This window comes from Calidifontibacillus erzurumensis (assembly GCF_013303125.1).
Lineage (GTDB): Bacteria > Bacillota > Bacilli > Bacillales > Bacillaceae_J > Calidifontibacillus > Calidifontibacillus erzurumensis.
This window is the reverse complement of the sequence record NZ_JABTTE010000017.1, coordinates 1-57671: the sequence shown is the minus strand read 5'-3', so window position 1 is coordinate 57671 and position 57671 is coordinate 1. Positions and strand designations below refer to the sequence as shown.

48 protein-coding genes, 1 tRNA gene and 1 other annotated feature (1 of these 50 running past the window's edge) are annotated in these 57671 nt (G+C 36.8%); of the genes, 17 read left to right on the top strand and 32 right to left on the bottom strand.

What is annotated here, in order from left to right; translation table 11 throughout:
- From ftsH to HR057_RS12230, 3 genes are all read right to left on the bottom strand, one after another.
- Nucleotides 1-1673: the 5' portion of an ATP-dependent zinc metalloprotease FtsH gene (gene ftsH / locus HR057_RS12240; protein WP_173731729.1), read on the bottom strand. 151 nt of this gene lie to the left of the window's left edge; 1673 of the gene's 1824 nt are visible here — the first part of the coding sequence; its start codon is at nucleotides 1671-1673; its stop codon lies off the left edge, out of view.
- A 241-nt stretch (nucleotides 1674-1914) separates the two neighbouring features.
- A complete protein-coding gene (locus tag HR057_RS12235; RefSeq protein ID WP_173731728.1) occupies nucleotides 1915-2889 on the bottom strand; it encodes a proline dehydrogenase family protein in 975 nt (324 codons plus the stop codon).
- Between the two features lie 205 nt (nucleotides 2890-3094).
- Nucleotides 3095-4423: a hemolysin family protein gene (locus tag HR057_RS12230; RefSeq protein ID WP_173731727.1), complete on the bottom strand. Its 1329-nt coding sequence runs from the start codon at nucleotides 4421-4423 to the stop codon at nucleotides 3095-3097.
- Nucleotides 4424-4773: 350 nt separating this feature from the next.
- On the opposite strand from HR057_RS12230, the gene HR057_RS12225 reads away from it, so the two are divergent.
- Nucleotides 4774-5844: a YeeE/YedE family protein gene (locus tag HR057_RS12225; protein WP_173731726.1), complete on the top strand. Its 1071-nt coding sequence runs from the start codon at nucleotides 4774-4776 to the stop codon at nucleotides 5842-5844.
- A gap of 12 nt (nucleotides 5845-5856) precedes the next feature.
- Nucleotides 5857-6081, top strand: a complete 225-nt coding sequence (locus HR057_RS12220; RefSeq protein WP_173731725.1) for a sulfurtransferase TusA family protein — start codon at nucleotides 5857-5859, stop codon at nucleotides 6079-6081.
- An 82-nt stretch (nucleotides 6082-6163) separates the two neighbouring features.
- Here HR057_RS12220 and HR057_RS12215 read toward each other — a convergent pair whose 3' ends face one another.
- Entirely contained in the window at nucleotides 6164-7081 is a 918-nt protein-coding gene (locus HR057_RS12215) for a ketopantoate reductase family protein (RefSeq protein ID WP_173731724.1), read from the bottom strand.
- A gap of 145 nt (nucleotides 7082-7226) precedes the next feature.
- Here HR057_RS12215 and HR057_RS12210 point away from each other — a divergent pair, with 145 nt between their 5' ends.
- The gene (locus HR057_RS12210) at nucleotides 7227-8240 is read left to right on the top strand and encodes a WG repeat-containing protein (RefSeq protein WP_173731723.1); all 1014 of its coding nucleotides are present in this window, start codon (nucleotides 7227-7229) and stop codon (nucleotides 8238-8240) included.
- A 119-nt stretch (nucleotides 8241-8359) separates the two neighbouring features.
- Nucleotides 8360-8686 (top strand): FmdB family zinc ribbon protein, encoded by a 327-nt coding sequence (locus HR057_RS17390; RefSeq protein ID WP_173731722.1) that lies wholly within the window; start codon nucleotides 8360-8362, stop codon nucleotides 8684-8686.
- 86 nt (nucleotides 8687-8772) lie between these two features.
- Here HR057_RS17390 and HR057_RS12200 read toward each other — a convergent pair whose 3' ends face one another.
- The 3 genes from HR057_RS12200 to HR057_RS12190 form a co-directional block, all read right to left on the bottom strand.
- Nucleotides 8773-9312, bottom strand: a complete 540-nt coding sequence (locus HR057_RS12200) for a hypothetical protein (RefSeq protein ID WP_173731721.1) — start codon at nucleotides 9310-9312, stop codon at nucleotides 8773-8775.
- A gap of 154 nt (nucleotides 9313-9466) precedes the next feature.
- Nucleotides 9467-10213: an amino acid ABC transporter ATP-binding protein gene (locus HR057_RS12195; RefSeq protein ID WP_196237937.1), complete on the bottom strand. Its 747-nt coding sequence runs from the start codon at nucleotides 10211-10213 to the stop codon at nucleotides 9467-9469.
- Between the two features lie 15 nt (nucleotides 10214-10228).
- Nucleotides 10229-10888 carry an amino acid ABC transporter permease gene (locus HR057_RS12190; RefSeq protein WP_173731720.1) on the bottom strand — a complete coding sequence of 220 codons (660 nt, stop codon included), beginning with the start codon at nucleotides 10886-10888 and terminating at the stop codon, nucleotides 10229-10231.
- A 32-nt stretch (nucleotides 10889-10920) separates the two neighbouring features.
- Here HR057_RS12190 and HR057_RS12185 point away from each other — a divergent pair, with 32 nt between their 5' ends.
- Entirely contained in the window at nucleotides 10921-11151 is a 231-nt protein-coding gene (locus HR057_RS12185; RefSeq protein ID WP_173731719.1) for a hypothetical protein, read from the top strand.
- A gap of 61 nt (nucleotides 11152-11212) precedes the next feature.
- On the opposite strand, the gene HR057_RS12180 is transcribed toward HR057_RS12185, so the two are convergent.
- Nucleotides 11213-12028 (bottom strand): amino acid ABC transporter substrate-binding protein, encoded by an 816-nt coding sequence (locus HR057_RS12180; RefSeq protein WP_173731718.1) that lies wholly within the window; start codon nucleotides 12026-12028, stop codon nucleotides 11213-11215.
- 265 nt (nucleotides 12029-12293) lie between these two features.
- Here HR057_RS12180 and HR057_RS12175 point away from each other — a divergent pair, with 265 nt between their 5' ends.
- The gene (locus HR057_RS12175; RefSeq protein WP_173731717.1) at nucleotides 12294-13190 is read left to right on the top strand and encodes a sulfite exporter TauE/SafE family protein; all 897 of its coding nucleotides are present in this window, start codon (nucleotides 12294-12296) and stop codon (nucleotides 13188-13190) included.
- Between the two features lie 3 nt (nucleotides 13191-13193).
- On the opposite strand, the gene HR057_RS12170 is transcribed toward HR057_RS12175, so the two are convergent.
- On the bottom strand, nucleotides 13194-14453 hold the full coding sequence (locus HR057_RS12170) for an MFS transporter (protein ID WP_173731716.1): 1260 nt from the start codon (nucleotides 14451-14453) through the stop codon (nucleotides 13194-13196).
- A 182-nt stretch (nucleotides 14454-14635) separates the two neighbouring features.
- Between HR057_RS12170 and yedE the strand changes: the two genes are divergently transcribed.
- Nucleotides 14636-15883 (top strand): selenium metabolism membrane protein YedE/FdhT, encoded by a 1248-nt coding sequence (gene yedE, locus HR057_RS12165; protein WP_173731715.1) that lies wholly within the window; start codon nucleotides 14636-14638, stop codon nucleotides 15881-15883.
- Nucleotides 15884-15975: 92 nt separating this feature from the next.
- Nucleotides 15976-16152 carry a sulfurtransferase TusA family protein gene (locus HR057_RS12160; RefSeq protein WP_173731714.1) on the top strand — a complete coding sequence of 59 codons (177 nt, stop codon included), beginning with the start codon at nucleotides 15976-15978 and terminating at the stop codon, nucleotides 16150-16152.
- A gap of 388 nt (nucleotides 16153-16540) precedes the next feature.
- On the opposite strand, the gene HR057_RS12155 is transcribed toward HR057_RS12160, so the two are convergent.
- Nucleotides 16541-18988, bottom strand: a complete 2448-nt coding sequence (locus tag HR057_RS12155) for a Lon protease family protein (protein ID WP_173731713.1) — start codon at nucleotides 18986-18988, stop codon at nucleotides 16541-16543.
- Between the two features lie 537 nt (nucleotides 18989-19525).
- Between HR057_RS12155 and HR057_RS12150 the strand changes: the two genes are divergently transcribed.
- The 7 genes from HR057_RS12150 (at nucleotide 19526) to pabB (ending at nucleotide 28279) form a co-directional block, all read left to right on the top strand.
- Entirely contained in the window at nucleotides 19526-20929 is a 1404-nt protein-coding gene (locus HR057_RS12150; protein WP_173731712.1) for a right-handed parallel beta-helix repeat-containing protein, read from the top strand.
- A complete protein-coding gene (locus tag HR057_RS12145; RefSeq protein ID WP_173731711.1) occupies nucleotides 20916-21428 on the top strand; it encodes a nitrous oxide reductase accessory protein NosL in 513 nt (170 codons plus the stop codon). Before HR057_RS12150 ends, HR057_RS12145 begins: the two co-directional genes overlap by 14 nt.
- A 255-nt stretch (nucleotides 21429-21683) precedes the next feature.
- Complete coding sequence (locus HR057_RS12140) at nucleotides 21684-22643, top strand: ABC transporter permease (protein WP_173731710.1); 960 nt, start codon at nucleotides 21684-21686, stop codon at nucleotides 22641-22643.
- The gene (locus HR057_RS12135) at nucleotides 22636-23349 is read left to right on the top strand and encodes an ABC transporter ATP-binding protein (RefSeq protein ID WP_173731709.1); all 714 of its coding nucleotides are present in this window, start codon (nucleotides 22636-22638) and stop codon (nucleotides 23347-23349) included. Before HR057_RS12140 ends, HR057_RS12135 begins: the two co-directional genes overlap by 8 nt.
- A gap of 232 nt (nucleotides 23350-23581) precedes the next feature.
- Nucleotides 23582-25147, top strand: coding sequence for a sensor domain-containing diguanylate cyclase (locus HR057_RS12130; protein WP_173731708.1), 1566 nt, complete (start codon nucleotides 23582-23584; stop codon nucleotides 25145-25147).
- A 318-nt stretch (nucleotides 25148-25465) separates the two neighbouring features.
- Complete coding sequence (locus HR057_RS12125) at nucleotides 25466-25744, top strand: amphi-Trp domain-containing protein (RefSeq protein ID WP_173731707.1); 279 nt, start codon at nucleotides 25466-25468, stop codon at nucleotides 25742-25744.
- 774 nt (nucleotides 25745-26518) lie between these two features.
- Entirely contained in the window at nucleotides 26519-28279 is a 1761-nt protein-coding gene (gene pabB, locus HR057_RS12120; RefSeq protein ID WP_173731706.1) for an aminodeoxychorismate synthase component I, read from the top strand.
- 49 nt (nucleotides 28280-28328) lie between these two features.
- On the opposite strand, the gene HR057_RS12115 is transcribed toward pabB, so the two are convergent.
- The 12 genes from HR057_RS12115 to HR057_RS12060 all read right to left on the bottom strand — a co-directional run bounded on the left by HR057_RS12115 (nucleotide 28329) and on the right by HR057_RS12060 (nucleotide 42972).
- Nucleotides 28329-29252 (bottom strand): AEC family transporter, encoded by a 924-nt coding sequence (locus tag HR057_RS12115; protein ID WP_173731705.1) that lies wholly within the window; start codon nucleotides 29250-29252, stop codon nucleotides 28329-28331.
- Nucleotides 29253-29325: 73 nt separating this feature from the next.
- Entirely contained in the window at nucleotides 29326-30852 is a 1527-nt protein-coding gene (locus HR057_RS12110; RefSeq protein ID WP_173731704.1) for a tripartite tricarboxylate transporter permease, read from the bottom strand.
- Between the two features lie 12 nt (nucleotides 30853-30864).
- Nucleotides 30865-31320 carry a tripartite tricarboxylate transporter TctB family protein gene (locus HR057_RS12105; protein WP_173731703.1) on the bottom strand — a complete coding sequence of 152 codons (456 nt, stop codon included), beginning with the start codon at nucleotides 31318-31320 and terminating at the stop codon, nucleotides 30865-30867.
- A gap of 64 nt (nucleotides 31321-31384) precedes the next feature.
- Complete coding sequence (locus tag HR057_RS12100) at nucleotides 31385-32416, bottom strand: Bug family tripartite tricarboxylate transporter substrate binding protein (RefSeq protein ID WP_407926125.1); 1032 nt, start codon at nucleotides 32414-32416, stop codon at nucleotides 31385-31387.
- A 160-nt stretch (nucleotides 32417-32576) separates the two neighbouring features.
- On the bottom strand, nucleotides 32577-33269 hold the full coding sequence (locus tag HR057_RS12095) for a response regulator (RefSeq protein ID WP_173731702.1): 693 nt from the start codon (nucleotides 33267-33269) through the stop codon (nucleotides 32577-32579).
- Nucleotides 33253-34875: an ATP-binding protein gene (locus HR057_RS12090; RefSeq protein WP_173731701.1), complete on the bottom strand. Its 1623-nt coding sequence runs from the start codon at nucleotides 34873-34875 to the stop codon at nucleotides 33253-33255. Before HR057_RS12090 ends, HR057_RS12095 begins: the two co-directional genes overlap by 17 nt.
- A 188-nt stretch (nucleotides 34876-35063) precedes the next feature.
- The gene (locus HR057_RS12085; protein ID WP_173731700.1) at nucleotides 35064-36176 is read right to left on the bottom strand and encodes a GerAB/ArcD/ProY family transporter; all 1113 of its coding nucleotides are present in this window, start codon (nucleotides 36174-36176) and stop codon (nucleotides 35064-35066) included.
- 107 nt (nucleotides 36177-36283) lie between these two features.
- Complete coding sequence (locus HR057_RS12080) at nucleotides 36284-36511, bottom strand: hypothetical protein (protein WP_173731699.1); 228 nt, start codon at nucleotides 36509-36511, stop codon at nucleotides 36284-36286.
- On the bottom strand, nucleotides 36511-37692 hold the full coding sequence (locus HR057_RS12075) for a Ger(x)C family spore germination protein (RefSeq protein WP_173731698.1): 1182 nt from the start codon (nucleotides 37690-37692) through the stop codon (nucleotides 36511-36513). The genes HR057_RS12080 and HR057_RS12075 overlap by 1 nt, the downstream gene beginning before the upstream one ends.
- Entirely contained in the window at nucleotides 37685-38848 is a 1164-nt protein-coding gene (locus HR057_RS12070; protein WP_173731697.1) for a GerAB/ArcD/ProY family transporter, read from the bottom strand. The genes HR057_RS12075 and HR057_RS12070 overlap by 8 nt, the downstream gene beginning before the upstream one ends.
- Before the next feature lie 36 nt (nucleotides 38849-38884).
- A complete protein-coding gene (locus HR057_RS12065; protein WP_173731745.1) occupies nucleotides 38885-40507 on the bottom strand; it encodes a spore germination protein in 1623 nt (540 codons plus the stop codon).
- 1043 nt (nucleotides 40508-41550) lie between these two features.
- A complete protein-coding gene (locus HR057_RS12060; protein ID WP_173731696.1) occupies nucleotides 41551-42972 on the bottom strand; it encodes an amino acid permease in 1422 nt (473 codons plus the stop codon).
- A gap of 176 nt (nucleotides 42973-43148) precedes the next feature.
- Nucleotides 43149-43395: a binding site (T-box leader), on the top strand.
- Between the two features lie 49 nt (nucleotides 43396-43444).
- On the opposite strand from HR057_RS12060, the gene brnQ reads away from it, so the two are divergent.
- Nucleotides 43445-44782: a branched-chain amino acid transport system II carrier protein gene (brnQ, locus tag HR057_RS12055; RefSeq protein ID WP_173731695.1), complete on the top strand. Its 1338-nt coding sequence runs from the start codon at nucleotides 43445-43447 to the stop codon at nucleotides 44780-44782.
- A 410-nt stretch (nucleotides 44783-45192) separates the two neighbouring features.
- Here the strand turns inward: brnQ and HR057_RS12050 are convergent, their stop codons facing one another.
- The 6 genes from HR057_RS12050 to HR057_RS12030 all read right to left on the bottom strand — a co-directional run bounded on the left by HR057_RS12050 (nucleotide 45193) and on the right by HR057_RS12030 (nucleotide 52231).
- Nucleotides 45193-47034 carry an SLC13 family permease gene (locus tag HR057_RS12050; RefSeq protein WP_173731694.1) on the bottom strand — a complete coding sequence of 614 codons (1842 nt, stop codon included), beginning with the start codon at nucleotides 47032-47034 and terminating at the stop codon, nucleotides 45193-45195.
- A 323-nt stretch (nucleotides 47035-47357) separates the two neighbouring features.
- Nucleotides 47358-47486 (bottom strand): hypothetical protein, encoded by a 129-nt coding sequence (locus HR057_RS17240; RefSeq protein WP_268990207.1) that lies wholly within the window; start codon nucleotides 47484-47486, stop codon nucleotides 47358-47360.
- Between the two features lie 869 nt (nucleotides 47487-48355).
- Nucleotides 48356-49096, bottom strand: coding sequence for an amino acid ABC transporter ATP-binding protein (locus HR057_RS12045; protein WP_329955880.1), 741 nt, complete (start codon nucleotides 49094-49096; stop codon nucleotides 48356-48358).
- A gap of 18 nt (nucleotides 49097-49114) precedes the next feature.
- Nucleotides 49115-49897 carry an amino acid ABC transporter permease gene (locus tag HR057_RS12040; protein WP_173731693.1) on the bottom strand — a complete coding sequence of 261 codons (783 nt, stop codon included), beginning with the start codon at nucleotides 49895-49897 and terminating at the stop codon, nucleotides 49115-49117.
- Nucleotides 49898-50470: 573 nt separating this feature from the next.
- Nucleotides 50471-51334, bottom strand: coding sequence for a transporter substrate-binding domain-containing protein (locus tag HR057_RS12035; RefSeq protein WP_173731692.1), 864 nt, complete (start codon nucleotides 51332-51334; stop codon nucleotides 50471-50473).
- A gap of 573 nt (nucleotides 51335-51907) precedes the next feature.
- Entirely contained in the window at nucleotides 51908-52231 is a 324-nt protein-coding gene (locus HR057_RS12030; protein ID WP_173731691.1) for a BC1872 family protein, read from the bottom strand.
- Nucleotides 52232-52798: 567 nt separating this feature from the next.
- Here HR057_RS12030 and sstT point away from each other — a divergent pair.
- Nucleotides 52799-54031 carry a serine/threonine transporter SstT gene (gene sstT, locus HR057_RS12025; RefSeq protein ID WP_173731690.1) on the top strand — a complete coding sequence of 411 codons (1233 nt, stop codon included), beginning with the start codon at nucleotides 52799-52801 and terminating at the stop codon, nucleotides 54029-54031.
- A gap of 110 nt (nucleotides 54032-54141) precedes the next feature.
- Here sstT and HR057_RS12020 read toward each other — a convergent pair.
- From HR057_RS12020 to HR057_RS12005, 4 genes are all read right to left on the bottom strand, one after another.
- Nucleotides 54142-54215, bottom strand: a tRNA-Pro gene (locus HR057_RS12020).
- A 566-nt stretch (nucleotides 54216-54781) separates the two neighbouring features.
- Nucleotides 54782-55177: a nuclear transport factor 2 family protein gene (locus HR057_RS12015; protein WP_173731689.1), complete on the bottom strand. Its 396-nt coding sequence runs from the start codon at nucleotides 55175-55177 to the stop codon at nucleotides 54782-54784.
- A 399-nt stretch (nucleotides 55178-55576) separates the two neighbouring features.
- Complete coding sequence (locus HR057_RS12010) at nucleotides 55577-56497, bottom strand: alpha/beta fold hydrolase (protein WP_173731688.1); 921 nt, start codon at nucleotides 56495-56497, stop codon at nucleotides 55577-55579.
- A gap of 304 nt (nucleotides 56498-56801) precedes the next feature.
- The gene (locus HR057_RS12005) at nucleotides 56802-57251 is read right to left on the bottom strand and encodes a hypothetical protein (RefSeq protein ID WP_173731687.1); all 450 of its coding nucleotides are present in this window, start codon (nucleotides 57249-57251) and stop codon (nucleotides 56802-56804) included.
- Nucleotides 57252-57671: the final 420 nt, after the last annotated feature.

Here is a 57671-nt window from a genome sequence, read left to right as displayed (position 1 = left end):
GCATCAGCTTTTGCCGCTGTTTCAGACGATACTAATAGCCTTGTATCACTTCCTAGGTATGGATTTACCATTGTTTCAAGGGCCATCATATCAAATTCTTCACTCATTCCAAATCTTGTCACCATATCTCTTGCAATTCTTGTTGCTTGTTGAATATCATTGGCTGCACCTGAAGTGACTGTATGAAAGATCAATTCTTCAGCAGCCCTTCCTCCCATTAATGTCGTTATTTTATCCAACGCTTGCTCTTTTGTTAGCAGCACTTTTTCATCTTCTTCAATTTGCATCGTATATCCTAATGAACCTGAGGTTCGTGGAATAATTGTTATTTTATGAACAGGTGCAGAATGGCTTAATTTTGATGCCACTAAAGCATGTCCAATTTCATGATAGGCAATTTTTAACTTGTCTTTTTTTGGAATAACCGCATTTTTTCTTTGGTAACCGGCAATAACGACTTCTACGGATTCTTCTAAATCCCTTTGGGTTACACAATTTCTGCCCTCTTTAACTGCCCGTAAAGCGGCTTCATTGACAATATTGGCCAAATCTGCTCCTGAAGCACCCGGAGTGGCCCTTGCAATGGCGTTTAAATCGATATCATCTCCCAGCTTTACTTTACTCGCATGAACTTTTAATATAGCTTCACGTCCTGCCAAATCCGGCAGCTCCACCGGAATTCTACGGTCAAAACGCCCAGGTCTAAGCAATGCTTTATCAAGTGTTTCCGGACGGTTCGTTGCTGCTAAAATAATGACACCTTTATCAGCATCAAAACCATCCATTTCCGCGAGTAACTGGTTTAATGTCTGTTCCCTTTCGTCATTGCTTGTAATTGTGATGGAATTGCGGCTTTTTCCAATCGCATCGATTTCATCAATAAAAACGATGCAAGGAGCTTTTTCCTGTGCTTGTTTAAATAAATCTCTAACTCTGGCAGCACCCATTCCAACGAACATTTCAACAAATTCTGAACCGGAAATTGAAAAGAATGGAACTTTGGCCTCGCCAGCCAACGCTTTGGCTAACAACGTTTTCCCCGTTCCAGGAGGACCAACTAAAAGCACCCCTTTTGGAATTTTGGCACCAATTTCTTTATATTTTCTCGGATTATGAAGATAATCTACAATTTCTTGCAGCACTTCTTTCGCTTCATCTTGACCGGCAACATCGGCAAACGTCTTACCTGTTTCTGCATTGGCATAAAAGCGGGCATTACTTTTGCCAAAGTTTAGCATCTGCCGAGGATTTCCTCCATTCCCTAATATATTTTTTAAAAACAACTGACCGAGCCAAATAAAAATAAGGATTGGGATCATCCAAGACAAGATAGTCATAAAGAAGGAAGAATCGTCACTTTGAATGTTAGCCGAAAAAGGAACTTGAGCATGATGTAGCCGGTTTACCAGTTCCGGATCATCCATTCGACCGGTTATAAAAGCAGCTTCTTCACCGTTCTCATTGATGGCAGTAAATGTAATTTTCGTATTGAGGATTTCAACTTTTTTAACGTTTCCTTTCTCAATTTGCGTCAAAAAAGTTCCATAATCTACTTTTGTTACTTTTTGATTGAAAATTTCGGGATATACAAAAACATTTAAAAGAATAATGACAGCTATAGCTATGAGAAAATAATTGATCAAAGGCTTTTGAGGATTTTTTTGAACATTCATTGCCATTACTTCCTTTCATAGCAAGCCTTTCTTAACCATATTTTAACACTCAAAAAGGATAGAATCGCACGACAATGTTGACCTTTATGTGAATTTGTAATTTTTCAACGGTGGAAATCTAGAATGTGTTTTGAGGATGCTGTGGATGATCCACGATGCCAAATGGGGTAATTTGCATAAAAAAAGGATTTCCAAAAAAGCGGAAATCCTTTGCGTAATGACTTTTAATTCTCATCAAAGCTTATTTCTTTCTTTTTGACATTCTTCCTAAAATAAATGCTCCAGCTGTTAAACCGATGATTGTGTTTGTCTTTTTATTAAAGACTTGTTTCACAACAAGATTTAAGTTTTGCGGTCTTTCCGCTAAGCGGCGCATAAAGTACCCATACCAGTCTTGACCGAATGGAACATAAGTACAGAAGTTGTACCCTTCTTTAGCAAGTTGGAGCTGCATATCTTTTCGGAAGCCATAAAGCATTTGGAATTCATATTTTTCTTTCGGAATGTTGTGCTTTTCCACAAATCTTTTCAAATGATTAATAATATGATGGTCATGTGTTGCAATGGACGTAAATTTCCCATTTAATAAATGCCATTCTGCAATTTTTAGGTAATTAGCATCAATATCTTTTTTATCTTGGTAAGCAATTTCTGCTGGCTCTTTATAAGCACCTTTTACAATGCGGATTCGCAAATCTTTATATTTTTGAATATATTCCTCAGCGCGATGGAAATAAGCTTGAACAACCGTACCGACATTATCAAACCCTTCACGCAATAAATCATCAAGGATATCATATGCAGGCTGGACATGGGCGGAGTCCTCAATGTCGAAGTTTACAAAAATATTGTAACCGCTTGCTTTTTGAAGAATTTCTCTTAAATTTTCCAATGCAAATTGATAATCAATATCCAAGCCTAATTGAGTTGGTTTTAATGAAATATGAGCATCGACTTTATTTTCATGAATCGCTTCAATAACAGCAAGAATATTTTCTTTCGCTTCAGTAGCTTCTTCTTTTTTACTTACAAATTCCCCTAAAAGATCCACCGTACAAGATATTCCATGAGCATTCAGTTCTTTAATGCTTTTCATAACTTCAGGTATATTTGTCCCCGCAACAACACTTTGAGCACCAAGTTTTAATCCGTATTTTCTTGCAGCTTGATTCAAAAATTGGTTTTGTGAAAGCGCAATAAAAAAATCTCTTAACATATGAATTCACCTCAAAAAATAAATTTTTAAACAAAAGCCTCATCACGCAGGGCGAAAAAATCTGTCTTGTTACCTTTATTATATAAAACTTACATAAGATTATCTTTGTCATCATCCACCCAAAAAATTTGTCGTTCATTGTGGAAAGAACACAATTGTTTTAAAAAAATAAAAAGATTGCCCGACTTATCGGACAATCTTCATGTTATTCATATGCGACACTTTCAGGTTTTTTTATGCTTACCTTTACTTTCGCAATGCGGCGATCATTCATTTCTTCTACAGCAAAAATTACATTTTGATATTCAATGGCTGGCCGTTCTTCCACACTTGGAATATAACCTAGCTGCCCAATAATAAAACCACTCAATGTATCATATTCGTGAGTGGGCAGGTCAACTTTTAAAATATTTTCAACTTCGTGAAGATTTGTTGTCCCGGCCATAATATAATGAAATTCATCAATTTCTTCAATTTCACGCAAAGCTAATTCAGGTTCATCGTATTCATCAAATATATTGCCTACAATTTCTTCAATTAAATCTTCAATCGTTACAATTCCATCTGTACCGCCATATTCATCAATGACAATTGCCATATGAACATTATTTTTTTGCATATCTCTAAACAGCTGGTCAATTTTTATTGATTCTAAAACATAATATGGTTCACGAACTAAATCACGTAAATTAAAATTGGCATCGTCCCCATTTTCAATAATTTGAAACAAATCTTTGACATGAAGGATTCCAACGATGTTATCAATATTCTCTTCATAAACAGGAATTCTTGTATACTTTTCAACATTGGCAACATGTAAAGTTTCTTTCAAATTCATATCAACAGGGATGGCAACAATATTCGTTCGATGAGTCATAATATCGGAAACCGTTTTTGTATCGAACTCGAAGATATTGTTGATCATTACTTTTTCTGCTTCTTGAATGGTTCCTTTTTCCTGACCGACATCAACCATCATTCGGATCTCTTCTTCGGTCACTTCTTCCGGATCTGCATTCGGATCCACTCCAAATAACCGCACAATCATGTTCGTAGAAAACGTTAAAAATTTAACAAATGGATACGTCAATTTTGATAATAAAATAAGCGGTGCAACGGCAAAAAATGAAATTTTTTCAGCATGCTGCAAAGCAATTCTTTTCGGAACGAGCTCCCCTAATACTAATGTAAAATAGGACAAAATTAATGTAATGACAATCGTTGCAATTGTCTGAAGTGTATTCTGATCTAACGGAATGCCGGCATTTATAAGATATACTGCCAGCCTGCCTGCGAAGCTTCCGGCAGCAAATGCACTTGCTAAAAATCCGGCTAATGTGATACCAATTTGAATCGTTGCTAAAAAGCGGCTCGGTTCTTTTAATAGCGATTGCACCAATCTTGCTTTTTTATGGCCGTCTTCAGCCATAATCCTTATCTTATTATCATTTAATGATACAAGTGCCATTTCCGAAGCTGCAAAAAAAGCATTCAATAAGATCAGTACGATGAGTACCAATATTTCGGTCCCCAATAAATCAACCTCCAAATAATCATTGTATATTTATTTTTTAATTATTACTTTATCAAAATTTGAATGATTTGCCTATTTAAATCTTTCCATTTAATGAAACATTTGTTATAAGGAAATTCAACCCCTAACATACAGTCCACTGACTTTTATTCAATATTGTTTCACTTATGAAACATTATCATTCTTTAGTATCTATTTCATGATTGATGTGTGAATGTCATTACCCCTTCAAAGATTGCATGATGGTTTATTTGGAAAATTTTTAAAACAAAAATATTGACGAAATGGCAGACTCATTTTAATATATTCCTATCAACTTACTTGGGAATTAATTGAGGAGGATGAAAATAATGGTACAGATGATAGTAACCGGCTTATTGTGCGGCGCCCTTCTCGGCTTTGTTATGCAACGTGGCCGCTTCTGCCTCACTGGTGGATTTCGCGATATGTATATTGCAAAGGATAATCGAATGTTTTACGCATTATTAATTGCCATTGCTGTTCAAAGTATTGGCGTATATGCACTTATTCAGTACGGTGCTTTCGAATACACGGCTGGGACTTTTCCTTGGCTTGCTGTCATTATTGGTTCCTATATCTTCGGGATTGGAATTGTTTTTGCCGGCGGTTGCGCAACTGGTACGTGGTATCGTGCAGGGGAAGGGCTCATTGGTAGTTGGATCGCTTTAGCAGGATATATGGTCATGAGTGCAGTCATGAAATCTGGACCTTTGGCGCCAATTAATGGAGCATTTAAAACGACCCAACTACCATCAAACTCAATTGCTGACAGCTTCGGTATCTCCAATTGGATTGTGATCGGTATATTCATAGCAATCATTTTAATCATTGTCGTTAGAGAACTTAAAAAGCCAAAAGTAATCATTCCGACAATGAAACCGAAACGTACAGGCCTAGCTCATTTATTATTTGAAAAAAGATGGCATCCGTTTTTTACTGCAGTTCTCGTAGGTGTAATCGCAACGATCGCTTGGCCGCTTAGCGCCGCAACAGGTCGGGTATTTGGACTCGGGATTACGACACCGACAGCGAATATTCTTCAATATTTAGTCAGCGGTGATATCTCTATTTTAAACTGGGGTGTTTTTCTAGTTCTTGGAATTTTCTTAGGCTCTTTCTTTGCTGCAAAAATGAGCCGAGAATTCCGATTCAGAATGCCAGATACAAAAACGGGAATTAGAAGTTTCATCGGAGGCCTTTTCATGGGTTTTGGTGCAAGTATAGCAGGCGGCTGCTCGATCGGAAACGGTTTAGTTATGACAGCAATGATGACTTGGCAAGGTTGGATCGGATTATTATTTATGATTTTAGGAACTTGGACTGCATCATATTTTATATTTATCCGTGTAAATCAAAGATCAGCAAAACAAGTTGCATCAAAAACAACAGTTACAGCTTAGGAGGTCTTAATCATGCAAAAAGTTTTAGAAGTAATGGGTCAAGTTTGCCCATTTCCTCTAGTTGAAGCAAAAAAAGCAATACAGGAGTTAAATTCCGGTGACGAATTAGTTATTCAATTTGATTGCACCCAAGCAACAGAAAGCATTCCTCGCTGGGCTGCTGAGGAAGGTCATAAAGTAACCAATTTCGAACAAATTGGCGATGCCGCTTGGACAATTACTGTTCAAAAGAAATAAACAGAACTAATGAAAGTTTCTAAAATGTTTGGATGTTGAAAAAGGGCGTTCAGAAGTCGAACTGCCCTTTTCTTTCATTCATTTAGTATTGACTTTCAATTTCTTTAATCCGTTCATACAATTCTTTATTTACAGGTGTAGGAATGCCGTGTTTTTTCCCTAATTCCAACACTGTTCCTGCAAAAAGATCAACTTCACTTAAACGCTTGGCTTCCACATCTTGAGCCATCGAAGGTTTCCCTTCCGGACTTAATTTGCTTAGAACATGAAGCCAATATGTAATATCGTCTTCCGTTAACATAATCCCTTCTTTTTCAGCAAGTGTTATCACTTCCCGCATCGCTGCAATCATCATCTCTCTTGCCGGACCTTCCCGTTGAATATCACCATAGTTGCTTCCATAAACAGCAACGGTTTGATTTACACCGACATTTAGCATAAATTTACTCCACAATTTTTTATACATGTCCTTTTCAATTTCATACGGAACGTTCTGTTTTTCAAAAAACGCAGCAACCCTTTTCACTTTTTCAGAAATAATGCCAGGCTTTTGATCACCAATGCATAACATTCCCATATTTTCGTATGTAAGTTTATTTCCTACCTTAACAGCATCCATTCCTTGGGCAACACAATATAACAGTTTATCCATGCCATATGTTTCGCCAATGATGGCTTCACTCGAAATCCCATTCAAAGCAGAAATGATAATTGTATTTTCACCAACATGATTTTTTACAGCTTTTATCGCATCCTTTAAACCGCTGTTTTTTACTGTAAATATTAACAAATCGGCGGGCTCACAATTCTCTTCTGGAGCGACGTAATTAAAATTGCACCGCTCATCATTACAATAAACTCCTTCAGTCTCATATTTCTCAATCCGCTTTCTATCAGCAACGATTCTTAAATCTTCTTTTGGCATGCGCTTGGACAAATGATGACCAAATAAAATGCCTAGAGCCCCCAATCCAATCATTGACACTTTTTTTATTTCCATTCTATTTCAAGCCCTTTCTTAATACGAATGTCTAAAAATAATATTACCATAATATGACCGGTCACCTTATTTTTATTACTTTTTCCATTATACTTCACATACCCAATAAGGTATGTAGTATAATGGAAATTAAGAGGTGATATAAATGGGAAAAAAATCTCTATCTGCGCTCTTAATGTTTTTTATTTTCATTGTTATCAGCAGCTGTTCATCTGAACAACAGCTAGTAGCAGTCAATGATGTTCCGTTTAAACATCTATATGTAATGAATGTTAATGGCAAATATGGATTTATTAATGAACAAGGGAAAATAGTGATTGAACCTCAATTTGATTATGCTGAAAATTTTTCTGAAGGATTAGCTGTCGTACAAACAGGAGACAAGTATGGTTATATTAATGAAAAAGGAATATATGAAATTACTCCGCAATTTGCACTAGCAAATTCTTTTCATGAAGGACTCGCTTCTGTCATTCCATCTTTTGAAAAAGGAAAAAAGTATGGGGTAATTGATAAATCAGGAAAATTACTATTTGAAGCATCTTATGATTGTATTAATGCCTATTCAGAAGGTCTTGCTGCCTTTCGCTTAAATGAGAAATATGGCTATTTAGATCAACATGGAAAGATGGTCATACCACCGAAATTTGATACTGCCACTGCCTTTCACGAAGGTTTTGCAGTTGTATCTATCAATGATAAATATGGTTTGATAGATCAAACAGGAAATTTTGTCATTGAACCTATTTATAAAAATATGAGCGGCTATGCAGATGGGCTTGTTGCTGTTTCCAAGGACCACCTTTTCGGCTATATCGACCTTAATGAAAGTATTGTTATTGATTTTCAGTTTGACATGGCCAGCAGATTTTTTCATGGTCTTGCGATCGTAAAAATAAACGATAAGTTTGGAGTTATTAATAAACAAGGAAAATTTGTTTTAGCACCTCAGTTTGAAAATATCGAACCTCAGACTGAAGGAATATTTTTAGTGAAACAAGACGGAAAATACGGATATATTTCCATGAATGGCGACATTATTATTCCACCAACGTTTCAAAAAGCAAGGCCATTCCAAAATGGATTGGCAGCCATTTATAACGACGATACCTCTGGCTATATAAATAAAGAAGGAAACATCATATGGACTAGTGATTAATATGGGATGGGCATTGGCAAGTTTACAGCAGTATTTATAGGAGGAATAGCTGCTTATTAATACTACCTCCACCAAAAATATAAAAAAACAGATGTAATGAAAGTTTGGAATTTTAAAAAATGAGATCGAAGTACATTCAATTGCCATCTTTAACTAAATTCAAAAATAACTTGAATATGCAGGCGATTTATTATATACCTATATATGTATATGTATTTATACAAAAAAAGGAGCTGTTAACGATGCCCCTTTACGATTTGCGCTGCCAAAATTGCCAAAAAGAATACCAAGTCATGATTTCATTTTCAAAGTTGGCTGATGTCAAATGCCCATCCTGTGGCAGTGAAAAGAATGAAAGAATCTATAAAGTGAATGTGAAAGACACTATCGTTTCAGGCGCCTCCCAAAGTAGAAGCCATACCTCTCCATTAAGAGGGTTCACATGAGCAGGTGGCTGTTAATCCGCGAGTTTCGCGGATATTTTTATGCCTTCTATTATTTGTTTAATTTCGCCCCCCACTCGCTCCCGATACTACTCATTCACATAATCTCCCATCGTTACATCTTCGATTAGCCACTTTCCATCATATTGCTTTACTAAAAGTGTAATTGGCCTTTTTGCAGTAATTCCATCATCAGTTAAATTCTCACTAGTAATTTCAATAATAGTACCTTCTACTTGATACTCATCTTCAGAAAGTTTTTCAACTGTTGTGATTTCAATACGGTCAGGCCAAGGACTTGATGTCAATCTTCCAGGTGCATTGAGCGGATCACTAAGCCATTTTTCGATCAATTGCTCGCTGACATAATTTCCGTAGTTTTCTTTCATACTCTCACTTAATACATCTTCAGGTGCCATGAGAGAAACATTTTGCAGCTTGCTGCCAAAATCTTTAACAACTTGTTCTACTTCCTTAGCTATATCTTGATCCCCTGTTTCTGATACTACCTCAGAGTTACTTACTTCCTCGTTCGGCTGCTCCCCTTCTGGCACTTGAGATGCAGTTCCACAACCAGCTGATAAAATACCTATTAACAAAAACAATGCTACCATCCCTATTTTCTTCAAAAAAATCCCCTCCAACTAAATGACTTTTACTATTTAGTCGAAGGGATTCATTTTTTGTTACACTATTTTTTAATTTTTGCATCTTAAAAAATTATAGTTAAATGGCAGCCATTCCTTTTTAACTCAAAACATTCATAAATGAAGGCAAAAACATCTACTTCAAACTGCGGTTCAAAAATGCTTTCGTCCGTTCACACTGCGGATTTTCAAACAACTCTGTTGGATGTCCGGATTCAACGATTTCTCCGTTATCCATGAAAATGACGCGGTTGGCAACTTCTTTTGCAAACCCCATTTCGTGGGTTACAACAATCATTGTCATATGTTCTTGAGCTAAGTCTTTCATTACTTGCAGCACTTCACCAGTTAATTCCGGATCCAATGCTGAAGTTGGCTCGTCAAATAACAAAATATCAGGATTCATCATAAGAGCGCGGGCAATGGCCACCCTTTGTTTTTGACCACCTGAAAGCCTGGACGGGTAAGCATCGGCCCATTTTGTAAGACCAATTTTTTCAAGCAGTTCGGCTCTTCTCTGCTCAATAACTTGAACGTCCTCTCGCTTTAATAACCGAGGAGCCATTTCCAAATTATCCTTCACCGTTAAATGAGGAAAAAGATTAAAATGCTGGAATACCATTCCCATTTTAGCGGTAATCCGTTTAATTTCATGGGGACTTGCATAAACCCCATCTTTCACTAAATAATCGCCATCAACCTTGATGCTCCCACCATCTATTTCCTCAAGATGGATGAGACTGCGGAGCATTGTACTTTTACCCGAACCAGATGGACCAATAACCGCAACAACATCATTTTTATTTACATCAAACGTAATTTGTTTCAGAACTTCTAACTTGCCATAAGATTTCTTAAGGTTTGAAACTTCAATGATAGCCATTTCCTTGCACCTCCTCTATTCAAACTTAAGCCTTTGTTCCAGCCATTTAAAGAAAACTGTTAATACCATTGTCATGAGTAAATAAATGACTCCTGCAAGGAAAAATGGAACAATTGTAAAATCACGGTTGACAGCTGTTTGGGCAAAATGCAGCAATTCTGGTACCGCAACAGCATATAAAAGTGCCGTATCTTTCACTAAAGTTACCGATTCATTTGCAACTGCTGGAAGAGCAATGCGAAACATTTGCGGCAAGATGATCCTCGTTGTTGTCTGCCATTTATTTAACCCCAACACTTGAGCAGCTTCATATTGTCCTTTATCAATAGCAAGAAGACCGCCACGGAAAATTTCTGCAAAATAAGCTGCATAGTTTAAAATAAACCCTAGACATGCTGCAACAAATCGATCAAGAACTAAATACTCACCGACAACTGGAAGCATCGGCAGACCAAAAGCAATTAACAATAATTGCAGCAAAAGCGGCGTACCGCGCATGACATATATGTAACCTTGAGTTAGCCGCGCGATTAACTTAAATCTGCTTTTTGCTAGAAGCGTTAACAAAAACCCTAATGGTATGGAAGCGATAATGGCAATGAAAAACAGAAGAATTGTCATCTTCGCTCCTTCGAGCATCGGCATTGTAATCGAAATCATGTAATCTAAAGACATAAATGAAAACCTCCAACTTAAGGAAACGTTCAATGGATCAAATCGGGGCAATTGATGTTCTTCTTAATATAGAGAAAATCACTGGCTTCGATTATTTTACAAAAATCACAAAAATAGGGCTGTCTCAAATTTGTCAGGCACTACATACGATTATGCAGATGCGTTGGCTTCCTGCATATGGATGCCAGACACTTTCGAGACTGCCCATTTTTGATTCATATTGTGAAAATAAGAGGAAAAAATATATAATTATTAGTCGTTAACAAAAGAACCTAAATATAGTTCTATGATAAAAGTTCTTTTCGCGACGCCTTCACCAATGTATTATTTTAAAATTTTATCTTCACCAAACCATTTTTTAGAAATTTCAGCGGCTGTGCCGTCTGCATTTAACTCATCAAGTGCTTTTTGCAATTTCTCTAATAATTCCTCATTGCCTTTCTTCACACCTACGCCATATTCTTCAGGTGCAAGTGATTCTTCAAGCACTTTAAAAGTTTCTTGCTCTTTTGTCATATAGTAGTTGATCACAATCTCATCGATAACTACCGCATCAATACGGCCATTTTTCAAATCGTTGAGAGCCGTTACATTATCGGCAAATTCTGTAACTGTCTTAATTTTATCTTTAATTGGGTTTGCATTTAAAGCATCTGCTGCAGAAGAAAGAGCTTGAAGACCAACAACTTTTCCTTCCAAGTCAGCAAGTTTTTCAATAGGTGAATCAGCTAGTGTAACAACTACTTGAGCGTTTGCTAAGTATGGTTTCGTAAATAATACTTTTTCTTTACGTTCATCTGTAATAGTATAACCATTCCAAATCAAGTCGATTCTGCCACTGTTAAGCTCTGCTTCTTTCGTTTTCCAATCAATTGGTTGGAACTGCACTTCTACACCCATTTTTTCAGCTGCTGCTCTTGCATAATCAATGTCAAAGCCAACAATTTCATTATTTTCATCACGAAAACCCATTGGTGCAAATTTATCATCAATACCAATCACCAATGTCTCTTTTTCAGATGAAGTGGTTGAAGAATCCGAAGATTGTTCTTGATTTTTAGATTGAGAATTTGAAGAACAACCTGCAACAAGTGCGAGTACAAGCCCGATTGCTAGAATCATAGTCCAAAGCCGTTTCATATTTAATAGACCACCTTTTAAATTTTAATTTTACTTTAGTACGCTAATACATTATAACACTATAACATTAGTGAAACAACAATATATAAAATTTTTACACAATTTTACGTCAAAATTCGACTATAAACAATCGTGATAAACGCCCTTTTTTTATATAGACAAAGAACCCGTTTTGGAAATCAAACATATTTTACGTTAGACTTGTGAACTTTCAGACGAAAAAACATCCATAGTTAATCACAATAAATATAAAGGAGAGGTACCTTTGAGAAGGTTGGTTATTTTTGCTTTGATCGGATTTGCAGCACAATTAGTTGATGGAACATTAGGGATGTCATACGGAGTTACTTCCACTTCTTTATTGCTCATGTTCGGCATTGCTCCTGCAGTTGCATCTGCTTCCGTTCATATGGCTGAAGTTGTAACAACAGCAGCATCAGGCATTTCCCACATCCGCTTCGGGAATGTCGACAAACAAGTTGTTCGTAAATTAATTTTACCTGGTTCTATCGGTGCTTTTCTTGGAGCCTGTTTTTTAGGGAGCATTCCCGGCGAGATCATCAAACCATTTGTATCCACATTTTTATTGCTTCTAGGCATATTTGTAATGTACAGATTTTTATTTCACCGTAACCAGCCTTCGAAAATTGCCAATACAAAAAGGAATCACAAACATTTAATCTCACTTGGTTTTATCGCTGGTTTTTTCGATGCAACAGGCGGCGGGGGATGGGGTCCAATTGCAACACCTGTTTTAATGACAAAAAATGATATGGAACCGAGAAAAGTCATCGGATCCGTTGATACTAGTGAATTTGCAATCGCTCTCTCATCTACAATCGGCTTTCTACTGACAATAGGATGGTCACAAATAAACATTCAATGGGTTATTGCATTTATGATCGGTGGTCTTATTGCGGCACCCATTGCTGCTTGGCTCGTAAAAATAATCCCAACGAATTTGTTAGGGGCCCTTGTTGGCGGCATGATAATCATAACTAATATAAGAACGCTTTTAGGAGCGCTCAATGCCTCTTACATTACGAGCCTCTATACGTACGTTGTTCTTTCCATCCTATGGATCTTTGCTTTAGGAAATGTCATTTGGAAATTAAAGAAAGAAAGCTGTCAAAACGAATCAAGGCGCCTAAATTCATATTGATATTTAGGCGCCTTTTTCTATTTCCTGTTCTTTTTCCTTTATTAGAAACACACCGATTAATCCGGCTAGAGAAAATGCCACCGGTATCCAAAAGCCGTATTGATAACCAACAGCGGTATCCATCGATTGGAAATGATCCAAAACTTTTCCGAAAATAGCCGGCAATAAAACAGCACTTAAAAAGCCTCCTGTATTGGCAAAACCAGAAACAACACCTACTTCTTTCATTGCAAAAGACCCCCGGACGATCGCAAATGTTAAGGCGCTGGCTCCAATACCACAACCGATGAAAAAGTATAAAAGAATGAGCATAAAAAAAGGCGGCTTCCCACTAAAAAATAAAAATGCAAGCCAACAACAAAATACGATCAAATGAACAATTGCATATGGACGTTTAATGGAATGCACCCGGCTGGCCAGCCAGCTTGTAATCGGAGCACCAATAATCGCCCCAATAATACCTATTAAAATAAGTTGGCTCGCTTCCGATCGCGTCAAACTATACACATGCATTCCATATGGAACCGCCCATGATCCTATAAAACCAACATACGTTCCGACAATCCCGAAGTGACAAAAGAAAGTTGCCCATGCTTGGCGATTTGAAAAAACCCTTAATAGAATATTCAACGTTTTTTCCCGATTTTCTATTCTCATCGATGTTTGCCGGACCACATCTTTCATCGTTTTCTTCGGAATTTTTACTAAAACAATATAAAGCAATATACCAATTAGAAAAAGAATAATTCCTGTCGTTAAAAACGGCATCCTCCACCCCATTAAAGCAATCCACGCAGAAAAAGGAACTGTTGCCAGCAAAAAACCGAGGTTCCCGCTCATTCCCGCAAATCCAAGCAATCTAACAAATTCATTCGGCTTAAACCATTGGCTTAAAATAAGAACGACATTAATCCAAATGGTGGCATCGCCAACGCCAACCATCGTTCTTGCCAATAGAAGAATATATTCATTTGGTGCAATACTATATAAAATTGTACCGATTCCGCTCAAGATCGTACCTGTTATTAAAAATATATTTGGTCCAAAACGGTCTGAAAGAATCCCAATTGGAATTTGCAATCCTGCATAAGCAAAAAACTGAGCACTCGTAAGGATTCCTATCAAACTAGCAGATATTTGAAACTCATTCATTAACTGAACAGAAATTAAGCCAGGAGCTGTTCGTTGGCTTACGATTAAAAAATATGCCATCAATACAGTTGAAAATACAACCCATCTATATTTGCTATTTTCTTTAACCAAGTCTCTCTACCCCTAGATTCAACTATTTATCTATTATAATACTTCAGTCTTCTATGAACAAAAAAACAGTACGTTTTTTCTCGACAAATAAAAAATAATTATTATCATTATAAGAATTCTTTATAATAAAATAGATATCATTACATAATTGAAAATACGAATGAAGAAAGGGGCGAATTGGGATGTTCAAAGCATTTTACAACAAACTTTTAGGCGAATATTGGAACCCATATATTGCCGTAGGCCTCGCTGGTATATTGAGTGCTTTTTATTTTGCTGTAACAGGAACAGTTTGGGCAGTTACCGGTGAGTTCACCCGTTTCGGCGGCCATATTTTGCAATTTTTTGGCGTCGACATTTCAAACTGGGCTTATTTTAATCTAGTAAAAATGGACGGAACAACATTTACCCGTACAGATGGATGGATCATTATCGGTATGTTTGCCGGTGCCCTGATTACCGTTTTGCTAGGGAAAAACTTCAAAATCCGCATTCCTCAACAAAAGCGGCGACTCGTTCAAGGGTTTATCGGTGGTATCATTGCCGGATTTGGAGCAAGAATGGCATTAGGCTGCAACTTAGCTGCATTTTTTACCGGAATCCCGCAATTTTCATTTCACTCTTGGATTTTCATGGTTACGACCGGCATTGGAACTTATATCGGCGTTAAAATTATTAACACATCATGGTGGCGCGGAAAACCAAATTTCCAAAAGAAAATGGCAATTGCATCAAATAAAACTGTAGTGCAAAAAGTTAATAAAACAAGCAATCTGCAAGTTTATTTAGGAATAATAGTAGCAGTTCTTTTTGCTGTTATTCTGGCAGTTTATATCGTAAATGGAAAAGCTTTATTGGCAGCTGCCGCTTTATTTGGTCTTGGGTTTGGAATTTTAATTGAAAGAGGACAAATATGTTTTACTTCCGCTTTCCGTGATTTATGGGTGAGCGGCCGTGCGGTCATGACAAAAGCTTTAGCAGTCGGTGTTGCCATTAGTGTCATTCTCACTTTCTATTTCATTCAATCTGGTATGCAAGCGCTCATTAAAGTATCCGCACCAAGTACAGCCATTGGCGGACTGCTTTTTGGTCTTGGCATTGTCCTTGCAGGTGGGTGCGAAACAGGTTGGATGTACCGGGCGATGGAAGGACAAGTGCACTTTTGGATTGTAGGGGTAGGAAATATCCTTGGAGCAACGATACTTGCCTATGCATGGGATCATCTCGGTTTATACAACGCTTTAACAGAAGGCTGGCCTGCCATTAATTTAATCGAAGCGTGGGGGCCGTACCAAGCACTATTTGGCACACTCCTTTTATTAGCGATTTGGTTTTTATTTTCATACTGGTGGGAAAATCATTACCGTTATGGCAAAGGATTAAAAGTGGAAGCAAAGAAATCACTAGCAACAAAACAACAAACAGTTTAACATTAAAACTTTAGTAGGTGAAAGAAATGAAGGAAGAAGAACGTATTGATTATATTCTAGATATTCGCGGCGAACCATGACCATATCCAGTCATGTATGCGCTGGATGCGCTAGAAACGATGAAATCAGGCGAGACACTGCAAGTCATTGCCGACTGTCCGCAATCTTTCAGAAGTGTCCCAGAAGAAGTTGTCAAACATGGATATGAATTAGTCAAAGAACCAGAAAAAGTGGGACCGGATTTATACTTTCTAATCCGGGTAAAATAGCTCTCAAAAAATAGATCGGCAAAACTTTTCGTAAAACCTTAAACAAAACAAGGGAGCAAAATTATAGGTCTCCCTTGTTTTTTATTTCAGCAACCTTCCCAATGTGTCAAGTTGAAAAAGTTCTTCAAGCTTATATAAGAAACTTTAGGAAGCATCCCCATGAATAACCTGTTATCTCAAAAATAAAAACTTGCATTTCGCAAGTTAAATTTTTTCTGTATTTTCTTTATATAAGTTAATAACAATAAATCATTGAAAATCGGGCAATCGAGATGGAAAAAAGTTATCTCTTGTCCAAAGGCGACCATCTCCCACCTTCTCGCAAGATTCACCTTCAAAACATTTAAGGTAGGAGATTGATCACAAACTATGAAAATACCTTTTAGCTTTAATTGGATTCAGTATTTTTTACATTTTCGGATGGTTTATTGAACATTTCATACATTTTCACAAACCGTTCTTCAACTTTAGCAAAAATTGTGCCTGGCGGATATTGGCCTTTTTCATCTCGGATATTCCCTGCTCTAACCCCTGTTAAAATTTCAATACCTTCTGCAATATGGCTGACTGCCCAAATATGAAAGAGACCTTCGGAACAAGCTTGAACTACTTCATCTGCCAACATTAAGTTTTTGACATTTTGTTTCGGTATAATGACACCTTGCTTGCCGGTGAATCCTCTTTCTTTACAAATATGGAAAAATCCTTCGATTTTCTCATTAACCCCGCCAATCGGCTGGATTTCTCCCCATTGATTTACTGAACCTGTAACCGCAATGCCTTGATAAATCGGCACTTCAGCTAACGACGATAATAATACATATAGCTCTGTGCTTGAAGCGCTGTCGCCATCAACCAGCGAATACGTTTGTTCAAACGTTATACTAGCTGATAAAGGAATCGGGCGATTTTTCGCAAATTCACCAGATAAGAAACCTGTTAAAATCATCATTCCTTTATTATGAATTTGTCCGCTTAGCGCTGTTTCCCTTTCAATATTTATAATCCCGCTCTTACCCACATACGTTTGTGCAGTAATTTTTGTTGGAATGCCAAAAACGGAATCCCTCGTTCCGAGTACTGCTAATCCATTGATCTGACCAATCCGGTATCCATCCGTTTCTACCATTATTGTTCCGTTTTGAATCATTTCCCGATATTGCTCAGATACATGATTGGAACGAAGAGCTTTTTCCACGAGCGCTTTTTCAACATGATTATCATCAACGATTGATTCTCCATCTTTTTGCGCCCAATAGCTTGCTTCAACGAGCACTTTCGTAATTTCATGAAAATCTGTTGATAATTTCGTTTGCTCTGCTACTAAGCGGGAACTGTAATCAATTACCCTGGCAATGGCCCTCCGGTGAAATGGCAGCAACCCTTCCTGTTCTACAAAGTTTTTCACAAACCGGACCATTTTCTGACTATTTTCTTCGTCTTTGTCCATTACAGTTACAAATTCTACCTTTACTTTGAAAAGCTTATGGAATTCCTCATCGTAAATTGAAAGCAAATCATATAGATAATAAGGGCCAATTAAAATGACTTTCAAGTTTAGAGGAATTGGCTGCGGTTTTATACCGGTTGTCGGCAATACCCCATGTTCTTCAAAAGCGCTCTCAACTTGAATACACCCGGTTTGCAGCGCCCTTTTAAGCCTAGCCCATGTATTCGGATGCTGCAATAACTCTGTCGCTTGAAGAATTAAATACCCTCCATTCGCCAAATGAAGCGCCCCGGGTTTAATTAAAGTAAAATCAGTAACCCAGCTTCCTAACGAACCATGGTATTCCACTTTTCCAAATAAATTATGGTAATTAGGATTCGGTTCATAAATAACCGGCGCCCCTGTTAAATGCCTGTTATTGACAAATAAATTCACGGTATAGCGATGCAAATATTGTTCTTTTGAACCTAGCAGCGTATTTAAAATATTTTGCTGTTCGTTTTGGTTATTTCCCATAAAAACTGAGTAATGGGTTACAACATCATGAAAATAAGCTTCCAAATAATCGAGCACTTTTGGATGATCTTTGTAAGTTTCCCGAAGCGGTTGGAAAAGTCCTTCAATTGAGTGGGCAACCGTTTCCATAATGAATTTGTTTACGCTTTTCCTTAACTGCTCTTCAATTTTAAAAATTTGATAGAATGTTTCATCAATCTTATTTTCTACAATATTTTCTCTTTCTTTAATGATCTTTTTGTTTGAATCTGATAGACGTTCAAACTCTTTTATATCCATTGGTCTGCCAAACAATAGCGGAAACGTCTCAATGCCCGTTGGTGTTCGTTCAATTTTAATTTGATTTTCCAAGGCAAATGCTTCAGTTTCTTCCCAAAGTGCCTCAATTTTTTCACGGAAACCATCAAGAATTTTCCGCTTCTCTTTTTCAAACACTTCACTCGTAAGAGCCGACCGAATTTGACGCTCTATATCAATTAGTAATATTTCGATTTCCCGTTGAAACTTTTGCCCTTGACCAGCCGGGAAAGGAATAACAACCGGTTTATCGGGGTTTTCAAAATTGTAAACATAACACCAATCATCAGGAATTGGCCTTTGTTTCGCCATTTTTGTTACACTATCTTGCGTATATGTCATACGTCCTGTACCAGCAGGACCGACTACAAAAACATTATAACCAGATTGTTCAACAGCCAAGCCAAACTCCATCGCTTTTTCAGCACGTTTTTGACCAATCATTTCATTTGGCATTTTTTCAAGATCTGCCGTTGTTTCAAATTGAAATTTATTTGGATCAAATTTCGATTGCAACTTTGATACTGGAACTCTGTGAAGCGCTAACACAGCCTCATAATCTTCTCGGTTCATACAATTCTCCTTTCTTTACGTTGTCCAGCATTTGGATCTTGTTGTAAACGACAGCTAGATCAACCTTAGATTTGAGAGGTATTCGCTTTTCATTAAGCTGACCCTAAAAATTACCGAGCCTTTTCTTCCAAATCTTTTAGCTTAAATTGGCGACTTCCATCTCCCATTTCGCTCTCACCTAGACTTCTAATCTTTGAAGTGGGAAACTTCTTTCGACAATCTATGAACGTATACTCTATTAATTCCTCATTAAGACAAATATTCCTGTCAATTTTCGCGAAAATTCGCAATTCAATTACAAATTTCTTTTTTCCATGGAAACTTTAGTTATCCGATTCATACAACATCCCTTCCACCGTTTCACATTTTCAACATAAAAATTTCTTATTTTCCATATAAAACATCCACAAACTTTCCAAATTTCCAGGCATTTTTCGTGATATTAATCACACTGTTTCGATTAGTTACCTTGATATAGTTTGATATATAGAAATAGTGCATAAAGTGCATAATTTGCGAAAAGGAGTTTTCTATGAAATGAAAACATTCTTTTTATTTCTCATAAGCTTGTTCTTTTTGAACGGCATCGGCCATGCTGAAGAAATGACAGTTTCTAATGAAAAAGAACTGCAAATGGCTCTCGAAAATTTATCTGACCATGATGTTATCGTAATGAAAGAAGGAATTTATAAAGGAACTCTTACCATAGATAAGTCTATAACCATTAAAGGCGAAACTGGGGCAACACTTGTAGGGCCAAATCAAGGAAATGTCATCACAATTAATGCCGATGATGTTACAATTGAAAATTTGCAAATCGAAGGAAGCGGCTCTCAAAATGCTGGGATTCATGTAAACGGAAATCGCAGTGTTATAAAGAATAATAAGCTCTATAACGTCTTTCATGGAATCGTCTTAAAAAATAGCTATGGTCATCAAATCGAAGGAAATGTTATTACAAGTTTTCAAGATGAAAAATTTCATAAAGGCCACGGCGTTTATTTAATTGAAGCGCCACAAACAATCGTTAGCAATAATTATATTTATCAATCAAACGATGGTATTTATCTTTCATATTCTAACCTCTGTCTATTAACTGGAAATCAAATTATTAAAACAAGATACGGCATCCATTTGATGGATTCGGAAGATGTTGGCATTACTCAAAATCAATTAATAAACAATCGCAATGGGTTAATGATTATGCAAAGTTTGCGGCTAACAATTAAAGAGAACCTTCTCTATGAAAACAAAACGCTCGAAGGAGCAGGACTCTTTTTGTTCGATACTTTCGATTCTACTATTTCTGCTAATATTTTTAAGAAAAATAACAAAGGCATTTATTTTGAAAATGGAAAAAGAAATGAAATTTCTTTTAATGAATTTATTGAAAATGACAAAGGTATTGAACTTGGCAAAACATCTGAAAACAATCAAATTTACTTAAATAACTTTTTTAATAATATTCAGCAAGTCATTACAGATCAAGACAATGTAAATTCGTTTAACCGTGATGGATATGGAAACTATTGGGATGATCAAACACACATTGATTTAGGATTAGGGAACGATTCCTTAAATGGAACTTCCGAGCCTGAAGACCGCTTTCTTATTGAAACGGTTGCTTATGCCTATAAAAGCGGTGATGTTTTTTACCATTTAACAGCAGATGAACCATATTTGCAAATTTTCTCAGGCAGTCCTGCCGTCCGATTATGGAATGCCATTGAACAATTTACAGCCATTCCTTCTAAACAATTTATTATTGATGAATATCCGCTCCAAGAACCAATTGTCATAGAACGTTCTCAAATATTAGAAGGAAATGGCAATATGCATGAAGAAATGGACTTCGTTGATGGCTGCTTATTTGCAGGATTTTTATCAATTAGCTTTTTTACATTATGGAAATTAAGGAGGACGAAACATGAAAGTGCGTAATTTTTCAGTCATCATTTTGTTATTACTCGGTATTTTAGCAGGTTGCAGCGGCAAAAGTGCTTTTGAGCCAGTGTCAATTGACACGAACGTTGACAGCTGCGATGAATGCCATATGGGGATTCAAAATTTGAAAGCATCAAGTGAAGTAATTTTAAAAGACGGAACACCGAAAAAGTTTGATGACATTGGCTGTATGATCATATTTTTACGGGACCATTTAGAAGAAGCAGCTAATATTTTTGTTCATGACTATCACACAGATGAATGGGTCAATTTATATGAAGCTTATTTTGTACAAAATGATACTGTCAGCTCTCCGATGGGATATAACTTTGCAGCATTTAAGTCACAAGAAGAAGCTTACAATTTCAAAGCTGAACATGGTGGTGAACTTTATACTCCTGAAAAGCTGCTAAAAGTAGATGTTGAAGCCCTAAAGGCAGCCGGACATGGCGACATGGAACATACAGAACAACAAGACGGACATTCAAAGGAATAATAAATGAGTCGATCAATATTACTGTGACCAACAACAGGGCATGAGTAAAATCTTGCACTAAACAACAAAGAAACTTGAAAGTGGACATCATACTGAAACAACGATTAAGAGTTCCAAAAATGATAATCAACTAGACAAAAATCAAGCCACTAAATTAGTCAAAAAATTACTAAGCGAAACAACAAGGTAAATTGGCCATAAGTATATATTCATTTTTTCTTCAAGATGCACATTGATCATAAAGGGATGATGAAAATGAAAGCTTTCCAAACTTTAAGGGCAATGACCTCTTACGAATTGCGGCTGTTATTGCGGAGTAAGTGGCTGCTCAATTTTATGCTTTTACTATTGATTATGGCAGCTCTATTCTACTTTTATGGTCTAAAGTCATTGGAAGCTGATCCGCAAGAAATAAGCTATGGCCTCGCAGATTCAGGAATAAAAATTGATACCGGTACGATCGATCCATCTTATTTTGGATTAGAAGAAATCCAACAAGACGAAAGCACTATCGATGAAAAATCCGGATACAATCGTGCCATGGCCTTATTAATGAATTTATCGTTATGGGTAATGCCGATTATTAGTTTAATTTTTGGTACGAATGCGATTGTCGCCGATAAAGAAGATGGCCGGCTGTCTCTCTATCGAACGTATCAAAAACCTTACTTTTATTATTTATTAAGCAAATTTTTAGCACTCTCTATTTCACTTCTCGTTGCATTAGGTATTACGTATGGATTATTTGGCGTTATCATTTTTTTAACAACGGACGGTGCGGAAATAAGCTATTACAAAACATTGATTTTATTAAATATTTTTCTGATTATCACTTTTTCTGCCCTTTCAGTATTCATTGGCGCTATAAGCTCTACAAGAATGCAGGGTTTGTCCTTTGCTTTATGCGCTTGGAGCTTTCTAGTTTTCGGTTATGAGTTTATCATTTTTTCGATCGTTGATCTCATACCATATGCATACAAATTAAACAGCATGCTTGCTCTCATTTTATCCAATCCAATTGAATCATTACGAGTCTGGTCCATCACGAAATTGAATGCTAACTATATTTTTGGACCGGAATATTTAATTATCGATCAATGGGGGCAAAGCGGCCGTTTTACAAATTATGTAGTTTTATCATCCCTTTTCATGATTGCCATCGCCTTATTTCTGGCCAATTTTACGATAGCTAAAAGGAGAGATCGCCTTGGCTAATAACGGTTTGATTCTTGAAGTAAAAAATGTTACAAAATCTTATGGAAAAAAACAAGTATTATTTCCGACCGACCTTTCCATTTATAAAGGGGAATGTGTTGTTTTCTGTGGCGGAAATGGAGCGGGAAAAAGTACATTAATAAAACTGATAACAGGAATTGAAAAACCTTCATCAGGTACGATCCATTTTCATACGACTAAGAAAAAATGGTTCGGCTATATGCCTGACCATATGAATTTTCCAAAAGAATTGTCACCTGTTGAAGTATTAAACTATTACAAAACATTCGTTGATGCAAGTTTCGCTGACATTGATGCGATCTTAAAAAAAGTGGGGCTCTGGGATGTTCGCCATCAAAAAATCGGATCTTTTTCAAAAGGAATGGCACAACGTGTAAATCTTGCTCAAGCTCTACTCGCCGATTGCGATGTCTATATTTTCGATGAACCAACGAATGGCTTAGATCCATATTGGGTCATAGAGTTCAAGAAAATAATAAAGGAATTAACAAAAGAGTGGAAAACTGTTATTTTAAGCAGCCATATTATGAGAGATGTTGCTGAAATTTCCGATCGCATTTTTATTTTATTTGAAGGTCAAGTAAAAGAAAGTGGCAACTTGCAAGACATTTATGCTAAATACAATACAAATACACTCGAGGATGTTTTTCTAAAACTTCTTGAAAAAGCAAATATCGTTGCTTAAAGCTGAAACGCCAAATCTGCAGTTCGCCGCTGTTGATTTGGCGCTTTTTTATGCAATCCATTACCTGTCACAAATATGTACAATATTTTCTATATAAATATCTCCTTTATATTGGTAAAATTATACTATAGAATTAAGCTTGTCCCTAGTTTACTATTAGGTCAATTTAGCATGAATTTGATTTTAAACTTCCCGCATAAACGTAGATGACCTCAATTAAGGGGAGATTTATATGTACAAAAAAGGTGTAAGACTAAAAGTCGCTCTCAGTTTATTAGCAGTTTTTACAGTTTTTAGTACGACGATGATCCATTGGTATTTGACAAACCAAGCACTGAAAAATATATTAACCGAAAATCATCTTGAAAATAATTACCGTTATGCAAAAAAGGTAGCTTTAAGCACGAACGGCTTTTTATATAATATGCAGCAAAATCTAGGTACATTAGCACGCATTATTGGCAAAGAACCAATTAGTCAAACTAAGTTAGACGAATGGCTGGCAGCCAATCGCGGCTATTATAACTCTCTATACACGACTGATACAGGCGGTGTCATTCAATTAATAAGTCCATTAGAAATACAAGAAAGCCCGAATATTTTGAAGCCGGGGATGAAAATTACTGATCCATTAATGAAACAAGCTTTAACAAATAAAAAGCCGTTTATCTCAGATCCTTATTTTGCACAAAGCGGCAATCTAGAGGTCCTCGTCTCACATCCAATTTTTGATAATTCCGGCAATTTTATAGGAGTTGTTAATGGCACCATTTACTTACAACAAGATAATTCTTTAAAGAGAATTTTGCATGAGCATGATTTTTTAGATGAATCATCTGTCTTTGTTGTAGATCGGACTGGACGAATCATCTATCATCCCAATTCAAAGAGAATTAACGAATCAATCGCTAATCATCCGCTTGTCCAAACGGTGTTACAAGGAAAAAGCGGAGCAAAACAAACAATTACGAATCAAGGTAACAAATATTTTGCCGGCTATGCTTATGTTGAACAGACTGGTTGGGGTGTTATTACACTAACTCCTACCTCTGTTATCGATAAGCCTCTTCAAGATTTAACGAATAAAATTATATTTCAGTCACTGCCGATGTTATTGGCGGTCTTATTAATAGCTTCCTTTTTTACAAATCATATTACGAAGCCTATTAATAAGCTTGCTAGATTTTCTGAAGAAGCAATCTTCCCTAAAACAAACGGACAGTCCATTCATCGTATGGAAATTAAATCTTACATATATGAGGTGAAACAACTATATCAACATATTCAACAACATTTTCAAATGCTTAATAGACAAATCCAACAAGATGGTCTCACAGGATTAGCAAACCGCAGAGCATTTGATCTCGAAATTCAAAAGTATTTCAATCATAAAACACCTTTTTCGTTAATCATGCTCGACATTGACCGTTTTAAACAAGTAAATGATGTTCATGGCCATTTAGTTGGTGATGATGTGCTTCGATTCCTGGCACAAATAATGATGAACACAACCCGGGAAGAAGATTTATGTTACCGTTATGGCGGAGAGGAATTCGCCATTCTTCTAAAAGAAAAAGATGAAAAAGATGCTTATGCATTAGCTGAACGTTTACGCACAACCATTTCCCAAACTCCTTCGCCAACTGGAGAACCCATCACAATTTCATTAGGGATTTCTTCATATCAAAAAGATGACGAAGCACCGGAAATGGTTATCAAAAGAGCAGATGCCGCCCTCTATCAATCAAAAAATGATGGTAGAAATAGAACGACAATATATGATGTAGATCTTCTATAACTTTCAGTCCGAATGGAGTAAAATTCGGACTGAAATATTTTTTGAAATCCATAGTCATCCTTTATCAGTTGAAAAGATCTTTGAATTTGTTAGACTCCTCTTAGACTTCTCTTATTACCAACAGAAACCAATTGGTTCCCATCAACTTACATAAAAAATCTTCTAGTAAAATAACTCAATTCATATTTTTGAAATTTCAAACCCCACTCCAAGATTCATACAACAAACCTGAAAAGTTGCCATATTTGTACATATTTATACGGCTTTCTACCAACAATTTATATTATAATTAAATTAAAAGTGAAAGGAGGGATTATGATGAATGAAATGACCAAACCAGCCACACAAGTCTTGTTGAAGCATAAAGAACAGCTTTCACCAATGGATTTCGCTGCTATGCTTGAAAAAGTGGCGCAAAAACTTAAAGAAGAAGGAAAATTTACGATTGTTCAAGGGGAAGAACAAGTTATCGTCCAACCTACCGGTCAAATCAAAGTTGAATTTAAGTACACTCAAAAAGGAGATAAGCACTCCTTTGAGATTGAATTCGACTGGTATGAAGGAGAGCAAGCACCTAAATCAATGACAATTGAATAAACGGGTGGCACTCTTTCCAAACCATACAAGAACATTTCAACTAGCGAAGGGCTGACAATCTTGCAATCATGCCCTGCAACCACACAGTCAGCCGGAACAGGCACCCGCGACTTTTCACTCATTTTTGCTAATGAAACGAACCATCTGCCGATTTCGTATACCTTTTCATAAGTAAATAAGATGCATTTAAATGAAGAAAGCCCGGCAGATCACGTAGTCTACAAAGCAAGACAACGTCTACTAAGATCCCAACTCCACTTGTCAAGAATGAAAAGAACTTTTTTATAGTCAAAACAAAAGTTACGTTGAGTTTATTCAAAAAAAGGGGATCGCTCTTCGGCAAAATGGTAATTCCTACAGCTTAAAGTTCTACTGTTGGTGGACAAACAAAGTTCATCTATTAGAAAATCAACAGAATTCTTAAAAAGATCGTTGATCACATTTCGAAATATTAGCAGTCCATCTTTTGTTTGAATCATAACCATCATCAAGAAACCGTTGTCGCCAACACTTTCTTTACAAAAAATCATAAGATTCGATCCCCTTTTTTCATGTAAAATGTGTTATTTCCAAATCAAATATATTTTTTTATTTCATAAAGACCTCTTCCCTTTTCTACAGCCTTAGGAAAAACCGATTGCCCTCATCTATTTTGCCATTAAAGCTTCAAAAAAATAGAACCATTCTATAGATTCTTGCCCCATTTTCCTAATTCACTTAAAATAATGACATTACTACTATAGAAAACTGCTTTAATAAAGGAATAGGATCATTATGAAAATAAAAAGTTTACATAACGATGCTCCGATTTTATCTTTTGAATTTGCTAATTTTTCAGGTGAAATCGAACCTCTAACCTTTTGTAATCCAATAAAAATTATTGCCGCCCATCAAATTGAAGATGTAGTACCATGCCTTCAAATGATTCAGGAGGAAGTTCAAAACGGTTTTTACGCTGCCGGCTTTCTTTCCTATGAGAGCGCTCCTGCATTTGATAAAGCTTTTAAAGTCAATCGTAATCCTTCCATGCCTTTCCTCTGGTTTGGCATTTTTTCCGAACCGGTGTCCCAGCCGCTCATCAGCTCTGGTTCATATACAATTGAGGATTGGCACCCCACTGTTAGTAAGGAAGAGTACCAGCGGTCGATTTCTTCCATTAAGAGCTACATTGCAAGCGGCGATACATACCAAGTTAACTACACTATTCGTCTTTATTCCCAATTTGAAGGGGATGATATTGCATTTTTTCAAAGACTAAAAAAAGCGCAAAGCTCCAACTACTGCGCTTACATTAATACAATGACTCATAGCATTTTGTCCGCTTCACCTGAACTCTTTTTTCACTATAAAAATGATATGATAACAACACGTCCAATGAAAGGGACAGCCAAACGCGGACTTACATTCATTGAAGATGAAGCTATTGCAAAATCACTTTATTTTTCAGAAAAAAATCGTGCAGAAAATGTTATGATTGTCGATTTGCTTCGGAATGACTTAGGAACAATAGCTGAAAAAGGAACGGTACAAGTCCCTAAACTTTTTGAAATTGAAAGGTACCCGACGGTTCACCAAATGACTTCAACCGTTACAGCAAAAGTTCCGGCCAATATTCAATTGGTTGACATGTTCAAAGCACTTTTTCCATGTGGATCGATTACAGGTGCACCAAAAGTACGCACAATGGAAATCATCGAAGAACTTGAACAAACACCTCGGGATGTTTATTGCGGCGCCATCGGGTTTATTACCCCTAACAAGGAAGCGGTTTTTAATGTTCCAATCAGAACAATCGTTATTCATCATGAAACTGGTAAAGCAACGTACGGTGTAGGCGGCGGAATTACTTGGGATTCAACTGCCGAAGATGAATATGATGAAGTTGTAGCAAAAGCAAGGCTGCTGAAAGTAGAAAGATCAGATTTTCAATTGCTTGAAAGCTTATTATTACAAGATGGAAAGCTCTTTTTACTAAATGAACATCTCAATCGATTGCAAAATTCAGCACATTATTTTGGCTATCCATTTAACAAAGAAGAAGTTCAATATGCATTAAATAATTTGGCAAAACAACATGATCACGGCGAGTTCAAAGTTCGTTTTCTTTTATCCAATCGTGGTGAAATAATGGTCGAATCTCAGCCAATTATGAAGCTAGAAGCTCCGCTCAAAGTAGTTCTAGCTGATGAACCAATTGAAATAAACAACCCGTTTTTATATCATAAAACAACAAATCGAGACGTATATACTTACTTTCAAAAGAAAAAAAGCCCTGACGCTTTTGATATTTTACTATGGAATAAACATGGCGAGATTACGGAATTTACGAATGGAAATATCGTCTTAGAAATAGACGGAATTTGCTTAACCCCTCCTGTCAAAAGCGGTTTGCTTGCTGGAACATTCCGTGAAGCGCTTTTGAAAAACGGAGAAATTCAGGAAAAACGTTTAACGTTAGACGATCTAAAAAAATGCAGCAAAATATGGTTTATAAATAGTGTACGAAAATGGTTAGAGGTGGAATTGATAGAATAACTAGTCTCGGGACAGCCACACCGTCCCGGGACTACTTCCATTTCATTGACTAAAAAATGATTTTTGCAATATACACAACAACAGCAACGGTAATACTACTGCATATCGTTGTTAGTAGAACAACTTGGGCTGCATACTCAGGATTGTTGTTATATTCTAATGCCAACAATGCACTATTTCTAGAAGTTGGGAAAGAACTAGCAATCAATAATGCCTGTGCTGCAACCCCTTGAATACCGAGTGACAAAATAAGCAATAAAGAAATAACTGGTGATAGAATTAATCTTCCAACGATACTCATCAACAACTCAAGGGAGAGTCGATTCAATTTTAAATGAGCAACTTGAGCGCCTAAAGTAATAAGCGCGATAGCTAAAAATGCATTTGAAACACTTTCAACAGGATCCCAAATGATATCTGGAATTTCAATATGGAAAGCACGTAATAAAATTGCCAAAATGAGAGCGTAAATAATAGGCAGTTTCATAATTTCCAATAATGGCCGAAGACCTTTCCTTTCTGAAGAAACGGAGTTAAAAAGGCCATACGTAAACGTTAATATATTTTGATAAATCGATATGATGACTTGAATTGATATCCCGATAGGATTTGCATGGAATAACAATTCACTAATGGGTAAGCCGAAATTCCCTGAGTTTATTAATACTAAACTATTCCGGTAACTGGCTGATATTTTTTGATCAAATCTACAAAGCTTCCCTATAACAAAACCTAATAAAATTAATAGAGACGTAAAACAAAGCAAGTAAACGATGAGCTGTCCAATTAGTTTCCACGACAAATTTCCTTCATAGATATTGACGAAACAAACAGCAGGCAGCAGAAAATAAGTGCTTAATTTAGATAGAGTATTCAAATCCAGTTCAAATTTGCGATGTAATAAAACACCTGTACCAATGAGCAAAAAGATCGGAAAAATGACTTTTGTTACAATGAGAAAAAATACATCCATAACAGCCCTTCTTTCTAGCTAATTTAAGGACTGAAAACAACCGGGACAAGGTACATGCCCCCCTTGTCCCAACCTAATCTTCTTCATTAATAATGACCTTTTTCCCTTTCATTTTTAAAATAATCGGAATCAACATCCATAAAGCAGCAACAATTAAGAAGCTAAGAGATAACGGACTTTGCAAGAAAATCATATAATCGCCGTTCGATTGTGTTAAAGCTCTTCGCATATTGTTTTCAATCATTGGGCCTAATACCAATCCTAATACTAGCGGGGCAACCGGAAAATCATTTTTCGTTAAAAAGTAGCCGACAACACCACAAGCGATTAAAAGAAGGAGGTCGAACACGGTAAATTGGACAGCATAAACACCAAAAATTGAAATGGCAATAATAATAGGCAGTAAGTATTTTTTCGGTGTCTCTATAATTTTTGCAAACACTTTAACTAGCGGCATATTTAATAAAAGTAGCATGACATTTCCTATAAACATGCTGGCAATTAGTCCCCAAGCTACTTTTGGATGATCTGAAAATAGCAATGGGCCTGGTTGAACATTGTACATAATAAGCGCACCCATTAAGATTGCAGTCGTTCCGGAACCAGGGATACCTAGCGTTAATAACGGAATTAACGCACCACCAGAAGCTCCATTATTCGCAGCTTCAGGCCCTGCAACCCCTTCAATGGCACCTTGGCCAAATTTCTCTGGATTTTTGCTAAGCTTTTTCTCTGCAACGTAAGAGAAGAAAGAAGCCAACGTTGCACCTGCACCTGGAAGAACACCAATAAAAAATCCTAATAAAGAACCACGAATAATAGGAGCCGAACTATCTTTTAAATCTTTTTTCGTTGGGAGGATGCGCCCGACTTTTGCAATGGCTCCTCCACCATCGTCTTTTTCAAGGATCGTTTTAAATACTTCACCTAATGCAAATAAACCTACAGCGATTGTTAAAAATTCCAAACCACCATATAACACTGGGATATCATACGTAAAACGGGCAACACCAGATACATTATCCATACCAATCGTTGCAAGGAGCAATCCAACAACTGTCATGATGAGTGCCTTTGTCATTGATTTTCCTGCCAGCCCACTCACCGCACATAAACCAAGAATCATTAATGAAAAATATTCCGCTGGCCCAAACGATAAAGCAACGTTTGACAAAGGTTCAGCCAGAACAATCAGACCTATTAAAGCAATAATTCCGGCAACGAATGATCCAATGGCTGCAATTGCTAAAGCTGCACCAGCCCGTCCATTCTTCGCCATTTGATAGCCATCCAAAGTTGTTACGACTGAAGACGATTCTCCAGGAGTATTTAATAAAATGGAGGTCGTTGATCCGCCATACATGGCACCGTAATAAACACCTGCTAATAAAATAATGGCACTTGCTGCCGCTGCTTCAGGTTCTAATCCTGATGTCATTGTTGCAGTTACAGGTATTAATAACGCGACACCGCTCATCGGTCCAATCCCCGGTAATACACCTACGGCCGTCCCTATAAGAACGCCAATAAAAGCAAAAACTAAGTTATGCCACTGCAGAGCAGTTGCAAATCCATCTGCAAGAAATTGTAAAGTTTCCATTATCCGCACCTCCTAGCTGAACCAAATTGGAAACCCTGGTAATGATCCATCTAAAACCTCGACGAATAGATAGTAAACACCATATGAAAACAGTGCTGAAATTAAAATTGACTTCCACCATCCGCCTTTTTCCATCACTTGGAACCCGATCACTAAAAAAGCAAAGGTAGTGATGACATATCCTAATTTTTCAATGAATAGAGCGTATAAAATTGCAGAAACAAGAATGGATGCAAACTTTTTGAAATTTACAGCTTCTCCCTTTTTACTTTCCCTCGGGTAGCGGAACGTTTCATAGAAAAGCCTGCAACTCAGTAAAATTAAAATAATTCCTAGAACCTTTGGAAATATATCAGGACCAACACTGCTTCCATAAGCGCTTTGGGTAATTTTATTACTTTCAATGATAAATCCAATACCAACACATAGGAAAAACAAACTTGAATAACGATCAAAAGTCTTGCTCATATACTTTCCTCACCTCCGATGAAAAATATGGAGAAGAGACACTCCCTTCTCCATTTCCAACACTTTACTTAGCCATTCCAAGTGCTGTTAATAATTCAATAATTAATTGATCTTGTTCTTCTAAGAACTTTTTAAAATCCTCGGAATTTTTGTATTCACTTTGCCAACCATTGGCTTCAAGTTCTTTTATCCATGCTTCACTTTCTGTTAATGCTTTTAACGTTTCGTTCCAATAAGCCACTTCGTTTTCCTTCATTTCCTTTGGACCGAAAATTCCTCGCCAAATCGTAAACTCTGCATCAATTCCTAACTCTTTAAATGTAGGAACATCTGCCAATTCCCCACCTAAGCGTTCGGTTGAACTAACAGCAAGTACACGAACTTTTCCAGCCTTGACATACTCGCCAATCGCTGAAGCATCCGTTGCAATTAAATCGGCATTGCCGCCAAGGAGAGCCGCAATTGCTTCTCCTCCACCATCATATGAGACGTATTTAACTACTTTTGGATCGATTCCGTACTTAAATGCAGGTAAAATAGCCACTAAATGGTCCATGGATCCTGGTGCAGAACCACCTGCAACCGTTACCTTTGTTGGGTCAGCCTTAATGGCATCGAGCGCGGATTTTAAATCTTGAAACGGAGAATCCGCATTGACTACGATCGCACCATAATCGCGAGTTAATTGAGCTAGCGGAGTAGTATCTCTAAATCCATAAGGGCTGTTTCCTTCTTTTTTGTCATTATTGATTAAAATTGGCGGTGACCAAATACTTAACCGATAAGGATTATTTTTATCCTTTGTTGCATATTCCGCCATAAAAACGGCGCCGCCCCCGCCCGGTTTGTTTTCAACAGTAATCGTTTGGTCTACTAATTTTGTTTCTGTAAGAACTTTAGCAACCGCACGGGCAGTTAAATCCCAACCCCCACCTGCACCTGATGGAGCAACGATTGTAATAGGTTTTTCCGGATAGCCGGAAGTACCCTCACTTTTTGAGCTTGTGCTTGCTTTTTCTCCTCCGCTACCACAAGCAGCCAAACTAAGGGCTAACACGCCGGAAAGAAATATTGAAGCTAACTTTTTCATTTTCACAATGAATCCTCCCTTTTTACTAGTTTTGCAGTCTATTTTTTATCATTAAAAAAAGACAGCGGTGTAAGCGCTGTCTCAAAATTATCAGAACATTATTTATATTAGAAGTATTTGTTCATAAGTTATATAAAGATCATTATTTGCATTTTGTTCATAAAAATCACGGAAGGGTAAGAAAATACCTCCTTTCCGGACGTCCAACATTCCCATAAACGAGCTCTGCATAAATTTTTCTTTGCGAAACTAAATATTCCAAATAACGTCTCGCTGTAGATCGGCTGATGCCTGTGTTTTTACTTAAAACTTCTGCAGTAATTCCGGATTCTCCAATTGTATCAATATACTTTAAAATTTTATCGAGTGTTAATGGATCGATCCCTTTTGGACTTTGATTTTCAACCGTTTTTCCATTACTCTGCCGATTCCATAAACTCTCAATCAGTTCTGGAGATAATTTTTCGTTTTTCTGAAGCTTTTCAATTTTATTTTTATAGTTTACAAGACTCTCTTTAAAACGTTCAAACGTTAACGGTTTTACAATATAATCAACGACTCCTCCGCGGAGCGCATGGCGAACAACATCCACCTCAGAAGCTGCGGTAATCATAATTACATCAATTTCATAAAAATTCTTGCGAATATACTTAATCAATTCAATCCCTTTCATGTCAGGCAAATAGACATCAAGTAAAACAAGATTTGGCTGAACAACTTCCAACCATTCCTTTGCTTCCTCACCTGTTGTTGCTGTTGCGATGACTTTAAAGCCTTCTATTTTTTCCGTGAAGCGGCGATTAATTTCGGCAATGCGCGGATCATCTTCGACGATAAGTACCTCAACCAGTTTTGACATAATCATCACACCTTTCTTTCGGAATGGCTATTATGAAGAGAGCTCCATCTAAATCACCTTTTTCAATGGCAACAGTTCCATTTAATTCATCAACTAATTTCTTTACTTGTGCAAGGCCATACCCACGGTTGCCACCTTGCTTTGTTGAAAAGCCTCTTTTAAAAATATTTGGCATTAAATGATCAGCAATTCCTGTTCCTGAATCCTCTACTTCAATTAACACATCATCACCATAATCTGTAATAAACAACCGAACTTTTTTATTTCCCGGCTTATTTTTTTCTACCGCTTCAAAAGCATTCGTCATTAAGTTGCCGAGAATAGAAACAAAATAACTTTGATCGATATGTTTCGGCAGCTCTTTTAAACTACTTTCACGATCCACGATAAAATCAATTTTTAATTCTCTAGCACGATTATAGAATCCTAATATAATGCCTCCCAACCATGGATCACTTAATTTTTTCATTATAAATTGAACAACATCCCGATGTATCGTTGTTTCATTATGAATAAGCTCTAAAGCCTCATCATAAGATTCAAGTTGTATTAACCCTGATATCGTATATAGAAGATTATGAAACTCATGAGTTTGGGCGCGGAGAGCTTCTGTATATCTTTTGACTTGGGAGAGTTCCTCCGTTAATTGATCAATTTCTGATTTTAAACGGAAGCTGGAAACAGCGCCAATTACTTCATTGTTAACAATGACTGGAAGTTGGTTAGCTATTATTATTTTCCCATTTAAGTTAATTTGAATATTTAATTGTTTCTCTCCAGTCGTTAATATTTTGAGCATAGATGCATTTGGAATAACATTAAGTAAATATCTCCCGATCACATCTTTCTCTCCTAGAGAAAGAATATTGTAAGCCTCCCGGTTAGCTAAAATAATGTTTCCTTGTTTATTAATTACAATAATTCCTTCACGGACTGATTCAATAACCGCATTGCGTTCCGTATATAATGCTGAAATTTCTTCCGGCTCTAGGCCATGAATAATCTTTTTTATGCTTCTGGCAAGGTATATCGACCCTGTCACTCCAATCAACAAACTGAAAAAAGCGACCCAAATAATGTAAATACTGTATTCTTGAATCGTCTGACGAATATCAGCCATCATAAAACCTACAGAGACAACGCCAATAATGTTGCCATTTTCATCTTTTATTGGAACCTTTCCACGAAGGGCTGGACCAAGGGATCCTTTTGCTTTCGAAACATAAGACTGTCCAAAAAAAAGAGCTCTCGCATTATCACCGCCAACCATTTCTTTCCCAATTCTTTCCGGTATCGGGTGGGAATAACGGATTCCATCCTTATTTCCAACAACAATATATTCAGCCCCTGTTACAATTCTAATTCTTTCAACTTCAGGCTGTATAATCGTCCACGGCTCCTCTGTTTTAAATGCTTCGCGTATTTCCGGCATCGCTGCCACAATTGAAGCAACATAAAGCGCCCGTTCCCCCAGTTCCTTTTCTACCGACCTAGATAGAATATAATAAAATAGTAAACTTGCTAATATAATAATAGTGAAAATAAGAGAGACAACAATTATAGAAATTCGATATTGGAGTTTTAGTTTTTTTAGTAATACCATCATTAAAACCACCGCAGCTTGTCCAAAGGGAATTAGATATTATTTTACAAAATTCGCTACAATTTTATTTTCTAAAATTATACTATATTCAGTTTATTTTTTTCATTATCCCAGTACAGGAACCCTGATATTACCAGAGGAAGTTGGCAAATACCTCAACCCCCTCTTTTTAATCAACCAAAAATCCCAATCTATATTTTCATTGCATCAGCCTTTTTAGAACTAATTTTTTTCCGAACGATTGCTATTACTAGAAGCATAAGAGGAATTACAACTAACATAGAAAATGAAAAATAAGGGATCGCATTTCCCATATAGTCTGTCAAAAATGTAAAGTTAGGTATTCCCCAAATACTAAATATAAAAATTATTGGTCCAATCGGAAAAATGACTGGTTTCACAGATGAAAGTCCTAAAAGTTGAGCAGTGGCCAGTGCTGTAACATAATACTGAACAGCTATTTTAACAAATGTACCGGCCACCCAAAGGGCAAACACAATGGATTCAAGTTGTTCCAAAAAATCACCGATACGAACATACCTGGAAGCACTTAAAAAAGGATATGTAAAATAACTAACATTTTCACCAAATAATAAGAGCACTGTTAAATTAATAAATACTAGCGTTCCCGTAACTAAACATATAGAAATACAATTCCACTTCATTACATTTTCTGTATCTGAAACGAATGGCAACAAAAAGGCAGTTAAAAAGAAAAGCGTAAACATCGTTTGTTTTACTACCGCTGCTTTTACAGTTGAAAAGAAACCATTTTCCAAAATTGGGAATAAATTCTCCAAATTATATTCAGGAATGATCAAGATTATAATCAAAACTAGAGATAACACATAAATCGGCAATAAAATTTGTGTCGACCGTGCAACCACTTCTAAACCAGCCCTCACAGCAAAACCGCATACAAGAAGCAATCCGCCAGCCGTCACAATCATCGGTGTTCGTAAAAGAAAGATGCCTGTTGAAAGTTCTGTAAATTGTCTTAAAGATGTTCCATCTGCTACAAATAAGGTGAACACGAATAGTACACCAAGTGCTTTTCCAAAAAACTTGCCAAGAATTTTTTCGCTATATTGGATGACCGTTTGCTTCGGAAAAAATTTATACAGCCGAATGGCAATAAAAATCACTAGAAACCCAACGAGCGACGAAATAATTGGAGAAAGCCATAAACCATTTTTAGCAATTTTCGCAATATCAGCTGGAAAAGTAAATATTGCTGTTGCAATAATTGTCGGATATAACATCATCCCCAATTGCAAAGAAGAAATTTTTCCTTTTTCTATCATTTCATGGTTTCTCCTTTCTTATTCAAAATGCCGTGGCGGTGTCTTTAAAGCCATCTATATATCTCACCACTTAAGAAAACAGGAGACCACTATTAAGCAATATCCATTTAATGTTCAAGAAATTTTCCAAGTGGTTTGAAAATAAATTCAATCAATTGGGTTGGCCCTGGCATATCTGGAAAGTAAATGAGCAGGACGGAGAGCACCCATCCTGTCAATGCAAGTAGGGCAAAAGCACATTTTTCTTTCACTTGATTCTTGTCCATTTTTGGCCACTCATAGAGAGCCATTAGAATCACAACGAACAAAACACCAACAGCTGAAAGAATCTTCATTAATTTTTCACCTCTTTTTCTGGTACTCCTTGTGGTGTAGTTGAAACTCCCGTTCTTTTTATATATGCTTTCACATCGATGTCAACTTCAACTTCCGGAAAAACCTCATCCCAATTTTCTTTTAAATTTGCCCACTGTTTAGGATAGGCACGGTAAAAAGCTTGCCCAAATCCAAACACATCAACTTTTAAATTTTTCTGCACTTCTTCAAGTGTGTCTTGAATCCGCTCTTTAATTCTGTTTTCCAACTGTTTTTGCAGCTTATTAACCAATTTTGCATTCAATAAATTTAATTTTGTTTCATTTTCTACAACATCGTCTTCTGTTGTAACTTTTAATGTCATCTTTAGATTTCCGTTCTTATCTATTTTCGGAATCAACTCAGTATGTGATCGGAGGAGATTAAAGACAACCTGTCCTCCCTCTGTATCTTCCGGTTCAACTAAGACAGCAGCCAAGCGAATTTCATCCCTAATCCAAAGCAAGCCCCTTGTTAATTCCGGACCAATTTTTCCAACCATTTTATCTCGTTTAAAAATAGCGGTCCCATTTACTCTTAATCCACCTTTACCTTGTTCGGCCTTATCCACTTCAATTAATGGAAGTGCAGCTGTATTAACATCACTAGTTAACATCTCTAACAAATCTTTCAACGTTACATTCATACCGACTTGAAAATTTGCAAGTTCTCTTGCAACTTCCGCAGAGCTTTTATCAAAATCAGGAATGACCTTCAATATATCAGTCGCCTTCCCCTCACTAACAAATACATTGGCTCGAATCCTTGGATCCGGATCACGGGAAAAATAATCAAGATGTTTTTGAATACCTTCTTTTGCTAACTCTTCACCGATGAAAATAACCCGGTTATGACCCCAAAAAATTCTCCGAGATATACTTGCTTGCAGCTTTGATAAAGCATCAAAAACTGATCTTCCTGTCATCTTTTCTACGGTAGTTGGATCTCCTTCTATTTGTCCTCCTCCTTGTCCTCCCCCCATTCGACTAGGTATCGCAAGCTGTATTGCTACCTCAATTTCTCCGTTTTCTGCTTTATCTAGTCCAACTGCGAGAACAAGCCCTAAATCATTTACTTCAACGCGATCCCAACAACCGCTTAGAAGAAGTGTTAATGAACAAATTATTAAAGTTGCAGTTAATTTAAACCCTCGCTTATTCATTAGCATTCCCGCTTTCTAGACCTACTGATGGCTGCTCACTTTTTAAATTCTGATCATTGCTCGACTTAATTTTTTGGATTTTTTTTCTAACTAACGCAATCAATAATAGTAAAATAGGAATGCCGGTTTGAATGGAAGTTAAATAAAAAACTCCTGTAGTTCCTAGAAAATGTGACAAGCTTGACAAATCAGGCATTGACCATATAGAGACAATGACTAATAACAAGCCAATTGGTAAAACAAGCGGCCGGTAATCAGATAAATTCAGTAATTGGGCCGTGCCAAGGACAGTTGCATAATAAAAGACCGAAATTTTTATATACGTTCCTGCGACCCAAACACCCATTACGATTGACTCCAAATGCTGGAGAAACTCAGCAATGCTAATATAACGGATCGCACTCATCACCGGATAAACAAATTTAGCTGTTATATTTCCTAACAATAAGAGTGTAAATATATTAGTAATGAACATCATAAACAAAACTGACAAAACTGAAAGAATGCTCCATTTAAAGCTCTTTTGTTGATCAACTAAAAAAGGAAGCAAGAAAGCAATAACAAAATACTCACTAAACCAAGAAGCAGGGATGGTCGCTCCCATCAAAGAGGGCCCAATCCCTCTATCCATGATTGGCAACATTTTATTAATATTTAACTCCGGAATTAGTAAAATACTCGTAGTCAAAAATAATAAAATTACAACCGGAACGACTATTTCCGCTGTTCTGGCGATTACTTCAAGTCCGCTTCGAACCGCATAAGCACAAACCAACGTCATCGCTCCGATGATAAATATCATAGGCGTTCGGGTTAGGAAAGTTCCGACAACAAACTCTCCGTACTCCCTCAAAACAATTGCATTGATGTGGATATAGAAACATATATAAAGCACCCCTATTGCTTTTCCGAAAAAAGCTCCGACAATATTTTGACTATATTCGATAACAGTCTTCCTAGGATAGAGGTTATGCAATTGATTTGTAATATAAACAGTTAGAAAACCAACGGTTGATGCCCATAACGGTGAAATCCACATATCTTGCTTGGCAAATTTTCCAGTAATGGCTGGGACTAATAATAGTGCAGTCGCCAAGATTGTTTGATTCATCATAATTGCCATTTGTCGGGCGCTAATTCTTCCTTTTTCAATCATGCAGGTTCACCTCTTACCTATGAAAGGCATTTCGTGTTATTTTTCGCCACCTTTTCTTGGGTCAGGTTTTAACCCAGCAGATTGGCGAAATTTATTAAACCATCCTGTAAGCCGGGGTCTTGTATTCATCTTCCATATTGGTGCACGAATTAACACATCTTTAAATTCCTTCGTTTTCATCGGAGCCATCGGACTCAAATATGGGAGTCCAAATGAACGGAGTGTACACAAGTGAATGATAATGATGATGAGGCCAAGCATAATGCCAAGCAGCCCTAAAGATCCGGCTAATATAATCATCGGAAAACGGAGCATGCGAAGTGAAATCGATGCAGTATAACGCGGAATTGTGAACGAAGCAATTCCTGTAATCGCTACGACAATTACCATCGGAGCTGAAACAATTCCGGCCGAAACTGCCGCTTCACCAATTACTAATGCCCCAACAATGCTTACCGCTGCACCAACTTGTTTTGGAAGCCTTAATCCAGCTTCACGAAGCGCTTCAAACGTTACTTCCATAATGAGCGCTTCAACGAGCGCTGGAAATGGAAGTTGTTCACGAGAAGCGGCCATACTAATTAATAGAGTTGTTGGAATCATCTCTTGATGATATGTAATGACAGCCACGTACAAAGACGGAAACAATAAAGAAATTAATAAAAACAAATAGCGAAGCCAACGAATAGCCGAAGCAATTAAAAATCTTGTATAATAATCTTCACCAGCTTGCAATAGAGAATAAAAAGAAATAGGTACAACTATTACGAAAGGTGAACCATCAACAAGTATGGCAAGACGTCCTTCAAGCAAGTTAGCAAGGACGACATCCGGCCTTTCCGTTTCTAATACTTGCGGAAAAGGAGAATACGGATTATCTTCAATAAATTGTTCAACCATTCCGCTGTCTATAATTCCGTCAACATCAATCCTGCTTAGCCGATTTTTTGCTTCTTCAATTAACGTCTTGTCAATCGTTCCTTCTAAATAAACAATTGCAACATTTGTTTTTGTCGCACGACCAATCTCTAATATTTGGATTTTTAATCTTGGGCTTCTCACTTTTCTACGCAATAGAGATATATTTACACTTAAAGTTTCAACGAATCCTTCTCTCGGTCCCTTTACAACCATTTCTGCTTCCGGCTGCTCAATTGCTCGTTTTTCCCACTTAGAAAGTCCGAGAGATATGCCAATATTTTGCCGATCTAATATGATGACAGGATTTCCTAACGAAATTTCATGGATCGCTTCAGAAAAAGTCTTAATTTCTCTTACATTGGAAATTGAAACTTTTTTCAGAATTAAATGTCTGATATCTGTTGTATCATCGTTTTCTGAACTTTCCATGAGCCGACATAGCACATTTGTATCTAATTCTTCAATGTTTGTCATACCTTCAATGTATATAAGGAGCGCTTTTTCTTTGCCTATTAAAAAAGGGCGAAAGATGACATCAGAGCAATCTTGATAAATGGATCGAAAGATGTTCTCATTTGATACAATATTTGTATTTAACGGACCTAGGTTTTCAGTAGAAAACGCTTGATTTTGCGTTTGTTCCGTTAGTTTTGGACCATTTGAATTAGTTTGTCCTTGTCCACCTTTTGTAACTGCTGAACTCTGTTGGAACTGTCCTTGTGATTGTTTGTTTTGCATTTCTCCTTGTAGTCCACTGGCATTTTGCTCGTTTTTCTTCTGATGAATTCCATCATTTCCCCAACCAATACTTTGGTAAGGAGGAAATTGATTTCCTTTTGCTTGCAAATAGCTGTTTCGATTTTGGTAGGTTTGGTTCCCATGAGTTTGACTCCCACCATTTTGTAGGAGTTGCGATTGAGTCCCTTGCGCTTGCCAACCGTTATTTTGGCTAAATCCTTGATTTTGAAACCCATTATTTTGATGTGGAGACGTTTGGACTCCTTGAGTTTGTAAACCACTATTTTGATATGGGGACAATTGAGTCCCTTGCATTTCCAACCCACTGCTTTGATGTTGGGATGTATGAGCCTCTTGCATTTGCAACCCATCGTTTTGATGCAAGGACGCCTGAGCCCCTTGATTTTCTAATCCATTATTTTGATGTGGGATTGCTTGGGTTAATTGAGTTTCTAACCCACTGCTTTGATATGGGGACGCTTGAACAGCTTCGCTTTGCAACCCAGTGTTTTGGTGAAAATGCGACTGTGACTCTTGAGTATGATCCCCACTATATTGATGATGGCTCTGGGACTCTTGATTTTGATACCCGCTGTTTTGGCCGGAATGCGATTGGTTTCCTTGAACTTGCCAACTACTGCTTTGTTGTACAGGTACCTGTTCCCCTTGAGTTTGCCATTCAGACTGCCCGTATTTCACAATTTGCGTTTGAACACTTGATGGATTTTGCTTTCCGATACCTTTTTTATCTTTTGTAGCTGACATTTTTTTCATAAGTTTGATCCAATCACGATTCATCTTTTTCACCCTTTAGTCCTCAGTAAAATCTTGTTTTATGTTTTGAATTTCTTTAGAAATTTATACATATTCAGTCATATTGCGCCTACATTGGAAGACATCTATCATAAAAACGAAAAGGGCTGTTCAGAAAGAGACCTCTGAACAACCCTTTTTGTTCACTTCAGCGAATGTGTTGCATCATTTATTACATTTTTAAACTTAAGGATGGTCCACTTTCATATCCATCAATATCGATGTCTGAATTACTCTTTTTTCTTTTTTACATCTTTAGAAAAATAAGGCTCTTCTGCTGTTTCAAAACCGAATGTAGGAATAGGCTGATCTATAACTTTTGAAGGTTGCTCTATTGTAGTCATGCCTCTTATTTTCAAAACCATATAAACCGCTCCATAAAAAACTAATAATAAAATACCTGCTGCAAGCCCTTCTCCTTGTCCAGGAATTAATGGCATGCTCACTATAATAGCAATGAGAGCAGCAAGTACGATCCATGAAGCAAATGGATAACCCGGGAACTGGCAACGCCCTTTCGGCGGACATCCATAAAGTTTGCGAAACTTCCAATGCACAGCAACAATGACTGCATACGTAAACAAGATTGAAAAACCTCCGGAGCCAATTAAAAATACATACACTTGTTCAGGAAGAAACATGCCCATTCCTAGTCCTAATAACATCGCTACACCCGAGAATAAAATTGCCCTAGTTGGATTATTTCCTTTAATCCAAACAGGGGCAAACCCTCTATCTGCCAGTGATTGAATCATTCGACTTAATCCAAAAACAGCAGCTAACATTGTAGATAAAATAGCCGTTACTAACACAATATTCATCACATCACCGGCCCAGCCCAATCCATGCAGATTCAAAGCAGTAACCATTGGACTTGAATCTTCTACGACAAGATTGACTGGGATTAAAAATAATAAAGTTATAATTCCGGCTAAATACAAACTAACAAGACTTACCACTGTATAACGAATTGCTTTCGGCACTGTTTTTTCAGGATCTTTAGTTTCAGAAGCAGCTAAACCAATGATTTCAAAACCCGCGAAAGTAAACATAACAATTAGCATGCTACCTGCTATTCCTCCAATTCCTCCTGCAAAAAACGAATCAAACGTAAACATTTGAGCTCCTGCATGAGGAATATCTGTCATAAAACCTGCGATGAAAATAATGCCGATTATAACAAAGGCAATAATTGCTAATATTTTTACTGTTGCAAGAGAACTTTCAATCTTGCTTAGACGTTCAGCTCCTAACAAATTTATTAATGTAACTAAAATAATAATAAAGGTGCCTGCAAGTGTGACGGAAAGCGCTGGAAACCATTGTTGCAAAAGGATTGATACAGCGATTGCTTCACTTGACATTGCGAACACCATACCAGTCCAATATACCCAACCGACGACGAATCCAAGACCGGGACCAAATGCTTTCTCAGCATAAACGCGAAAGGATCCATGGGCAGGATCAGCAACCGTCATTTCGGATAATGCAAATAAGATAAAATAAACTAAAATGCCACCTAATATGTAGGAAATAATAACAGCTGGACCTGCTGATCGGATCGCAACGGCAGATCCGAGAAAAAAAGATCCCCCTACTACAGTACCTAAAGCTAGCATCGTTAATTGCCATGTTGATAATCCCGATTTCATGACATGTCCCCCTAGTATTTTGATTGAACCTAAACCTAGTATGGACGAACGGAAACTGTCATATGTGTTAAAAACACAGACCTATTAACTACAATTTTTATTTCAAAAAACTATTGACGAATCTTTTTAAATTTTGCTAATATATCATTAAATTATTTTTCCGATATATAATTTCAAAAAAATCGATGATGAGAACAAGTAAGATAAAATCCCTGATCTACAGAGAGTCGAGGTTTGGTGAAAATCGACGTTCAGGCTTTATCCGAAAATCATCTCTGAGATGCAAAGCTGAAATTCAGTAAGCTTTGACGGACTTTCCACCGTTACAAAGGAACGCGTATGATTGTACGTTGAACGAGAGCCGTATGTGTTTTTTTATATACGGAAGTAGGGTGGTATCGCGAGTATAAACTCGTCCCTAATTTAGGGACGAGTTTTTTGTTTTATTAAAATAATGAAGAGGGGTAGTAGAATGAAAAGACAAGACACATTATTTATCGGTTTTATGTTATTCTCAATGTTTTTTGGGGCAGGTAATTTAATTTTCCCTCCTGTGCTAGGAATAGGAGCTGGCACAAATTTCTGGCCAGCAATTGCTGGTTTCATCGCAACCGGAGTCGGTTTGCCGTTGATTGTCCTCATTGCTATTTCAATTGTTGAAGGAGGAGTACAAACAATCGGTAATCGGGTTCATCCACTATTCAACACAATTTTCATGGTGAGCATTTATTTAAGCATTGGACCATTTCTAGCCATCCCAAGAAATGCAAATGTGGCTTACGAAATGGGTGTAGCACCTTTTCTAAGTGATCGCATCAATCCTGTATTGGTATTGTTTGTTTTTACACTCTTGTTTTTTAGCCTTGTATATGTTGTTAGTTTAAACCCAACTAAAATGGAAAAATATATGGGACGTTGGATTACACCTGTGTTGCTTGTTACGATGATCGTGCTTTGTGTAACAAGCTTTGTCAAACTTGATGTACCTTTAGAGAATCCATCAGCACAATATGAAAGCGCCGCTTTTTTCACAGGTTTCTTAGAAGGTTACAATACAATGGATGCACTAGCAGCTTTAGCATTTGGAATTGTTATTCTTTCAGCTATTCAAAAACGCGGTATTAACGATCGAAAAACTTTAAGGAACTATACAGTAAAATCAAGCTTAATTGCTGGTATTTTACTATCGCTCGTTTACATAAGCCTAGGTTTAATCGGAGCAAAAATGGCAGGTAGCGGGTCTTATGAAAATGGAGCAGCCATCCTTTCTGCAACGGCTTCTTCAATGCTAGGCCAATTCGGTACAATCCTTCTCGGATTCATTTTTATGCTTGCTTGTTTTACTACTGTAGTCGGCTTAACAACAGCATGTGGACATTATTTTTCTAATTTGATTCCAAAGTCAAGCTATAAAGGTATCGTTTTGGCAGTAACGCTCACTGGTTTTACATTATCAAACTTAGGACTTGCTCAAATCTTAAAAGTATCTGTTCCTTTTCTAGTAACGGCTTACCCTTTAACAATCGTATTAATCACATTAACATTCTTTAATCGTTATTTTAGAAATCCGAAAAAAGTATACGGCAGTGCAATTTTATTTACCGGAATTTTCGCTATAATCGGGGGATTAACTGCTGCAGGGGTTAATTTAGGACCAGTCCAAACATTGAAAGAAATGTTGCCACTTGCATCCGTCGGTTTGGAATGGGTGGTACCTGCCATTGCAGGAACATTAATTGGCATATTCTTGAGTAACGTCGGAAACGAAAAGAATACAAATAAAAAACTAGAAACAACACATTCTTATTAGAAAGAGCTTTTTACACAAACAGCAGAAACTAGCAACCGAAGATCGGTGTAATGTACTGCAGATGGTACCGCAGACGGTTCACCAGAAGGGTCTGGCACCGCACTCCAGATGGTGCCGCAGACGGTACTCCAGAGGGGTCTGGCACCGCACCCCAGATGGTACCGCAGACGGTACTCCAGAGGGGCCTGGCACCACACCCCAGATGGTGCCGCAGACGGTTCACCAGAAGGGTCTGGCACCGCACTCCAGATGGTGCCGCAGACGGTTCACCAGAGGGGTCTGGCACCACACCTCAGATGGTGCCGCAGACGGTGCTCCAGAGGGGTCTGGCACCGCACCCCAGATGGTGCCGCAGACGGTGCTCCAGAGGGGTCTGGCACCGTCTGCGTGGCACCATCTGTGGTATATTTTTAAAACGGGAAGAATAGCGGGATGACAATGATCATGATGATAAACATGACTATCATCATAGGAATTCCAATTTTTACAAAATCACCAAACTTGTAACTACCTGCTGTCATTACTAAAGCATTTGTAGGAGATGCTACAGGTGTTGCAAATGCCATACTTGCAGCAACGGCAACAGCAATCACAAAAGGATATGGACTTACACCTATATTAATCGCAGCCTCCATTGCGATCGGTGCAAATAAAACAGCCGTTGCAGTATTACTAATAAATTGTCCGAAAACCATAGTAATAATAAAAATTCCTATTAATATCCCATAGGGGCCAAAACCACCAAGCAAATGAACAAGCCCTTCTGAAAGGATAGCCATCCCCCCTGTCTTCTCTAATGCTGTTGCGAATGGCAGCATACATGCAATCAATACAATGCTCTCCCAGTTCAATTGACTATACGCATCATCCATATTGCGCAAACATCCAGTAATAATCATTAATATTGCACCAATTAATACCGAAATAACAGCAGGAAAAACTTCAAAGATCATGAATCCAACCATCAAAAGGAGAATCAATCCTGCGATAGGCGCCTTTCCGCTGGCAGATGCCATACTTGCATGCTCCATCGGCTGGCCAACCACTACTACATCTTTCGTTTCTTTAGACAGCCGGTCAATATCTTCCCACGCCCCTTGAACGAGCAAAGCATCACCAAAGCGTAGCTGAACTTGCGACATATTTTTAGAAATATATGTACCCTTTCGATTAATGCCAATAATATTCAAATTAAATTTTTCTCTAAAGTTAATCTCATTTATTGTTTTATTAATAAAACTTGAGTATGGCGTTAAAAGAACTTCAGCAATTCCCATTTTGCCAGTCACTAGTTCATCGCTGTTTGTCATTTCAACATCCAAAAGAAGTTGAAAATCTTCCGCCATCTTTTCTACTTGCGAACGAGGGCCTTGAATAAATAGAATATCTTTCGCCTGAATGACACTGTTTGGACCGGCCATTTCTTGATAAGTAATCGGTAAGATGCTTCTCGCATCACCTGCTTTGCGGGCTATTTTTAAAATGCATAAATTATACTTTGCCGGAATTTTCAAATCGGAAAGTTTCATAGCTGTAATAGGTGAATGATCAAGGACTTGAACAAAGTGTAAATTCCCTTTCAAACGATAGTTTTCAATAAGTTCTTTTATTGACACCTGACTGCTATTATCTTGCTGCTTATTTTTTCCTTTCGGCAACAGGAAATTTCTAGACAAATATAAAAAAGAAATCCCAGTAATTGCAGCAATAACTCCAATTGGTGTAATATCCAAAAACTGAAGACGCTCATACCCATAATCAACTAAAGTTTGACTTACTATTAAATTGGGAGGAGAAGCGATTAATGTCATCAGTCCTGATAAACTCGCTGCGTAGGATAAAGGAATTAAATACTTCGAAGGATCTGTTTTTATACTCACCGCTATACTTATTACAATCGGTAACATGATTGCAACGGTGCCGGTATTACTCATAAAAGACCCAACAACAATAACAATCACCAATAGTAAAACGAATAATTTTCTTTCGCTATTACCTGACCACCGTAAAAGAAGATTTCCCACCCTTTTGGCAAGCCCTGTCCGAAGGATTCCTGCTCCAACGACAAACAGGCCCGCTATCATAATAACTACAGAATTAGAAAACCCAGAAAGCGCCTCCGCCGGCTCCAAAACGCCAGTAACGATAAGCGCTAATAAACTTAGAACACTTACTAGATCAGCGCGAATGCGATTTGTCATAAATAAAAGAACAGTGATGCCAAGGATCAAAAATGTGTAAAATAACTGCATTTCCACGTATCCTCCAACTTTATGCTGTCAAAAAAACTGCCATGATCTTTAGGCCACAACCCAGAATGAAATTACTTTCGTCAACATTTTCACAAAAAATGTACCCTTTAATATATTCCCATTTAAAAAACGGAAAGTTCCTATATTTTTTCTTGAATTATTTTACCCCAAACAAGCCCTCAGTCCTAATGAAAAGAATTTTCTCAGAAAAAGATAAAGGGGAGATGGCTCCCTCATTGCCTTTTAAAAAAGGACTGGAGGTTGCCCTACTCCCCTCGGATTCTTAACCTTCTTCCTATGGTTTATTCCAAATACAAGATCAATTATTTGGAACTTAATGTATCTTCTCTTGTTTCAAACTTCTTCCATTGCAAGTGTTTTTCTTTCTGTTCTTTCAAATGGGTTTTAATTGTCCTTAAAACTGTTTTTCTTAATTGCTTCTTTTTAGTCACAGCAATCATACCTCCATTTTTCATCTATGGGATTTTTTACTTGTTTACTCAGTTCAACAATCGTAAGTTTACAGAAAGGGACTTTTCTAACACTTGCTTCCAATTCCGTATTACAAGATAAAACGTTTTCAACAAAACAACCCTTACTTCGAACTTCTAACAAACTTTCTTCACAAACATCCAAACTACATTCCTGGCTACTAAAATCTATAACTATTTAAAAAAATTATTCATTAAAATTATAGATTCAGCTCCAGGCTACACCTCCTTTATTTTGTCATCAGGAGTAACTTCGATCTGGCTAGCTAAACTTACATAAATCATTTAAAATTCATTAAGCTTACAACTTTTCAAAACTTGCCATTACGTCATATGCAATTTGGAATGTAACCCATAGATGGTATAGAAGAAGGTATTTATGAAGATTATATAAAATTGATTGAATTTTCTCAATATAGTCCATCAAATTGCAACAAAAAAATCTTTAACAACTTTTTGAACCCCAAGGATGAAACTTATTTTCATCGCCATGTTACACAATGATTTCTGAACATATAAAAAAGCTGCCCTCAAATCAAAACTACATTTGCGGCAGCTTTTACATTCTTATTCATTTATAGTGGTTACTATAAAAATTCATATAGTGGCATGACCAAGAATAACTGCTAGTCTTTCTTGCAAATAATCATGCCCGCATTTTTCACGCTATTGATAAGTTCTTACGCATATTGGGTGAAACAGCAATTTCCAACGATTATTTTTTGAACGCTGTTCTCCGCCATTCGTTCATCTCTATAAAAACTTATTTAAAGCGATCCCCAACATACGTAAGAACCTATTAATAATTGCCATTAAAAATTAAACTACTATTACAAAGTTTTTAACGTACGTTTTAAAAATTCTCTTGTCCGCTCCTGTTTTGGGTTGTTGAAAATTTGTTCCGGTGGACCTTCTTCAGCAATAACACCTTTGTCCATAAAGACGATCCGATCTGACACTTCTCTTGCAAATTCCATTTCGTGGGTAACAATTAACATGGTCAAACCTGATTCAGCCAGTTCTTTCATAACTTTTAAAACTTCCCCTACCATTTCAGGATCGAGTGCGGATGTTGGTTCATCAAACAAAATAACATCTGGTTCCATTGAAAGAGCACGAGCAATTGCAACCCGTTGTTTTTGACCACCTGACAATTGTTTCGGTTTTGCATGAATAAATTTATCCATACCAACGACTTTTAAATATTTCATCGCTACTTTTTCAGCTTCTTCTTTGGATCGTTTTAAAACTTTTACTTGGCCGACAACACAGTTGCCCAATACATTATAATTGTTAAAAAGATTAAATTGCTGAAAAACCATCCCTAATTTTTGGCGGTAAGCAGTTATATCATGCTTGTCATCCAAAATATTTTCGCCTTTATAGATGATTTGCCCTCCGCTTGGCTTTTCCAATAGATTAATACAGCGAAGAAGAGTTGATTTTCCCGAACCCGAAGATCCTATGATACAAACGACCTCGCCTTTATTAACCGAAAAATTGATATCTTTTAAAACTTCATGGGCTCCAAAGGATTTGCTTAAATGTTGAATATCGATTATTTTTTCCACCCTTTTCTCCTCCTTCGCCTATTTGTTGCCGTCATACTTGTCAATTCTGCGCAGTGCATCTTCTGCTGTTTCTACTTGCATTTGGTTGCCTGGCACCATCATGAATGTGTCCGGACCTTCCAATTTTCTTTCAATATAGCGGAGTATTCTTGTAACGGTAAATGTCATGATAAAGTATAGAACACACGCTACAAAGAATGATTCAAAGTATCTAAAGTTATTTCCTGCAATTGTTTTCGTTGCAAAGAATAATTCAGATACAGAAATTACGTTTAATACAGAGGTATCTTTAATATTGATAACAAACTCATTACCAGTTGCCGGTAAAATATTCCGAATAACCTGAGGTAGTACAACATAGATCATCGTCTGAAAATGATTCATCCCAATTGCCTGTGCAGCTTCAAATTGCCCTTTGTCAATAGAAACAATCCCGCCGCGAACAATTTCAGACATATAGGCACCTGTATTGATCGATACGATAAAAATAGCTGCAGCCGTGCGATCCATATCGACTCCCAACGCTAGTGCAGATCCGTAAAAGATAACCATTGCCTGCACGATCATCGGCGTACCACGGAAAAATTCAATATAAGCAGAAAGAATGCCATTAACAACTTTTAATAAAACACGCTTTGATCCGCGCTCAGGCATCGGAATCGTCCGAATCACTCCAACTAATAAGCCGATAATTGACCCTAAAATTGTTCCAATAATGGAAATATAAAGTGTTACACCGGCTCCCCGAATAAACATGGGCCAGTTTTCTGTTACAATTTTCACTACCCATTCAAAGGTCATATTTCCCCTGGTTGCTATAATCTTAAGCCTCAAAATTTACACCGAACTAAGGATCGGTGACCTGCCGCGAAAGACCCATTCCATGCTGATGGAAGAGGAATTGCATTTCTTTTCATCCACCATTATTTGCAAACATTCCGCGGGTTCCTGCAAGGAACTGTATTTGCCATAGACTATTTCCTATATAGTTAATAGCCTATCGCAATCATTGATTTTAGCTCCAGGTTACACCTCCCATAATTTTTTATGTGGCTCTGAACTATAATTATTGAGGATTTCATCCCACATAGACAAGAGTGGATTTATATTGAAATTCTGTATATGATGGACAAATTTACCTAAGATAATTGCTGATTACACTTTGAGAGAATAAAAGGAATCTTCAGCAAGACACTTAAATTGAAGGTAAACTATAGTAAAAATCTTTGCGGAGTTAGTATACTGTTTTCCTCTAAAACACCACAAAGAGGCTATCTCAAATAGTGTTGGACGCCGCATACTTTCTATGCCAAATTGAAAAGCACCGTATTTGGATACCATACACTTCCTGAGACAACCTCTTTCACATCAAGATTATTGTGCTGCCGGTTGGTTTTTGATCGCAGCATCCATAATTTCTGTTCTTTCTTCCTCTGAAATACCTGCTAAAATTTCATTGATTTTATCTTTTAATTCACTGTCTTTTTGTAATCCGACAGCAATGGCTGTATCATCATCAGATGTTTTGAAGCCGTCTGTAAATTCAACCATTGCAAAATTTTCATTTGCAGCTGATGCACTAACAGCTTCCGGGCGCTCAGATACATACCCGTCAATAATTCCAGATTCTAATGCTACACGCATTGCTGGGAAATTATCCATTGCCGGTTGCTTGTTGACCCCTTCAATTTGATCAATGACAGAATAATGGAATGTATTTAACTGTCCAGTGATTTTTGCACCTTTGAAATCTGCAAGGGTTTTTGCGTTTTCATATTTTCCGCCTTTTTTCACAACCATAACTAAATCAGATTTATAGTAAATATCTGTAAAGTCAATTGTCTTTTTACGTTCTTCAGTTGGAGACATCCCTGCGATAATTGCATCAATTTTTCCTGATGTCAATGCTGGTACGAGTCCATCCCATTCTGTTTTTACAATCACTAATTCTTTTCCTAAACCTTCAGCGATTCGTTTAGCAATCTCAACATCATAACCGCCTGCATAATCTGGTGTTCCTTCAATTTTTACAGCACCATTTGAATCATCTGCTTGTGTCCAGTTAAATGGAGGATAACCAGCTTCCATTCCTACACGAAATACATCTTGTTCAGATGCATTAGACTGGCCATTTCCAGCATTTTCAGCGTTCTCTTGATTATTGGCAGTTCCGCATCCAGCAAGCAACAACAATGTTGAAAGCGCTATCGCCAATAATAACGACAAATTTTTTCTCATTCCCATAACCTCCTTCTGAAATCCCTTATCTTCCTTAATTAAAGTATTGCTAGAATTACAAAAAATACACACCACTCCTATATTCCAGATGATCTGCATCTATCATGCATGCCTTGTGAGTGGGATCTTCTGTTAGTAAACGCATAAAAACGACCTGAGATAACCTCAGGTCGCAAACGTCAATCGCCAAATTGCCAATTCCTAGAAATAAACGAAAGCAAAAAACTGGAATTTCCCAGTTATACTAGCTCTTAACGGCAGACCCAAACTGTAATAATAAAAATCATTACATTAAGGTGCTAACTTAATATTTTACCAATATATTTTAATTTATATAACAATCTCGCAAATCTGTCAACCAAATGTACAAAAAAACAGCCGTAAATAGTAAATTTCCATCTTGTCTTAATCCAATTATTTACATATATAAAAAATTTTCAATTTTTATTTTGAAGGACACATTATAAAGCTAACAAAAAAAAGCAAAGGAATTTCCCTTGCTTTTCTAACAACGCTGGGTCAAATGAACAACTAAAGACCGATCTTTTTATCAATTTTTGAATCTTTAAGAAATTAGCATAACGTACGCCAAATATTGCTAGTATTGGCCATTGAACTTTTTTCGATGATGTTGTAAGCCGCATTTGTGATTGCTTGCGCCAATGTATCACCCTTACCAACTGCATCATTAAAACGTACTTCTGAAACACCGTTCGTATTATATTCAAATCCGTACTTTTTCAAACGGTCTACAATAAGCATCGCATGATCAAGATTTTGTTCTGGCTGAAATTCAGATTCATAAATAAAGCGCTTATTTTCATAATCATACCATCTGTCCCAACGATTAAGTTTCCAACCTAAAATTCTCCGAGCAATCGCATCCACTTTGTTCATACCCCTATACCCCTTTTCGCAAAATATTGAACATTAAGTTTGAAATCATATTGTTATACTACAAATTCCGTTTGTTTGTATTTATTATATAACAGATTATATAAAATTGCCACTGCTAAATTTTTAAAATTTAAAAATTGTACAGAAATTTTTAAAAGAGGGTTTTACATTTTATCCCATTCAATATTTCGCAAATAGTGAAGAGCATAGAAAAACCAACATAGTTTATGCTGTAATGAAACTGCTCCCTATATTTCCAGCAACAAAACGCTTTGACAAATACGAATTTATCGCTTCATCATAGACAAATAGTAAAAGCTACCATTATTTATTTATGAAGTCGTGAAAACCGGATTAAATTTAAAATTGAATTATCCTTTTGATAATACTTTATTAGTCCCATTAAGTTTCTAAAAAATTTTAAATATTTTGATATAACAATTTATTTCACAATTATTAATATTCATGTTAAACTATTACTTGTTCATGATAGGAAAACATATGTATATGTACAGTGGAAAATATTATACTTTAAATTATATCGACATATAAAATCAGGAGGAATTTATGAAACAATTGATTCTCAGATGGAACCAAATAAGCCTCGTTAAACGAATACTTACCGGTATGATTATCGGTATCATCTTAGCTGTAACAATTCCAGAGCCAGTAAAATGGATTTCAATTTTTGGTTCTTTATTTGTAGGCGCTTTAAAAGCTGTTGCGCCAGTACTCGTTTTATTTCTTGTTATGTCAGCAATCTCCCAACATCAATCTGGCCAAAAAACAAATATGAAATCCATCCTTGTTCTATACGGCATTAGCACATTCCTAGCTGGATTTACAGCTGTTATTGCAAGCTTTTTATTCCCTGTCAGTTTAACACTTACAGAAGGTACTGAAGAACTATCCCCTCCGGGAGGCATTGCAGAAGTACTACGTACTTTGCTTTTCAACATTGTAGATAACCCGGTGAGTGCCTTAATGAATGCGAACTATATTGGCATCCTTACTTGGGCTGTGCTGCTTGGTATTGTGTTAAAAAATGGATCTGAAACGACCAAAAGTGTTCTCGCTAATTTTTCTGATGCTATTTCCCAAATTGTAAAATGGGTTATTAATTTAGCCCCAATCGGAATCATGGGTCTTGTATTTGACGCAATTGTTACAAGCGGAATTTCTGCTTTGCTAGAGTACGGTAAATTATTAATGGTTCTTCTTGGGACGATGTTTTTCGTTGCTTTTGTCATCAATCCAATTATTGTATATTTTCATATTCGCAAAAATCCTTACCCACTTGTTTTTAGATGTATTAGAGAAAGTGGAATTACCGCATTTTTCACACGTAGTTCAGCCGCAAACATTCCAGTTAATTTAAGTTTGGCTGAAAAACTTGGGTTGAATAAGGATACGTATTCCGTTTCAATACCTCTTGGCGCAACGATCAACATGGCTGGTGCTGCCATTACGATTTCTGTCTTAACACTTGCTGCTGTTCATACACTTGGAATAAAAGTTGATATTGGTACTGCACTTATTCTAAGCGTTCTATCAGCAATATCTGCAGCAGGAGCATCTGGTGTTGCAGGCGGATCACTTTTATTGATACCGTTAGCTTGTAGTTTGTTTGGCATTCCAAATGATATTGCAATGCAAGTTGTTGCCGTCGGCTTTATAATCGGTGTACTTCAAGATTCTTGTGAGACAGCTCTGAACTCATCCTCTGATATTCTTTTTACAGCTACAGCTGAATATGCAAAAATACGTAAAGAAGGAAAGGACTTTATTATTAACGCTTAAAATAAAAAGAGCGGACTGCAATGGCAGCCTGCTCTTTTTGCTTATAAAATCGTAACACATGGGAACTTTTGATAAAAAAAGACAAGCGCTAACTGCACTTGCCATTGAAATCGGAATGACAGGATTTGAACCTGCGACCTCTTGGTCCCGAACCAAGCGCTCTACCAAGCTGAGCTACATTCCGATATTTATAAGATATTATATTATGTTGCTTTTTTGGTACCTTTTTCAGTCAGATACAAATTTATTCACGTCATACAGCAGGTGGGCCTTAAACTCACACGAAATTGTTCTTACTAGAACCTGAATCTAGCGCATCTGTCAATCTGCCGCCACAGCTCATATTAATATGGTAAATGATAAGATAGCTGTTGCAAAAGTTCCAATTTGATTTTTTAGGACTGAAAATAAGATCTAAATTCAAGCTTTAAGAATTCGAATTTTTATCTTTTTTATTCCTTGTTGCCCACGAAAATAATCCGTAGAAAAACAAAATAAATAGAGTTTGAATGAAGTTTTCGAGCCACTGAAATGTCTTATCACTAAAATAATCAAAAAGTACAAGTAAAATATATATTACAAAGAAAAAATTAAATTGTGTACTAAAATGCGCAAGAATATCCCTCCAGTTACATTTCATCATTTTCCCAATTTTACCATTAAATCTACGGAGGGCATATTCAATAAAATTACAAGTTGATGAGCCACCTAATTAAGTGATATTACATACTTATTTTTAGTCTACAAAATTTATTCCTTTCCAATGATTATAAATGATGTTATCTCTTTAATCTTCGCAGTCTTACTTGCTCCAGTAAATTTATACACGTGACAGAAATCATAAGATTGATGAATGCCAATCACTTTCCCGTGTACCGAAGCTACATTTCCATGAGTGATAATATTGTAAATCAGCAATTCAGTGATTTTATCTTTGTGTAGGGTAGCCAATTTATTAATAAATTCTTCTTTTCCTTCAACAATTTCATTCCCTACAATAATCCATTTCATATCATCACTTATATTTTCTAATAAGAATGTTTTGTCCAAAGTAACAAACGCTATATTGAAATCTTTTAGTATGATTTTTTTGGGTGCATTGCCACAATCTTTAGGTACTGAAAGTTTAAGATCAGAAAATTTCATTCTTCCCTATCCTTTCTATCATTGTTATTAGTTCCTTTTCTAGCACCAATGAAATCAATTTGTAATTAAAAAGAATTGCACATAATTACCTTTTAATTAATAAATATGTCCAAGTCTCAGGAAACATAGTAATGGAAAAGGATTACATTTCCTATCTTACTCCTTCTAACTATTTTAGATTTATCGGCATCATTTTTTTATATTATTATTTACATGAAATATAGTACAAGTACTAACAAATTCTCCTTTTTATTAGATGGTTTTTCTCCATAAAAGTGAAAAAACGGAAAATGATCGGTATAGACATGATAATAAAAAATAGGCAGAACCCGATCTTTATAGGAACGCCTATTATTATTTTGTGCACAAAAATTTTTTGCAGTGAAAACAAGCAGTTATTTATGAAGAGGATTCCACTCGATGTATTAGATGTGCTATCTTCTCTGCTAGCACAGGCCATAAAGGCTTTGGCAGATCATGCCCCATTCCTTTGAATGTGACAAGCTCGGCACCTGGAATAGCAGATGCTACAGCACGTCCTCCACTTATATCAATCATTTTATCATCTTCCCCGTGGATAACTAGAGTTGGTACCTTTATAGAACGTAGTTGTTCTGTTCTATCACCCGATTTTATTACTGCTGCAGCTTGGCGCAACATCCCCAAAGGATCATGATCCCTATCCCAAGCAAGACCAGAGATTTTAGCAATGGCATTTTCATCTAAAGGATATTTTGGAGAACCAATAGCTTTACGTGACTGAATCTGCCAATCGATGTATGCTTGACGATCATCGTATGGAGGCGACCCCAAACTTGCCAACACTGAGTAGTCAGGCTGTCCTACCAAAGGGTTCCCAGTCGTTGACATCATAGATGTAAGTGAACGCACCCTTTCAGGATACTCTATAGCAATCGTTTGAGCGATCATACCACCCATTGATGCCCCAACTAAGTGTACACGATCATATCCAAGTGCATCCATGAGACCTACTGTGTCTGCTGCCATGTCAGAAAGAGTATAAGTCACTGTAGAAAAATCACCGGATTGTATCGCAGAAAAATCTGGGACAGGTGCATTGGAAAAGTGAGTTGTAAGACCAGCATCTCTATTATCAAATCGAATAAGGTGCAAGCCATGACGAGCCAGTTCCAAACAAAATCCTTCAGGCCAGTTAATCATTTGTGCACCAGCACCCATAATCAGGAAGACCGGAGGCAAAGCAGGATTGCCAATACGCTGATAAACAACCTTTATTTTCGACGGACCAACATTTTGAACACATTCTTCACCATGAATTTGAACTTTACTCGTATCCATGCTTAAATCCTCCTTAGACTAATTTATTTAATTCAGTTAAAAGCTGTAGGTTTATTATATGAGTGTACTTTAAAAACAAACAGTCTATAATTCATGTTTTTGCTATGTTATTATTAAAGTGGGAGAGGTTATATTTAAATTCGGATATTTATTATATCCGTTGTTCATACGAAAAGAGAGGCAACTTCTCATGCTAGGTGCACAACAAAAAGCCGGCTGCCTGAGAGGCTCAGGACAACCGGCTCTTTTTTTGATTCATTTATGCTTCAAGTGTTAGCACTTGAATTCTGGAATTTTTTTCAAATTATTCTACCTCAATACTAAAAACAAAACTTGCATCCCCTTTGTCCCACCTTGCATAAATGTCATATACATAAACACCTTTTTCTTTTGGAGCTATTAATTGGTTATCGTTAATACTTAATTCTTCTGTTTGCTCATCACTAATCCACAAATTTGCACGAACTGAATCTGAAAGAGGTTCATTTTTGAAATTTATCGACAATATAGATTCGGGAGATATTTTTTCAGGCACAACACGATGAAATTTTATGATTTCTGGAGGAGAAGCCATATCAACACATTTGCCGCCTAAAAAGCCACGCCAGCAATAAGAACCTTGAAACACAGTAATCGGCTTTCCATCAACTGTAATAGACGGCAAAGGTGGCTCACCACTTACAAATGTTTTACCAAAGAAAGCGAAAGCAATTAATAAAATAATGGGAAATACAAATAAAACAATTCTTTTCATACGATCTCCCTCTTTCTTATTCCAGAAAAGATACATGGAAAACAAATAATACATTTATAATACCATAGCCTTTCTTTAAAGTTTTTATAAAAGCGCTTATTATATTTTTGAACGTATTTTATAATTGTTTATATTTTTACAAACAATAAATAAAAATGTTTGTTATTTTATTGACTGCACACAAACTTTTTAATAATATATTTAAAGAAATCTAAACAAATTGCATCTTTGTTTATTTTTTCAATAGATAGGAAGTGCATCTAACAATGGAATTATCAAATACTTTCTGGAATGCCTCTCTTGAAGAGTTGAAAAATGGGTATATTGAAGAAAATAATTCCTTTATTTGTCTTTTGTGCGGGGAAAGAGTAGAAAAAAGGGATCGTTTATCCTTATGAAAATAGACTTTACGAAGCCGAA

Coding starts and splice junctions, on each gene's coding strand:
- HR057_RS12145 (WP_173731711.1), top strand. CDS start 20,916: ATGAAAGTGCGTAATTTTTCAGTCATCATTTTGTTATTACTCGGTATT.
- HR057_RS12235 (WP_173731728.1), bottom strand. CDS start 2,889: ATGTTAAGAGATTTTTTTATTGCGCTTTCACAAAACCAATTTTTGAAT.
- HR057_RS12060 (WP_173731696.1), bottom strand. CDS start 42,972: ATGAAATCGGGATTATCAACATGGCAATTAACGATGCTAGCTTTAGGT.
- HR057_RS12010 (WP_173731688.1), bottom strand. CDS start 56,497: ATGGATACGAGTAAAGTTCAAATTCATGGTGAAGAATGTGTTCAAAAT.
- HR057_RS17390 (WP_173731722.1), top strand. CDS start 8,360: ATGAGATCGAAGTACATTCAATTGCCATCTTTAACTAAATTCAAAAAT.
- HR057_RS12080 (WP_173731699.1), bottom strand. CDS start 36,511: ATGAAGATTCTTTCAGCTGTTGGTGTTTTGTTCGTTGTGATTCTAATG.
- brnQ (WP_173731695.1), top strand. CDS start 43,445: ATGAAAAGACAAGACACATTATTTATCGGTTTTATGTTATTCTCAATG.
- HR057_RS12115 (WP_173731705.1), bottom strand. CDS start 29,252: ATGGATGTATTTTTTCTCATTGTAACAAAAGTCATTTTTCCGATCTTT.
- HR057_RS12225 (WP_173731726.1), top strand. CDS start 4,774: ATGGTACAGATGATAGTAACCGGCTTATTGTGCGGCGCCCTTCTCGGC.
- HR057_RS12195 (WP_196237937.1), bottom strand. CDS start 10,213: ATGGCTATCATTGAAGTTTCAAACCTTAAGAAATCTTATGGCAAGTTA.
- HR057_RS12030 (WP_173731691.1), bottom strand. CDS start 52,231: ATGAACAAAGTGGATGCGATTGCTCGGAGAATTTTAGGTTGGAAACTT.
- HR057_RS12050 (WP_173731694.1), bottom strand. CDS start 47,034: ATGCAGTTATTTTACACATTTTTGATCCTTGGCATCACTGTTCTTTTA.
- HR057_RS12090 (WP_173731701.1), bottom strand. CDS start 34,875: ATGATGGTATTACTAAAAAAACTAAAACTCCAATATCGAATTTCTATA.
- HR057_RS12220 (WP_173731725.1), top strand. CDS start 5,857: ATGCAAAAAGTTTTAGAAGTAATGGGTCAAGTTTGCCCATTTCCTCTA.
- HR057_RS12150 (WP_173731712.1), top strand. CDS start 19,526: ATGAAAACATTCTTTTTATTTCTCATAAGCTTGTTCTTTTTGAACGGC.
- HR057_RS12095 (WP_173731702.1), bottom strand. CDS start 33,269: ATGTCAAAACTGGTTGAGGTACTTATCGTCGAAGATGATCCGCGCATT.
- HR057_RS12210 (WP_173731723.1), top strand. CDS start 7,227: ATGGGAAAAAAATCTCTATCTGCGCTCTTAATGTTTTTTATTTTCATT.
- HR057_RS12105 (WP_173731703.1), bottom strand. CDS start 31,320: ATGAGCAAGACTTTTGATCGTTATTCAAGTTTGTTTTTCCTATGTGTT.
- HR057_RS12190 (WP_173731720.1), bottom strand. CDS start 10,888: ATGTCTTTAGATTACATGATTTCGATTACAATGCCGATGCTCGAAGGA.
- HR057_RS12085 (WP_173731700.1), bottom strand. CDS start 36,176: ATGATAGAAAAAGGAAAAATTTCTTCTTTGCAATTGGGGATGATGTTA.
- HR057_RS12130 (WP_173731708.1), top strand. CDS start 23,582: ATGTACAAAAAAGGTGTAAGACTAAAAGTCGCTCTCAGTTTATTAGCA.
- HR057_RS12185 (WP_173731719.1), top strand. CDS start 10,921: ATGGATCAAATCGGGGCAATTGATGTTCTTCTTAATATAGAGAAAATC.
- HR057_RS12215 (WP_173731724.1), bottom strand. CDS start 7,081: ATGGAAATAAAAAAAGTGTCAATGATTGGATTGGGGGCTCTAGGCATT.
- HR057_RS12110 (WP_173731704.1), bottom strand. CDS start 30,852: ATGGAAACTTTACAATTTCTTGCAGATGGATTTGCAACTGCTCTGCAG.
- HR057_RS12040 (WP_173731693.1), bottom strand. CDS start 49,897: ATGACCTTTGAATGGGTAGTGAAAATTGTAACAGAAAACTGGCCCATG.
- HR057_RS12005 (WP_173731687.1), bottom strand. CDS start 57,251: ATGAAAAGAATTGTTTTATTTGTATTTCCCATTATTTTATTAATTGCT.
- HR057_RS12065 (WP_173731745.1), bottom strand. CDS start 40,507: ATGCAAAACAAACAATCACAAGGACAGTTCCAACAGAGTTCAGCAGTT.
- HR057_RS12070 (WP_173731697.1), bottom strand. CDS start 38,848: ATGATTGAAAAAGGAAGAATTAGCGCCCGACAAATGGCAATTATGATG.
- HR057_RS12075 (WP_173731698.1), bottom strand. CDS start 37,692: ATGAATAAGCGAGGGTTTAAATTAACTGCAACTTTAATAATTTGTTCA.
- HR057_RS12015 (WP_173731689.1), bottom strand. CDS start 55,177: ATGAAATTTTCTGATCTTAAACTTTCAGTACCTAAAGATTGTGGCAAT.
- yedE (WP_173731715.1), top strand. CDS start 14,636: ATGTTCAAAGCATTTTACAACAAACTTTTAGGCGAATATTGGAACCCA.
- sstT (WP_173731690.1), top strand. CDS start 52,799: ATGAAACAATTGATTCTCAGATGGAACCAAATAAGCCTCGTTAAACGA.
- HR057_RS12155 (WP_173731713.1), bottom strand. CDS start 18,988: ATGAACCGAGAAGATTATGAGGCTGTGTTAGCGCTTCACAGAGTTCCA.
- HR057_RS12125 (WP_173731707.1), top strand. CDS start 25,466: ATGAATGAAATGACCAAACCAGCCACACAAGTCTTGTTGAAGCATAAA.
- pabB (WP_173731706.1), top strand. CDS start 26,519: ATGAAAATAAAAAGTTTACATAACGATGCTCCGATTTTATCTTTTGAA.
- HR057_RS12180 (WP_173731718.1), bottom strand. CDS start 12,028: ATGAAACGGCTTTGGACTATGATTCTAGCAATCGGGCTTGTACTCGCA.
- HR057_RS12160 (WP_173731714.1), top strand. CDS start 15,976: ATGTATGCGCTGGATGCGCTAGAAACGATGAAATCAGGCGAGACACTG.
- HR057_RS12035 (WP_173731692.1), bottom strand. CDS start 51,334: ATGAGAAAAAATTTGTCGTTATTATTGGCGATAGCGCTTTCAACATTG.
- HR057_RS12140 (WP_173731710.1), top strand. CDS start 21,684: ATGAAAGCTTTCCAAACTTTAAGGGCAATGACCTCTTACGAATTGCGG.